Annotated in this window: 53 protein-coding genes and 5 tRNA genes (1 of these 58 running past the window's edge); 47 read left to right on the top strand and 11 right to left on the bottom strand. The window is 44.2% G+C overall.

The window, feature by feature from the left end; translation table 11 throughout:
- Positions 1–475 precede the first annotated feature (475 nt).
- Positions 476–1,528 (bottom strand): sensor histidine kinase, encoded by a 1,053-nt coding sequence (locus BI182_RS02250; protein WP_286805221.1) that lies wholly within the window; start codon positions 1,526–1,528, stop codon positions 476–478.
- Between the two features lie 137 nt (positions 1,529–1,665).
- Here BI182_RS02250 and BI182_RS02255 point away from each other — a divergent pair, with 137 nt between their 5' ends.
- Positions 1,666–1,992, top strand: coding sequence for a hypothetical protein (locus BI182_RS02255; protein ID WP_286805222.1), 327 nt, complete (start codon positions 1,666–1,668; stop codon positions 1,990–1,992).
- An 81-nt stretch (positions 1,993–2,073) separates the two neighbouring features.
- Complete coding sequence (locus BI182_RS02260) at positions 2,074–2,574, top strand: SEC-C metal-binding domain-containing protein (protein ID WP_286805224.1); 501 nt, start codon at positions 2,074–2,076, stop codon at positions 2,572–2,574.
- A gap of 188 nt (positions 2,575–2,762) precedes the next feature.
- Here the strand turns inward: BI182_RS02260 and BI182_RS02265 are convergent, their stop codons facing one another.
- The 5 genes from BI182_RS02265 to murC are packed head-to-tail and all read right to left on the bottom strand — an operon-like array spanning position 2,763 to position 7,650.
- Entirely contained in the window at positions 2,763–4,088 is a 1,326-nt protein-coding gene (locus BI182_RS02265) for a patatin-like phospholipase family protein (protein ID WP_286805226.1), read from the bottom strand.
- Between the two features lie 52 nt (positions 4,089–4,140).
- On the bottom strand, positions 4,141–4,998 hold the full coding sequence (locus tag BI182_RS02270; protein WP_286805228.1) for a DUF4190 domain-containing protein: 858 nt from the start codon (positions 4,996–4,998) through the stop codon (positions 4,141–4,143).
- A gap of 57 nt (positions 4,999–5,055) precedes the next feature.
- Complete coding sequence (locus BI182_RS02275) at positions 5,056–5,826, bottom strand: prolipoprotein diacylglyceryl transferase (RefSeq protein WP_286805229.1); 771 nt, start codon at positions 5,824–5,826, stop codon at positions 5,056–5,058.
- Between the two features lie 58 nt (positions 5,827–5,884).
- On the bottom strand, positions 5,885–6,172 hold the full coding sequence (locus BI182_RS02280) for a DUF4190 domain-containing protein (protein WP_070369526.1): 288 nt from the start codon (positions 6,170–6,172) through the stop codon (positions 5,885–5,887).
- Between the two features lie 59 nt (positions 6,173–6,231).
- Positions 6,232–7,650, bottom strand: a complete 1,419-nt coding sequence (gene murC, locus BI182_RS02285; protein WP_228879181.1) for a UDP-N-acetylmuramate--L-alanine ligase — start codon at positions 7,648–7,650, stop codon at positions 6,232–6,234.
- Positions 7,651–7,913: 263 nt separating this feature from the next.
- Here murC and purR point away from each other — a divergent pair, with 263 nt between their 5' ends.
- From purR to dusB, 24 genes are all read left to right on the top strand, one after another.
- Complete coding sequence (gene purR / locus BI182_RS02290; protein ID WP_070369524.1) at positions 7,914–8,717, top strand: pur operon repressor; 804 nt, start codon at positions 7,914–7,916, stop codon at positions 8,715–8,717.
- Positions 8,718–8,916: 199 nt separating this feature from the next.
- Positions 8,917–9,240: a septation regulator SpoVG gene (gene spoVG / locus BI182_RS02295; protein WP_026394661.1), complete on the top strand. Its 324-nt coding sequence runs from the start codon at positions 8,917–8,919 to the stop codon at positions 9,238–9,240.
- A gap of 80 nt (positions 9,241–9,320) precedes the next feature.
- On the top strand, positions 9,321–10,679 hold the full coding sequence (gene glmU, locus BI182_RS02300; protein WP_286805237.1) for a bifunctional UDP-N-acetylglucosamine diphosphorylase/glucosamine-1-phosphate N-acetyltransferase GlmU: 1,359 nt from the start codon (positions 9,321–9,323) through the stop codon (positions 10,677–10,679).
- A 57-nt stretch (positions 10,680–10,736) separates the two neighbouring features.
- The gene (locus BI182_RS02305; RefSeq protein WP_070369522.1) at positions 10,737–11,696 is read left to right on the top strand and encodes a ribose-phosphate diphosphokinase; all 960 of its coding nucleotides are present in this window, start codon (positions 10,737–10,739) and stop codon (positions 11,694–11,696) included.
- Positions 11,697–11,704: 8 nt separating this feature from the next.
- Positions 11,705–12,331, top strand: a complete 627-nt coding sequence (gene pth / locus BI182_RS02310) for an aminoacyl-tRNA hydrolase (RefSeq protein ID WP_070369521.1) — start codon at positions 11,705–11,707, stop codon at positions 12,329–12,331.
- Positions 12,332–12,434: 103 nt separating this feature from the next.
- A complete protein-coding gene (gene mfd, locus BI182_RS02315; RefSeq protein WP_286805241.1) occupies positions 12,435–15,866 on the top strand; it encodes a transcription-repair coupling factor in 3,432 nt (1,143 codons plus the stop codon).
- Between the two features lie 81 nt (positions 15,867–15,947).
- Positions 15,948–17,435 carry a peptidyl-prolyl cis-trans isomerase gene (locus BI182_RS02320; protein ID WP_148637904.1) on the top strand — a complete coding sequence of 496 codons (1,488 nt, stop codon included), beginning with the start codon at positions 15,948–15,950 and terminating at the stop codon, positions 17,433–17,435.
- Between the two features lie 140 nt (positions 17,436–17,575).
- Entirely contained in the window at positions 17,576–19,249 is a 1,674-nt protein-coding gene (locus BI182_RS02325) for a putative polysaccharide biosynthesis protein (protein WP_286805243.1), read from the top strand.
- Positions 19,236–20,708, top strand: a complete 1,473-nt coding sequence (yabN, locus tag BI182_RS02330; protein WP_286805245.1) for a bifunctional methyltransferase/pyrophosphohydrolase YabN — start codon at positions 19,236–19,238, stop codon at positions 20,706–20,708. The genes BI182_RS02325 and yabN overlap by 14 nt, the downstream gene beginning before the upstream one ends.
- A 90-nt stretch (positions 20,709–20,798) precedes the next feature.
- Positions 20,799–21,086: a non-specific DNA-binding protein Hbs gene (gene hbs / locus BI182_RS02335; protein WP_014357319.1), complete on the top strand. Its 288-nt coding sequence runs from the start codon at positions 20,799–20,801 to the stop codon at positions 21,084–21,086.
- A 92-nt stretch (positions 21,087–21,178) separates the two neighbouring features.
- On the top strand, positions 21,179–21,418 hold the full coding sequence (locus tag BI182_RS02340) for an RNA-binding S4 domain-containing protein (RefSeq protein ID WP_286805250.1): 240 nt from the start codon (positions 21,179–21,181) through the stop codon (positions 21,416–21,418).
- 30 nt (positions 21,419–21,448) lie between these two features.
- Positions 21,449–21,781, top strand: a complete 333-nt coding sequence (locus tag BI182_RS02345; RefSeq protein ID WP_070369515.1) for an FtsB family cell division protein — start codon at positions 21,449–21,451, stop codon at positions 21,779–21,781.
- The gene (locus BI182_RS02350) at positions 21,744–22,757 is read left to right on the top strand and encodes a Ppx/GppA phosphatase family protein (protein WP_250934542.1); all 1,014 of its coding nucleotides are present in this window, start codon (positions 21,744–21,746) and stop codon (positions 22,755–22,757) included. Before BI182_RS02345 ends, BI182_RS02350 begins: the two co-directional genes overlap by 38 nt.
- 88 nt (positions 22,758–22,845) lie before the next feature.
- A tRNA-Leu gene (locus BI182_RS02355) sits at positions 22,846–22,933 on the top strand.
- Positions 22,934–22,977: 44 nt separating this feature from the next.
- Positions 22,978–23,054, top strand: a tRNA-Met gene (locus tag BI182_RS02360).
- 23 nt (positions 23,055–23,077) lie between these two features.
- Positions 23,078–23,154 (top strand) — tRNA-Met (locus tag BI182_RS02365).
- Positions 23,155–23,172: 18 nt separating this feature from the next.
- A tRNA-Glu gene (locus BI182_RS02370) sits at positions 23,173–23,247 on the top strand.
- A gap of 45 nt (positions 23,248–23,292) precedes the next feature.
- A tRNA-Val gene (locus BI182_RS02375) sits at positions 23,293–23,368 on the top strand.
- 61 nt (positions 23,369–23,429) lie between these two features.
- Complete coding sequence (tilS, locus tag BI182_RS02380; protein ID WP_286805252.1) at positions 23,430–24,875, top strand: tRNA lysidine(34) synthetase TilS; 1,446 nt, start codon at positions 23,430–23,432, stop codon at positions 24,873–24,875.
- A complete protein-coding gene (gene hpt, locus BI182_RS02385) occupies positions 24,844–25,380 on the top strand; it encodes a hypoxanthine phosphoribosyltransferase (protein ID WP_148637901.1) in 537 nt (178 codons plus the stop codon). Before tilS ends, hpt begins: the two co-directional genes overlap by 32 nt.
- Positions 25,381–25,427: 47 nt before the next feature.
- On the top strand, positions 25,428–27,272 hold the full coding sequence (gene ftsH, locus BI182_RS02390; protein WP_476756514.1) for an ATP-dependent zinc metalloprotease FtsH: 1,845 nt from the start codon (positions 25,428–25,430) through the stop codon (positions 27,270–27,272).
- A gap of 104 nt (positions 27,273–27,376) precedes the next feature.
- Entirely contained in the window at positions 27,377–27,778 is a 402-nt protein-coding gene (locus BI182_RS02395) for a thioesterase family protein (protein WP_286805255.1), read from the top strand.
- Positions 27,779–27,786: 8 nt separating this feature from the next.
- Entirely contained in the window at positions 27,787–28,557 is a 771-nt protein-coding gene (locus BI182_RS02400) for a type III pantothenate kinase (protein WP_286805257.1), read from the top strand.
- A gap of 12 nt (positions 28,558–28,569) precedes the next feature.
- The gene (gene dusB, locus BI182_RS02405; protein WP_286805259.1) at positions 28,570–29,568 is read left to right on the top strand and encodes a tRNA dihydrouridine synthase DusB; all 999 of its coding nucleotides are present in this window, start codon (positions 28,570–28,572) and stop codon (positions 29,566–29,568) included.
- 141 nt (positions 29,569–29,709) lie between these two features.
- Here dusB and BI182_RS02410 read toward each other — a convergent pair whose 3' ends face one another.
- The gene (locus BI182_RS02410) at positions 29,710–31,008 is read right to left on the bottom strand and encodes a bifunctional folylpolyglutamate synthase/dihydrofolate synthase (protein ID WP_286805261.1); all 1,299 of its coding nucleotides are present in this window, start codon (positions 31,006–31,008) and stop codon (positions 29,710–29,712) included.
- Positions 31,009–31,014: 6 nt separating this feature from the next.
- Positions 31,015–31,590: a 5-formyltetrahydrofolate cyclo-ligase gene (locus BI182_RS02415; protein ID WP_070369510.1), complete on the bottom strand. Its 576-nt coding sequence runs from the start codon at positions 31,588–31,590 to the stop codon at positions 31,015–31,017.
- A 201-nt stretch (positions 31,591–31,791) separates the two neighbouring features.
- Here BI182_RS02415 and BI182_RS02420 point away from each other — a divergent pair, with 201 nt between their 5' ends.
- The 4 genes from BI182_RS02420 to BI182_RS02435 all read left to right on the top strand — a co-directional run bounded on the left by BI182_RS02420 (position 31,792) and on the right by BI182_RS02435 (position 37,346).
- A complete protein-coding gene (locus BI182_RS02420) occupies positions 31,792–32,463 on the top strand; it encodes a DUF1638 domain-containing protein (RefSeq protein ID WP_286805263.1) in 672 nt (223 codons plus the stop codon).
- A gap of 149 nt (positions 32,464–32,612) precedes the next feature.
- Positions 32,613–33,257 carry a PAQR family membrane homeostasis protein TrhA gene (gene trhA, locus BI182_RS02425; RefSeq protein WP_070369508.1) on the top strand — a complete coding sequence of 215 codons (645 nt, stop codon included), beginning with the start codon at positions 32,613–32,615 and terminating at the stop codon, positions 33,255–33,257.
- Positions 33,258–33,439: 182 nt separating this feature from the next.
- The gene (gene pyrG, locus BI182_RS02430; RefSeq protein WP_070369507.1) at positions 33,440–35,044 is read left to right on the top strand and encodes a CTP synthase; all 1,605 of its coding nucleotides are present in this window, start codon (positions 33,440–33,442) and stop codon (positions 35,042–35,044) included.
- A 355-nt stretch (positions 35,045–35,399) separates the two neighbouring features.
- Entirely contained in the window at positions 35,400–37,346 is a 1,947-nt protein-coding gene (locus BI182_RS02435; protein WP_286805266.1) for an NAD(+) synthase, read from the top strand.
- A gap of 40 nt (positions 37,347–37,386) precedes the next feature.
- Here the strand turns inward: BI182_RS02435 and BI182_RS02440 are convergent, their stop codons facing one another.
- Complete coding sequence (locus BI182_RS02440) at positions 37,387–37,794, bottom strand: helix-turn-helix domain-containing protein (RefSeq protein WP_084633417.1); 408 nt, start codon at positions 37,792–37,794, stop codon at positions 37,387–37,389.
- Positions 37,795–38,045: 251 nt separating this feature from the next.
- On the opposite strand from BI182_RS02440, the gene BI182_RS02445 reads away from it, so the two are divergent.
- Positions 38,046–39,716 (top strand): DEAD/DEAH box helicase, encoded by a 1,671-nt coding sequence (locus BI182_RS02445; protein ID WP_286805269.1) that lies wholly within the window; start codon positions 38,046–38,048, stop codon positions 39,714–39,716.
- Between the two features lie 95 nt (positions 39,717–39,811).
- Positions 39,812–41,203, top strand: coding sequence for an MATE family efflux transporter (locus BI182_RS02450; protein WP_286805271.1), 1,392 nt, complete (start codon positions 39,812–39,814; stop codon positions 41,201–41,203).
- 54 nt (positions 41,204–41,257) lie between these two features.
- Here the strand turns inward: BI182_RS02450 and BI182_RS02455 are convergent, their stop codons facing one another.
- The gene (locus BI182_RS02455) at positions 41,258–41,725 is read right to left on the bottom strand and encodes a Mini-ribonuclease 3 (protein ID WP_286805272.1); all 468 of its coding nucleotides are present in this window, start codon (positions 41,723–41,725) and stop codon (positions 41,258–41,260) included.
- The gene (cysS, locus tag BI182_RS02460) at positions 41,710–43,107 is read right to left on the bottom strand and encodes a cysteine--tRNA ligase (RefSeq protein ID WP_286805274.1); all 1,398 of its coding nucleotides are present in this window, start codon (positions 43,105–43,107) and stop codon (positions 41,710–41,712) included. The genes BI182_RS02455 and cysS overlap by 16 nt, the downstream gene beginning before the upstream one ends.
- Positions 43,108–43,262: 155 nt before the next feature.
- On the opposite strand from cysS, the gene BI182_RS02465 reads away from it, so the two are divergent.
- From BI182_RS02465 to BI182_RS02535, 15 genes are all read left to right on the top strand, one after another.
- Positions 43,263–43,553 (top strand): YerC/YecD family TrpR-related protein, encoded by a 291-nt coding sequence (locus BI182_RS02465; protein WP_228879140.1) that lies wholly within the window; start codon positions 43,263–43,265, stop codon positions 43,551–43,553.
- 40 nt (positions 43,554–43,593) lie between these two features.
- Positions 43,594–44,811 carry a pyridoxal phosphate-dependent aminotransferase gene (locus tag BI182_RS02470; protein ID WP_070369501.1) on the top strand — a complete coding sequence of 406 codons (1,218 nt, stop codon included), beginning with the start codon at positions 43,594–43,596 and terminating at the stop codon, positions 44,809–44,811.
- A gap of 20 nt (positions 44,812–44,831) precedes the next feature.
- Complete coding sequence (locus tag BI182_RS02475) at positions 44,832–45,143, top strand: PspC domain-containing protein (protein WP_070369500.1); 312 nt, start codon at positions 44,832–44,834, stop codon at positions 45,141–45,143.
- 1 nt (position 45,144) lies between these two features.
- Positions 45,145–45,606 (top strand): tRNA (adenosine(37)-N6)-threonylcarbamoyltransferase complex ATPase subunit type 1 TsaE, encoded by a 462-nt coding sequence (gene tsaE, locus BI182_RS02480; RefSeq protein ID WP_286805279.1) that lies wholly within the window; start codon positions 45,145–45,147, stop codon positions 45,604–45,606.
- 99 nt (positions 45,607–45,705) lie between these two features.
- Positions 45,706–46,410 (top strand): 2-C-methyl-D-erythritol 4-phosphate cytidylyltransferase, encoded by a 705-nt coding sequence (ispD, locus tag BI182_RS02485; RefSeq protein ID WP_286805281.1) that lies wholly within the window; start codon positions 45,706–45,708, stop codon positions 46,408–46,410.
- A gap of 188 nt (positions 46,411–46,598) precedes the next feature.
- Positions 46,599–47,561 (top strand): thiamine pyrophosphate-dependent dehydrogenase E1 component subunit alpha, encoded by a 963-nt coding sequence (locus BI182_RS02490; protein WP_286805284.1) that lies wholly within the window; start codon positions 46,599–46,601, stop codon positions 47,559–47,561.
- Between the two features lie 26 nt (positions 47,562–47,587).
- On the top strand, positions 47,588–48,574 hold the full coding sequence (locus tag BI182_RS02495) for an alpha-ketoacid dehydrogenase subunit beta (protein ID WP_338076085.1): 987 nt from the start codon (positions 47,588–47,590) through the stop codon (positions 48,572–48,574).
- Positions 48,575–48,586: 12 nt separating this feature from the next.
- Positions 48,587–50,479: a 2-oxo acid dehydrogenase subunit E2 gene (locus tag BI182_RS02500; protein WP_286805287.1), complete on the top strand. Its 1,893-nt coding sequence runs from the start codon at positions 48,587–48,589 to the stop codon at positions 50,477–50,479.
- Between the two features lie 193 nt (positions 50,480–50,672).
- Positions 50,673–52,130 (top strand): IMP dehydrogenase, encoded by a 1,458-nt coding sequence (guaB, locus tag BI182_RS02505; RefSeq protein WP_148637890.1) that lies wholly within the window; start codon positions 50,673–50,675, stop codon positions 52,128–52,130.
- Between the two features lie 8 nt (positions 52,131–52,138).
- Complete coding sequence (gene guaA, locus BI182_RS02510; RefSeq protein WP_286805291.1) at positions 52,139–53,686, top strand: glutamine-hydrolyzing GMP synthase; 1,548 nt, start codon at positions 52,139–52,141, stop codon at positions 53,684–53,686.
- 697 nt (positions 53,687–54,383) lie between these two features.
- The gene (locus tag BI182_RS02515; protein ID WP_286805292.1) at positions 54,384–54,518 is read left to right on the top strand and encodes a hypothetical protein; all 135 of its coding nucleotides are present in this window, start codon (positions 54,384–54,386) and stop codon (positions 54,516–54,518) included.
- 168 nt (positions 54,519–54,686) lie between these two features.
- A complete protein-coding gene (locus tag BI182_RS02520; protein ID WP_286805294.1) occupies positions 54,687–55,103 on the top strand; it encodes a hypothetical protein in 417 nt (138 codons plus the stop codon).
- A gap of 134 nt (positions 55,104–55,237) precedes the next feature.
- Complete coding sequence (locus BI182_RS02525; RefSeq protein ID WP_286805295.1) at positions 55,238–55,486, top strand: helix-turn-helix domain-containing protein; 249 nt, start codon at positions 55,238–55,240, stop codon at positions 55,484–55,486.
- Entirely contained in the window at positions 55,470–56,903 is a 1,434-nt protein-coding gene (locus BI182_RS02530; protein ID WP_286805298.1) for a hypothetical protein, read from the top strand. The genes BI182_RS02525 and BI182_RS02530 overlap by 17 nt, the downstream gene beginning before the upstream one ends.
- Positions 56,900–57,671, top strand: the 5' end (the start) of a protein-coding gene (locus BI182_RS02535; protein WP_286805300.1) for a coiled-coil domain-containing protein. 812 nt of this gene lie beyond the right edge of the window; the window shows 772 of its 1,584 coding nt (coding positions 1–772); it begins with the start codon at positions 56,900–56,902; its stop codon lies beyond the right edge, outside the window. Before BI182_RS02530 ends, BI182_RS02535 begins: the two co-directional genes overlap by 4 nt.

The following is a 57,671-nucleotide window of genomic DNA, read 5'->3' on the forward strand; positions in this document are numbered from 1 at the left end:
AAAATTCGGATGTTCTTCCAGTAAGCCGTGAAATCACGGTTGACCAGGCGATTGCCTTAGCAAAATCTCAAGGTTATCAGATCCTCTCCGACGCCTGATCTTTCCATCACTATACTTTTTTACACCATCTCTTGATGGTTTGTTTGCTATGCACTAAATCAGACTTACCTGATACTTAGGATGTTTCAGACTTTCTCCTTCTTTGTTTCTTGGTTTGGGATTTGGAAAACGAGTTCGTCGCTATCACGATTCGTATTATTGTATTAAGTAATTAATACAATAATACGAATCGTGATGATTGTCAAGCACTTTTTATAATTTTATTTAGTGTTTTTAACTACTTCGATAGCAAAAACACATGATCACTAATGGATTTAAGTATAATGGTTAATTATGAAGAGCGAGTTACCCAAATTCTTAAGAATTTTTGACAATAAAAAAAGACCCCGAATGAGAGTCTTGAATCGTTGAATGACTACTGGTGAATCGGCAGAATCAGTTCGACCTTAAATAGCTGGTTCAGTTGATAATAGTCGATCCGACCCTGATGGCGAGTAATGATTTTACGGCAGGAGTCGAGACTGGAACCGTCAGTATCAATGGTTTTTTTGCCGACAGCGTCAGGATTATTAATGGTTTTATTACGCAGAATCAGACAGAGTTCGTTTTTATTGAGGATCAATCCAAAATCAACGGGCTTATCGGGGTCAGCGTATTTAATAATATTAGAAGTCAGATAGTCAAAAATCCGTTGCAGCTGTTCCAGATCAACCCATAACGAAAAATCCTGTTCAATACAGTTTTCCTGGATCACTTCATAGCCCGCTTCTTCTAGAGCTTTGGTGGAAGCGCTCAGCAACTGATGAATCAGGGGTTTGCCATTATAGACTTTAAACTGATAGTAGCCCTTGCCATTGTCAGTAAAGGCGTGTTCAAAAAGATCGTCGATAAAATTGATGACCTGATAAGCTTTTTTCAGGGCAATCTTTAAGTATGCTTCCTTTTTGGAGACATCATGCTCATCAGGGTTCTGAATGCGTTCGAGATATCCGATGATACCAGACAAGGGAGCGTGGATTTTATTGGAAACAGAGGTGATGATATGATGATTTTCCATTTTAGCCAGGGATTCAGCTTTGGATTTAGCTTCATACAGATCTTGAATCAAGTTGACGTTATTGGCAATGTCAGTGAGTTCGTTATTTCCCTGAAGGGGGATATATGTTTCGAAGTTTGCTGAGGCAACGCGTTCAGATCCTTTTTGGAGTGTTTTAAGATAGCTTAATTTTTTGCGAATGATATGGGCCATGATAATAAAAGCCAATAAATTGGGTACAAATATAGACAGAATGCTGATCAGTGGGTTACCATTTAAAATAGGAAGGAGAATCAGATTTAATAACACACTGATGATCGCCGCACCGATTAAAGTCAGACACAGATAGCGTATCAAAACGGAAACCAATTCTTCATCGTGCTGAGGTTGGTTGTTTTTTACCTGGGCTTGGTCAGGGTTGTTCGTTTTCAATATATTATTCCTTTCTGCATGTATTGATCATATAATCATTGTAAACTGGAATGGGATTATAATCAATAACTGCTTTAATTTAATTACAGGTGTTGGCTGAATGCTGATGAACAAAGAAGGTTCAATAGGAGGATAAAATGAAAAAAAGAATTGGATTATTGATCATGGTTATCGTGGCGATGGGGTTATTGGTTGGCTGTAACAGCAGCTCCAAGGCAACAACCGATGAACTGGCAGATAGTATCAGCTTTACGGCTACCATTGACGAAGTAAGTGACACTGAACTGCTGGTCACGGTGTTGGATAATGAGAATTTTAATCAGGCCCGGGTTAATATGCAGGGGTTTGATAGCCTCGATTTTGTACCGGAGAAGGGTCAGACGATTAAACTGACTATCAAAAACCAGGTCGGTATGAGCGAGCCACCTTTTGTAAATCCCGTTACCATCGAACTGGTGAAGTAATTGCAGGGTTTAGCAGAAAATGGTTTATCTTCAGGTGTTTTTGGGATATAATATGCTTAGATTACTATGAGGAGAAATTGAATGAGTTTATATGAAGCGTGGAAGAGCTACATCGAAGAGAATTGCAATACTCAGGAAGAGCAAAATGCCTTTTGGGAAAAATACTGTGCTGAGGAAAAAGTCCTCTACCAGAAGATTCTAGGTGAAAAAATCACTGTCGTTGAAGGCCGATTTGAAGATCTGGCGAACGAGAGCAAGATGGTTCCACCCCAATACATGGGTTTTCTGGATGGAATCAGCGAAAGTCTGATAACCCCCATTGATCTGGAATCGATTGAGCTGGATTCGCAAATCAGACTGGAAATCGATTTTGCCAAACTTTATAAAAATATGCTGGCAGTGCCGGCGGAGTGGCTTTATACTTTGGAAGAATGGAACAATTTTTTTACCGAGGATGAACGCCTTGAGCTGGAAAAAGAATACAAGCGTTCAAAAACGGTGGTGAACGAAGTGAAGGTGGGCCGCAACGATCCCTGTCCATGTGGTTCCGGAAAAAAATATAAAAAGTGCTGCGGCCGTTAGTACATAAAAAAAGAGCGAAAGCTCTTTCAGACTGTCAAAAAGCTAACCCAGTACCGACAATTGTTAGATCATGTTGTACGCATCGGAGCGGACACGGCAGAGCCTGTCCGATTCCGCAGCGAACAACAGATTAACAATTGGTCGGTACGGTAGTTTATCGACAACCTCAAAGAGCGATAGCTCTTTTTTTAGTGGTTGATAATTTCATGGATGTAGAAAATAGTGATCATGGAGAGGGCAATATCCGGCGAAAATTTGCTCAAAAATGTCGACATCCGCTCGGGACTGAGATCACCCCGGATGCTTAAAAAGACGATATAAAAGGTGATGAAATTGTAGCGGAGATAAGTGCCGTTCGATGGCGTTAAAAAGGTTCCGATAATTTTGGGGTTATCCAATAGGGTGAGGTTTTCATCCAGAAGGCGATTCAATTCTTTGAGAATAGCCTGGATGAAAAAATCAATGGAATAATTTTCCAGACGGGGTACCCCCATACTTTTTGCGGTGATTTCCAGCATACCAAGGCCAAGCGGTTGATTTTTGAACGATGTTTTCTTTAACAAATTTTCAAGTGCGTCCAAAACATCACTTTGGCTGGCAGTGCCGGGTAAATTAAGTAAGGCCAGCATTTTTTGCAACTGTTTTTTATTTGAAAGGGGCTGTCCCAAAGTGTTGATAAATTTTTTGAAAAAGGTATTGCTTTTTTGTGTGTTCAGATAAAAGTGCTTGCCATCGAGTGCCCCAAACACTTTCATGGCATCCAGATAACCGAGTTGGATGTTCTGTTCAATCTGACGGGTATCAAAATTCAAGATCCCGCCAAGAAATTCGGAATTATTAACCGTAATGATTTCAGCATTATTATCCCGCACCCATTTGCGCATTCCGGGAGCCGGGAATTCCACTGAAATAATCTGAGAAAAATTCTGTTCCAGCATAAAATTAATTGGGACATTATCAAAGAATCCCCCATCGAGATAGGTTTTACCATCGATTTCCTGTTTCTGGAAAATCGGCAGGGCAGCACTGGCCAGCAGATAGTCAATCAGCTGGCCCTGGGGAATGTCTTCAATCATCAGTTGACGTGGTTTCAGACTGGTGATATCAACCGTGACCAGTCCAAAACGAATCGGTGAGTTTCGGATGGTATCTTCACAGATTAATCGGGTCAGATTGTCGCGCAATGGCGAAATATCCAAACCGTCTGAGAATAGCGCTGTTAAAAAACCATTGCGAAAAACATCAAAGCTCTCTTTTGACCACTGATCAACATAGGTATTGGTCATTATTTCATTTAAATCAAGAACCTGGTTAATGGTGAGATTGGACCAGAATTCCATGGCAATGTCATAATCATCCTGCGCAATCATGGCAGCATTCAGGGCTCCGACGGAGGTTCCGATGACTGCCCCCAGAGAATAATCACATTCTTTAAGGGCTTTCCAGACGCCCATTTCAAAGGCACCTTTGGCACCGCCACCACTGAGAACCAGACCATACTGTTGGTGTGACATTAAAAATTCACCTCGCTGTCATTATGAAATGAAAGTTAAAAAACGGTTTCGATTAATAATACATCCCGTTCATCAAACCACCCAGCATGCCCATGCCGCCGAGTCCCACACAGGCAATGCAGGCAAAGATCATCAGTACCGTAAAGGCCATACCAATGATGGAGCAAATCAAACCAGCCATCGCCATGCCGGTGGGTAGCCCCTGAAGTTTTCGTTCTTTCATGGCAATCATTCCAAAAATCAGGCCCACAGCACCGGTCAGCAAACCGCTGCCCATTAGGGTGATAAAGCTGACAATTGAGAAGATCCCCAGGGTCAGAGCCAGGATTGACTTGGAATCGTAAGTTTCAGCGATTGCGCCTTCGGGGTGACGTTCATCGTAGGCATCCCGATTGCGAATAACAAAAACAAAAATCGGTCCCAGGAAAGGGAAAATGATGCTAAGAACCAGATAAAGAACCCGATGATCTTTATCATAGATGCTGTAAAGCCAGAATTGAGCAGCATAATAGTAAAAGCTTAACGCCAGGGATAATAAAATCCCCATAAAGGCCCCCAAATAGGGAATAAATCCCAGAATGGTCATGACCACGGTTAGAGCCAACCCCATCAGCGGCAGAAAGAGCTTGGCATAGGGAATGTGCCAGGTACTGATGGAAACATCATCGTTGATCAATTCGCCCATCAGGTAGCTGCTGGCTAAGGGAATCCAGGCCAACCAGGGGTTATCAAGATTTCGGTTTTTGGCCATGGTATAAAGACCAAGGGAATTAAAAACATAGCAGATCAGGCCGATCACCAGACTAACAACTAAAATAATACCAAGAACGGACATAATAACTGGCATAATTGCCATAAAACTGTCGGGCTGGGAAGAAATATCTCCCAGATAATCGTCATACATATGCATAACAAAACCTCCTTAAAAATCTAATATCCTCATTATACCCTAAAGTCATTTAAATAACTATTGTTTGATCTGTTTTTCATAAAGTTGCTGGGGGATCTTCATTACAAATAAGAAGCCCAAACCAATAACGAGCAGGCTGATAAATTGAGAAGTTGAGAGAAATCCGATGGCCCCTCGGGGATCGGCCCGAAAAAATTCATTGATAAAACGAAACAGTCCTGAGGCGAGCAAGTAAACACCAGTGGTCAGACCAGAAACCTTGCTTTTCCACAGCACGGCGATCAGAACCAGCGTCAGAATAAATAGAAAGACTGATTCTGACAATTGGGCTGGGAACAGACCGATTCCCGATGGCGGATAAGCCCCCACTGGATAGTAAACGGCTCCGATCCCCTCGTAGGGAATCCCATAGCAGCAGCCATTGAAAAAACAGCCGATCCGGCCAAAGGCCTGGGCCAGCGCCAGGCAGGGAACGGCGATGTCGAAAAATTGAATGGTATGCAGATGATAAATACGGGTATAAAAATAGCCTCCCAGAATGCCGCCGATCAGTCCCCCATAAAACACCGCACCACCGGTAGCAAGGCGAATCAGGGCGGTTTCGGGGTTGGCGAGCAGGTTGGGTAAATCGACAATAATATAAAGTATTTTGGCCCCGGAGATGCCGCCGATGATCCCAAAGAGACCGAAAAACATCGCATCCATGGTGGTGATGCCATATTTTCGGGCGGTGTAGACGCCCAATAAAAACGCAGCGCCGGTTCCCAGCAAAAATAAAACGCCAAAGGTAGGGATGGCAACGTTAAAGAAATGAATAATTGGATGCATAATCGTCCCTCATGATATAAAAAAAGGACGAATGCTCGTCCTTTTAGAAAATTAATGCTCAGGAATAAAGACCCGCCGTACCGATGATGCCGACACAGGCCACACAGGCAATAAAGGCCAGTGCACACAAGCCCAGACCGATGATGTTGAGGACTAAACCGGCAGTGGCCATGCCATTTGGTTTAAAACCTTCCAGCTCTCCGGCTTTGCGAATTTGGATGGCAAAGATCAAACCGATAATGGCACAGACAATACCAATAATGGTAAAGTAGCCCAAAAAGATACAAACCAGGGATACGATTCCCAAAACCATGGATGCGATGGCCTTATTATTATACTGTTCCATATAAGCCTCCTAAAGTAAAAATAGTACTCTCTTTAGGATACTCCTATTAGGAAGAAATGTCAAGAATTATGAATCTCTTTTAACTTATCCACCAGATCAAAGGCGACGTGATTGATGGTTTGGGAACCGGCCACCAGCACCAGATCATTCGGGCAGAGGTGGTCAGTCAGGTGCTTGACGATATCCTCAAAAGCCGAAATGGTAACAGTCGGAATGCCATATTTTGCTTCAATGGCTTTTTGCAGATCTTCGGAATAGATGTTCCAGTCATTGCCTTCCCGGTCGGAATAAATATCGTTGAGAATGACATAGTCGGCTTTGGCAAAAGCATCGACAAACTCATCAAAGAAAAAGAAGGTTCGTGAATAGGTATGCGGTTGAAAAACAACCCACAGTTTGTTGTGCTGATAATTGAGACAGGCATCCACAACCACCTTTAGTTCAGTTGGGTGATGGGCGTAGTCTTCATAAACGTTGATGCCGTTGACTTCCCCCCGGAATTCGAAACGGCGCTTGGCACCGCTGAATTTTGCCATGGCAGCAACAGATGTTTCCAACGGAATGGTGAGGAAATCCCCGCAAATAATGGCAGAAAGGGCGTTAAGAACATTATGCTCACCGGGAATAATGAGTTGATAGTGACCATAATATTCACCCTTTTTATAGACATCGAAACTGGGCTTACCGACCTTATCATAAACAATATTGGCAGGGTACCAGTCGTTGGTTTTATTTAAACCGTAGGTAACCACCGGACAGGCTAAATCAGCCACCACGTCCAGCACATCCTGAGAATCGCCGTAGGCAATCATCAGACCATCAGCTGGCAGGATTTTACCGAATTTAGTAAAGGACTCCTTGATTTGTTTGATGCCGTCCTTAAAGTAATCCAGATGGTCTTCTTCAATATTAGTAATGATGCCAATGGAATGAGACGTTGTCAGGAAGCTGTCCACATATTCACAGGCCTCCACTACAAAAAAATCTTTGCCATCAATGACGGCATTGCCGCCGAATTCATCAAGTTTGCCGCCAATGCTCAGGCTGGGCCGCAGACCGGCGTGATGGAGTAGACAGGCAACCATTGAGGAAGTTGTTGTTTTGCCATGGGTTCCGGAAACCGCAATGGTTTTATCAAAGATATGGGAAAAGAGTCCCAGGAAACTTGAACGTTCAATTTTGGGAAGATTCAAATCGGTGGCTTTGACCATATCCGGGTTGTCATCATGGATGGCCGCAGAATAAACAACACAGTCGGTGTCAGCGGGGATATTATCATAACTGTGTCCGATATGGACCTTGATGCCCAGACCTTCTAGTTTTTCAGTATAGGAGGAAGCAATCATATCCGAACCCTCAATGGAAAAACCTTGGGACAAAGCCATCGTAGCCAGGCCACTCATGCTGCTCCCGCCAATTCCAATGAAGAATAATTTATTGATGGGTCGGTTGAATTTGTTTTCTAGTTGTGATTTCAAATAATCAGCTCCTTTATTTGGTGATAAAATCTTAAACATTTCTTAATGAATTAGTTGTAAGTGTTCGCTTGTTGGTTAAGGACGGGAACGAAATAATCGAAATATCATCCAAAATCAGGAAAAACACTTTAAATCGAATTATAACATAGGTGTTTCCGCTGAGTAAAGATTAAAAAAAACTTGCACTTTTGCGGAAATATGAATAATATTATAGATATTGAGAATAATGTTCGGATTTTAATCGAATCCTTCATAGGTGGAAAATGAAAAAAAATGAAAGAATCAGTGTTATCACAAAAATATTGTCAGACCATCCCAACGAGGTATTCAGCTATAATTATTTTACCGACTTGCTGGAGGCTGGTAAATCCAGTGTTTGCGAAGATGTGGCGATTGTCAAAAATGCCATAGAACTGACTGGTACCGGTTATGTCGAAACCTATTCCGGAGCATCTGGCGGGGTGGTTTATCATCCTCAGGTCACCAGAGAAGAGGAGGTCAGCATCCTCAAAGAAATAGCTGACCAGCTTCAGTCGCCAGCCCGAAAAATTCAGGGGGGGTTTGTTTATTACAGCGACATCCTCTCAAATCCCCGCTATTCTAAAAATATTGGCCGGATCATTGCCTCAAAATATGGTCAAATGGGGATTGAGTATGTTGTCACTACTGAAACTAAAGGTATTCCGGCAGCTATGGAAACGGCCCATTATCTCAATGTGCCGATGGGGCTGATCCGTCGTTCCAACCGGGTAACTGAAGGGGCAACCACCAGTGTCAATTATATTTCCGGCTCCTCCAATAAAATCAAAACCATGTATCTCAGCCGCCGGATTGATCTTAAGGATAAAAAAGTGCTGGTCATCGACGATTTTATGAAGGGCGGCGGAACCGCCAAGGGGATGACCAACCTGATGGAAGAGGTGGGTGCTGAAGTAATGGGAATCTGTGTTATTTTTGTGACCCGATCCCCGGCGGAAAAACTGGTTGAACAGTTCACGCCACTGATTTGGATGGATGATGAAAACCTGGAATCGGGATTGCGGGTTTCTCTGCATTTAGAAAGCTGAAAATTGAAATAAGATTGATGTCACATTTTATAATTCAATCGATTGGCAGTACCTGAAATTAAAGAAATTATTTGTTTTTTTACCCTTTTAGAAAATAAGTAAGAATGGAAAAATTTCAAGGTTTTTGTTTTAATATAGTTGAATTTGTGTTAGTATATACCTAGACATGTGACTTTATTTCAAAGGGGAGGCTTACGAGATGGAAATAACAGACGTAAGAGTACGGAAAACGTATCCAGAGGGTAAAATGAGAGCGATTGTCTCGGTTACTTTTGATGACCAATTTGTTGTTCATGATATTAAGGTAATTGAGGGTCAAAGCGGATTTTTTATTGCGATGCCCAGTCGAAAAACGCCGGACGGCGAATTCAAGGATATCGCACATCCCATTAACATGGGTACCCGTCGTGAAATGCAGGAAAGTGTCCTGCGCGCTTACGAAAAGGCCATAGAAGAGGATAATCAAGTAACCAATGAAGAAGAAGCAGCAGTTGAATTAGAAGTAGATTACGAAGAAGAATAAAAATTAAACAAAAAAAGTTAAAAAGGGGGAAGCGTTTCCCTTTTTTTGTTGTTAATTATTATAAATGTTTGGAGAATAATATGAACCATTCACGAGTTATTATCTTGGCAGCCGGAGAAGGATCCCGGATGCGCTCCCAGAAGCCCAAGGTACTTCATCAGGTTTGTGGGGAGAATATTCTGGATTATGTGATAGCGGTCAGCAAGGCTTCAGGAATTTCAGAAATTGGCGTAATTATTGGGTTTCAAGCCGAACAGGTTAAAGCAAGCCTGTCACCAGAGATTGCCACCTATTTCCAGCAGGAACAATTGGGTACGGGACATGCAGTTATTCAGGCGTTGCCTTTTTTTGAAGAACTGCAGGGAAATCTGATTGTGCTGGTCGGCGATGCGCCACTGATTCAAGCAGAAACCCTGACCGGTCTGATTGCTGCCCATGAAAACGGTGGCTATGCCGCCACGGTGTTGACGGCAGAATTTGCAGAGCCCAGCGGCTATGGCCGGATGATCAAAAACAGCGCCGGGGAGCTGCTAAAAATTGTTGAAGAAAAAGATGCGACTCCGGTTGAAAAACAGATTAAAGAAATTAATTCCGGGATGTATTGTTTTGATGCCCAGAGTTTGATTCTGGCGCTTAAAGAACTAAAAACCGACAATGCTCAGGATGAGTATTATCTCACCGATGTTATTGAAATCCTGCGGAGAATGGGAAAAACGACCGGCACCTATGTGACGCCGGATCCCGAAGACATCCAGGCCATTAATTCCCGGGTACAGCTGGCTGAAGCTGAAGCAGTGATGCGAAAACGGATCAATAATAAACTGATGGAGACGGGTGTGACCTTTATCGATCCGGCCACCACCTATGTTGGCGCTCGGGTTATTGTTGATCAGGACACGGTGCTCTATCCCGGGGTCATACTGGAAGGTCAGACGAAAATTGGAAAAGATTGTGTCATTGGTGCAAATAGTCGGTTAGTTGACGCAAAAATTGGGAATAATGTTACTATTCAGAATTCCACAATACTGGATAGTAGCGTTGACGAGTACACCAGCGTTGGACCATATGCATATATTCGGCCGGGAAGCCAGATTGGTAAGCATTGCAAGGTTGGTGATTTTGTGGAAGTTAAGAATTCCACCATGGCAGATGGCGCCAAAGCCTCTCACCTGACCTATATTGGGGACGGGGATGTTGGTGAGAATGTCAACCTCGGCTGCGGGACGGTGTTTGTCAATTATGATGGCAAGAAAAAATACCGAACCGTTGTCGAAAAAGATGCCTTTGTTGGCTGTAACACGAATCTGATTGCCCCGGTTACGGTAAAAGAGGGGGCCTATATCGCCGCCGGATCGACCATCACTGACGATGTTCCGGAAGATAGTCTGGCGATTGCCAGAGCCCGACAGGTCAACAAGGTAGGCTATTTAAAAAAATAGCCGTTCACATCATTTATAATAGAAAAATTGAGAAAATTAAGAAGAGGTAAGAAACGCATGGATGGAAAGTATAGTGGAATTAAGATTATTGCTGGGAACTCAAATATTGCTTTGGCACAGGAAATTGCCGAATATTTAGAAGTTCAGCTGTGTAACGCTGAGGTGGTTTCCTTTAGTGACGGGGAAATCGGCGTTAATGTCTTTGAATCGGTTCGGGGGGCCGATGTTTTTGTGATTCAGTCGACTGGAACCCCAGTAAATGAAAATCTGATGGAATTACTGATTCTCATTGATTCCATGAAACGTGCTTCGGCCGGACGAATTAATGCTGTAATTCCTTATTATGGTTATGCCCGACAGGATCGGAAGGCTAAATCCCGGGATCCCATCACAGCTAAACTGGTGGCAAACCTGTTAACCACCGCTGGAGCCGACCGGGTTATCACCATGGATCTTCACTCCAACCAGATTCAGGGTTTCTTTGATATTCCCCTGGATCACTTGTCCGGTAGCGCTTTGATTACAGAGTATTACCGTGAAAAGAAACTGGAAAACATGGTTGTGGTTTCCCCGGATGTGGGCAGCGTCAAGCGTTCCAGAAAGCTGGCCAGAAGTTTGAATTGCCCGTTTGCGATCATCGACAAGGAACGTCCCCGTCCCAATGAAACCGCAGTTATGAATGTTATTGGGGATGTTAAAGGGAAAAACTGTATCATGATTGATGATATGATTGATACAGCGGGAACGATCACCTCCGGTGCTAATGCGCTGATTGATTTGGGCGCCAGTTCGGTCTTTGCGGCCTGCAGCCATGGGGTGTTTTCCGGTCCGGCGATTCAGCGGATTCAGGATTCGGCTATTGAAGAACTGGTTACCCTCAATACCCTGATTATTCCCAAGGAAAAACAGATCGACAAGATAAAGATTTTATCCACTGGAACTCTTTTTGGTCGGGCGATTGACTATGTCCATTTTGGTCGATCACTGAGTAAGCTTTTTGTGGGAAGATACGTTTAGGGTTTGCAATGCATCTGATTGTTGGATTGGGAAACATTGGCAAAGAGTACGATGGAACCCGGCATAATATCGGCTTTGAAACCCTTGATTATCTCAGTGATAAAAAAGGGATTGCCATCACCAAGAAAGAACAGCATGGCTTAACCGGGGTCTATCGTGAAGCAGGGCATAAAATTATGCTGGCCAAGCCGACTACCTACATGAATAACAGTGGACTTTGCGTGGCTGGGCTGATGAATTTTTATCAGATTCCGCTGGAGAATCTGCTGGTGATCTATGATGATATCGACCTGGCGATTGGGGATGTACGGATTCGCCAGCGGGGCAGCGCCGGAACCCATAACGGGATGCGATCGATTATCCAGCATCTGGGCAATCCCGATTTTCCCCGCATCCGGATTGGCATCGGCCGCCCCCGACTGGGTTCGGAGTTGGTGCACTATGTGTTGGGACGTTTTCCTAAAAGCGAATTTCCAGCCATGGAAAACGCCGTGTTGGAAGCGGCCAAAGGGGTGGATATTTTTGTCAAGCAGGGTGTTGATCTGGCGATGAACCAGATCAATGTGCGAAAAAAGACTGAAAGATCTAAAGAAGATAAGACTAAAGAATCCAATGTACCGGAAATATCAGAGTAAAAGACGATAAAAGAGCAGGACTTAGACGTGCGAAAAAGAATACAAAACAGGGGCCCGGGTTTAAAACCCGGGCTATCCGTGTTTTAAAATGAAAGAAGAGAGTATGGAATTACTTTATCAAAACCTGTTAAAGGGTGAAACGATCCAAACCATTTTGAATAACCTGACCCCGGGAGAAATCATTAATCTTTCTAATGTTAACAACAGCTTTAAAGAAGTGCTGACCGGGCTGATTGTAAGCCAGCAGCCAAGGCGAGTTCTTTATGTTACGGCAACCGATTATCAGGCCCAGAAGACAGCTGAGAATCTGGAGAGACTACTCGGGGATCAGGCGCTTTATTTCCCGGCCGAGCCAATTCATGATTATTTTGCTGATGTCCACAGTCAGGAAATTAATCATCAGCGTTTGCGGGTATTCGAAAAGTTATTATCTGATGACCATTTTGTGGTGGTGATGGGCGCAGAAACACTGTTAAAAAAACAAATGCCCCGAGAGAGATTTAAAGAGCTGAGTTTTTCCCTGGCAGTGGAGGACAGCTGGGATCCGGTTGAATTGACGAAGCGCCTCTTTGAATTGGGGTATGAGCCAGTTTCCCAGGTCGAGGCCCGGGGCCAGTTTGCCCACCGGGGCGGGATCATTGATGTGTTTTCCACGACCGGCAAAGAAGCCTACCGGATCGACTTTTTTGGCGATACCATTGAATCACTTAGAACCTTTGACCCCCAAACCCAGTTATCAACCGACTCGCGTGATCAGGTAAAAATTTTTCCGGGGCGGGAAATTATTCTGGCGGATGATGAGCGCATAAAAGCCCAAAAGCAGATTAAAAAAAATTATGGTGATATTCCCGGTTATCAGACGCTGGTTGAACGGCTCAACGAAGATCCGGGAAGCCACGACGAAACGCTCTTTGCCTTTATCAAGTCTGAGGGAATGCTCACCGATTATCTGGGAGCTGCGCTGGTGATCTGGGATGAGCCGCCCCGCATTAAGGAAGCCCAGACCGTTTTTGTCAATAAGTTGCACAGTGATTTTCAGACCCTGATGGACGAACAGTTGATGTTTTCAGAAGAAAAAAACAAATTTAATTCTTTTTCAAAAATTGAGAAAGTGCTGGAGATCCAGGCGCAGTTAAAGCTCCATTTATTTACGTCCCGGGGCAAAAAAGGAATAAGCCTGGATTTAGCGGTCAAAGAAAACGATGCGTTTTTAGGTCAGATGCCGCTATTTATTGAATTTGTTCAAAAAAAGCTCAAACAGGATGCGATCATTCATTTACGGGCCCAGGATGAAGCGGGTATCGAAAAGCTAAAAAAAATATTGACGGATGCGGATATTCACCGCTTTACCAATCAGGCCCTGCCGGGAGTTCAGCTGGTCACTGGCGAAATCAGTGGCGGGTTTGAATTGACAAATGAAAAGCTGATTTGTATCAATCAAAGTGAAATCATCAAAGAATCGACCCAGCGGAAAAAGCGCCGCCGTCAAAAGGGGCGTAAGATCGATTCCTTTACCCAATTGAATCAAGGGGACTTTGTGGTTCATGATACCCACGGCATCGGGGTCTACCGGGGGATTGAACAATTAAAAATCGATGAGACGATTAAAGATTTATTGGTCATTGAATATGCCAATGAAGCCAAATTTTACTGTCCGGTGGATCAGCTCGATGCCATCCAGGTTTATGTGGGAACCGGCGAGAAAAAGCCGAAGATCAACCAGTTGGGGACGAATGACTGGAGCAAGTCTAAATCCCGGGTCAAAGCGGCTGTTGAAGAAATGGCCGATGAGCTGATTGCATTATATGCCAAACGCCAGAATTTAAAGGGCTATGCCTTTGGTCCGGATTCCAGCTGGCAGCAGGAGTTTGAAGATTCATTTCCCCATGAGGAAACCAACGACCAGCTTCAGGCGGTGGATGAAATCAAGGAAGATATGGAATCTCCCCGACCGATGGATCGGCTGCTCTGCGGGGATGTCGGTTATGGTAAAACCGAGGTCGCTTTGCGGGCGATCTTTAAGGCGGTGATGGAGGGCAAGCAGGTAGCTTTTCTGGTGCCCACCACTATTTTAGCGCAGCAGCATTACCAGACGGCGCTGGAGCGCTTTAATAAATATCCAGTCAGCATTGGCCTGCTCAGCCGCTTCCGGTCAAAATCTGATCAGGATAAAACCTTAAAACAACTGGCTGCCGGTCAGGTGGATCTGATCATCGGTACACACCGGCTTTTATCAAAAGATGTGATCTTTAAAGATCTGGGCTTACTGGTTGTTGATGAGGAACAACGCTTTGGGGTTGGTCATAAGGAGCGGATCAAGCAACTCAAAGAAAATGTCGACGTCCTTACCCTCAGTGCCACCCCGATTCCCAGGACCCTGCACATGTCAATGATCGGGGTTCGGGATATGAGCGTTATCGACGAGCCCCCGGCGGGCCGTCGACCAGTTCTGACCTACGTAATGGAATACAACGAAGCGATTATCAAAGATGCGATTGAACGGGAACTGGCCAGGCGGGGTCAGGTCTATTTTGTTCACAACCGGATTCATGATATCTTTGAAGTGTCCAGAAAAATTCAAAAACTGGTTCCGGAAGCCCGAATTGTCGTGGCCCATGGCCGGATGACTGGTCAGGAACTGGAAGACATTATGGTTGATTTCTTAGAACAGGAATTTGATGTCCTGGTGACCACCACCATTATTGAATCGGGACTGGATATTAAAAATGCCAATACCCTGATTATCGACAATGGTGATTATATGGGGCTGTCCCAATTATATCAGCTCCGGGGCCGGGTGGGACGGTCGGATGTTCAGGGTTATACTTATGTAACCCATCGGCCCAAGGTGCTCTCAGAAATTTCCCAGAAACGCTTAAAAGCCATCAAAGACTTTACCGCTTTTGGTTCGGGCTTTAAAATTGCCCTTCGGGATCTGGAAATCAGAGGCGCCGGCAATATTCTGGGAGCAGCCCAGTCCGGTAATCTGGCCACCATCGGTTATGAACTCTATTGTCGGATTTTGGATCAGGCCATCCACGAACGTTTGGGAAAAGAAATGGATTTCTCAGCCAGCGAGCTATTAATCAACCTCAATGTCAGCAGCTATATTCCTGAAAAATATATTGCGGATGAGGAATTAAAATATGATATCTACAAGAAGCTGTCATATGTCAAATCCCAGGCAGATTATGACGAACTGGAAGATGAACTGTTGGATCGCTTTGGGGAAATTCCGGATGGGGTTTATAACTTGATGTCACTGGCAATGATTAAACACCTGGGCCGAATGCTGGGAATGACTGAAATCCGGGAGCGCGGCAATTCAGTGCTATTCACCTTTGACAGTGCCAGAGAAATACCCATTCCTGATCCGGAACTGATGAAGGAACTGTTTAATCGCTATAATATTAAGTTTAATGCCGGTAAAGGCGATCAGATCCGTTGGCGGATCGTATTAAAACATGAGCGGGACCAGACCTATCTCAAAGCCCTGGGTGAATTTCTGGGCCAACTGGTTCCGGCGAAGAATTAAGGTAAAGTCCAGTTGTCGTGTGTTAAACTGGGCAAGGTCTTAATTATATGATATTAATAAAAGAAGAGGAGAACAACAAAAATGAAGAAATCTCGTATTCTGGCTTTGTTGCTGACTGGTGTTATCAGTGTCAGTCTTTTTGCCGGAGGTTGCAGTTTGGTTAAGGTAAATCCTGAACAGGATAAGAAGGTGGAGATCGCCGTTATTGATGGTACCCCCTTGTTAAAAGAGAATTTTAACAACTACATGGCATATTACCAGATGTATTTTGATGCCAGTGGTATGACATTCCCCACCGATAAAGAGCTGACCCAGTTGAAAAAAGATATCCTGGACGATTTGGTACGGGTTGAAACCCTCACCGCCAAAGCCAAAAAAGATGGGGTGACCGTCGATGAAACCGGGATCGCGGCCAATGCAACCAGTATGCTGGAATCACTAAAAACAACCCTGGGCGAAGAAAAATATGCCGCTGTTTTAGAAACGTATAACACGGATGCCGCTTCTTTCGAGGCATTTTTAAATAAATTCCTGTTGGATTACAGCTATGCCAACACCATGGAAACCAATTATAACAACACCTTAAAGGCGGACCCCAGTAAAGAGCTAAATACAGTTGTTGGAACCGTTGGTAAGGATGAAGTAAAAAAAGATGTTTATAACTATCGGTTGGCCAACGAGGAATTACTGACCTATTATCAGACGCAACAGGCCCTTAAAACTGATGATGAAACCATGAAAACAACCAATGAAACCATCTTTAACACCATTGCCGAACAAAAAGCGCTGGCTCAGTATGCCGAAGAAAAGAAACTTACAACGGATCAGACAAATATTGATAGCTATGTGACTACCCAGGAAGCGTTTATCAATTATCTGTTGCCAGGGGACGAAGCACTGCAACAGTTTCTTGATACAAAATTCTTGACCATTGCTCAATTTAAAGAATTTATGAAACAGGATGCCACGGCATCAGCCGTTTCTAAAGCAGTACAGGCAGATCTGGAAAGTACTGTAAAAGTGACGGATGGCGAAATCAAAAAATACTACGATGAAAACAAAGCTTCCTACGATACCAGCACCGTTTCCGCCAAACATATTTTAGCCAGCGAGCAAGCCTTGGCGGATCAGGTTTACGCTGAAGCCAAAAATGCTAAAACGGTCGAAGAATTTGATGCGATTATGGCTAAATACCAGACCACCGAGGGAATTCAGGAAGCTGCCGATCTGGGGGCGTTTACCAAGTCAACCATGGTATCGGAGTTCTCAGATGCCGCCTTTGGTATGGATGTAAATACCGTCAGCGAGCCAGTTAAAACCGACTATGGTTACCATGTCATTTATGTCTATGATAAAAAAGATGGAGAAACTCCGAGTCTGGAAGATAAAAAAGAAGAAATAACCGAAACATTAAAAAGCGAAAAAGTTACGGAAGAATTTGATAAGCTTAAAACCAAGTTGATGAACAAATTCAAAGTAAAAATTAACGACATTGTTACTCCGGCTGACGCTTATCTAGAAGAGTTAAAAACGGAATTAAATGTCAAAGTATATGAAAATAAAATCTAGTATCATCTAAGCATAACCCACAAAAAGCACTGAGTTTCAGTGCTTTTTGGTTGTGTATGAATAGTTGATAAGATATAATAAAAAACAATCTGCAAAACGCCATTGGGTGTTTGCAACACTGTAAAAAAAGAGGTTTATCTATGTCTGAGCGAACATCAAATTACTTAAAGGGTGCCAGTATCCTGGTTGCGGCAGGGATCTTATCGCGGCTGCTGGGCCTCTTTTTTAAGATTCCCCTGTACCAGATGGTAGGTAGCTATGGAAATGGGATTTACGGAAATGTCACCAGTATTTATAACCTGCTGTTGATGGTTTCGACGGTGGGCTTTCCGGTGGCCATCTCTAAAATGGTGTCTGAGAGCATTGCTCAAAATGAATATGCCACCGCCCATCGGGTATTTAAGCTGTCGATCCTGATTCTGACAGTTTTGGGGACGTTATCGAGTTTATTTTTATTTTTTGGAGCGGAATGGATTATCGAAACGGCAAACTGGACGGCAGAAAGCTATCCGGCTTTAGTGGCCATTGCTCTGGCGCCTTTGTTTATCGCTTTTGTATCGGCCTTTCGAGGCTTTTTTCAGGGATTCCAGATCATGACTCCGACCGCTGTTTCCCAGATTCTTGAGCAGATTGTCCGGGTTTTTCTGGGTGTTTTGCTATGTTGGGTTTTTGTGGGTCAATTTGGCATTGGCCTTGGCGTCGGTGGAGCGGTTTTTGGGGCGACTGCCGGTGGTCTGGTGGCGGCTATTTTTTTAGCGTATCTGTACTACAATTTTGCAACAAAAAATAAACGGCTGCTTAAAACAAGAACCAAAAAACGGCAGCGTTCCAACCGGGCCCTGCTGAAACGGCTGGTGATCATCTCGATTCCGGTGACCTTGACATCGGCCCTGGTAGCGATGTTTTCGACGGTTGATTCGTTTATCTACGTATCCCGCTTGGCGGTTGCTGGTATTGATGAGGTTACCGCCACAATGATGTTTGGTGATTTTACCAATGCTGAAATATTGATTACCATTCCGCTGATTATTAGCGGTAATCTGGCAGTAGCAATGATCCCGGCGATTTCGGAATCCTTTGCGATGCGGGACCGCAAAGCCATGAATCAAAAAATTGTGTTGGCGATCCGGGTCATTCTGTTGGTCGCTTTTCCCTCCTGTATTGGTTTGTCGGTGCTATCCTACGGCATTTTTGATCTGCTTTTTCCGGGATCACCTTATGGGGGCTTTATTTTATGCACCTTTTCCTATGCAACGATTTTTATGATGCTTTCCAATACCTTTCAGAGCATCCTTCAATCCATCGACCGGTTTCGCATTCCGCTGATCAATCTGGGGGTGGCCATTATTATCCGCTTTATCACCGGCTGGATATTTTTGTCGATTCCCTTTTTCAATATTCAGGGGATTGTCATCAGCAGCATGATTACCTTTATTTATCTGACAGCGGCCAACTACGCTTCGGTTAAGCGTTACACCCATATCAAGGTGGATTTTATCCACACTGCCTTAAAACCATTGGTTGCTGCCATCGTGATGGGAATTGCCGTGTTTTTTGTCTACAAGGGAATTGCAGCCCTGCTGGGTGGATTTATGGGGATTATCATTTCGGTATCCATTGGTGTCTTTATTTACTCCTTTGTGCTGGTTTTAATCAAAGGTATAACGGCAGACGAAATCAGTGTATTGCCGGGAAGTCGCACCCTGCTTCGCTTTTTTCATTGGCTCGAGCGATTGGTGCCCGGTCGTAAAAAAAAGGCGGATCAGACATCAATAACCGATCAAGAAAGGAAACAAACACATGCATCATATTGATATTGTTGGATTAGGCCCGGGTAGTCCCGGCCAGATCACCCTGGAAACATTAACGTTATTAAAAGACGCAAGTCCTAATTTTTTTAGAACAACGATCCATCCGGTGATGGATTTTATTCGGCAGGAAGCCATCACTTACCAAAGTTTTGACTGTTATTATGAGCAGGAAAACTCGTTTGAAGCGGTTTATGATCAAATCGTTGCGACTCTGATTGAGACTGCCAAGACAAATGAAAAATTGGTTTATGCAGTTCCCGGAAACCCGCTGTTTGGTGAAAAAACCGTTGAGAAATTGATCGTTGCAGCCAAAGCTGCTGGCATTAGTTATCGGATTTATCCCGGGGTGAGTTTTGTCGACGTGACGCTCAACAGTCTGGAAGCGGATCCGATCAATGGGCTAAAAATCATTGATGCCTTTGATTTATTCAAAAATCCTCCGGATCCTCGAATTGGCACCTTAGTGACCCAGGTGTACGATCGACATATGGCTTCAGAGTTGAAACTCCAATTAATGGAAATCTATGACCCGGAAAAAAGGGTAGTTTTGTTGATTAACTCCGGGATTCCCGGGGCTGAAAAATCAATGGAAGTTTACCTTTATGAACTTGATCGCATCGATGACATCAATCATTTGACCAGCCTGTTCATTCCTGCCGAAATTGATGTCTATCAGGGATTTCAGGGCACCGTCGAGCTGATGAAAGCACTGCGGGCAAAGGAAGGCTGTTCATGGGATCGCAGCCAGACGCATGAAAGCTTGAGAAGCTATCTGCTGGAAGAGAGTTATGAGGTACTGGAAGCCATCGATAATCAGGACTGGGATAATCTGGCTGAAGAGTTGGGCGATGTTTTGTTTCAGATTGTCTTCCATGCTGAAATTGCCAGTGAGGCCGGTCGTTTTAACATCAACCAGGTGATTTCTGGAATCAATGAAAAAATGATCCGGCGCCATCCCCATGTTTTTATCGACAAGGCCAGCTTTAATCCGGATCAGGTCGAAACCAACTGGGATGCCATTAAACGTCTGGAAAAGGGCGAGTCGATAGCTGCGCAGGAAAATCCCGGACTGGCATCCGAAATGAAAAAAATTCCCAAAGCTCTGCCGGCTTTAATGGAGGCCTATAAGGTTCAGAAGAAGGCGGCTAAAGTCGGCTTCGATTGGCCGGAGCCAACGGCTGCCCTGGAAAAAATCGATGAGGAAACCCATGAACTGAGAGCAGCAATGGCGGAAAATGATCCCCAAAAGGTTGCTGAAGAACTGGGAGATCTGCTTTTTTCAGTGGTTAATGTATCCCGATTACTCAAATTACAGCCCGAACTGGTATTAAGAAAGGCGACAGAAAAATTCATTGCGCGCTTTGGAAAAATGGAAGAAGTTGCCAGTCAAGAGAATAAATCACTAAATGACTATACTTTTGAGGAATTAGATGAGGCCTGGAATCGGTCAAAAGGGCTTTAATAGTGGAAAAAGCCGAAAAAAGCAAAAAAAACTTGTAATTTGCTGGTGAACACGCTTATAATATTACAATAGAATACTGGAAACTATCAGATGGAGGAAAAAATGAACAAATCAGAATTAATTGCCCAAATGGCAGAAAAGTCGGGTTTATCAAAAAAAGATTCAGAAAAAGCATTAGGTGCTTTTTTGGACACAGTGGTAGATACCTTGAAAAATGGAGACAAGGTGTCATTAGTAGGTTTTGGAACCTTTGAGGTTAGAGAACGTGCAGCACGTACAGGTCTTAACCCACGAACAAAAGAGCCCATCGAAATAGCAGCCTCTAAAGCCCCTGGCTTTAAAGCGGGTAAAGGCTTTAAGGATGAAGTAAATAAGTAAGCAAAGTTACAGAAGCCGGGGCGACGCTCTGGCTTTTTGTTTTATCAGTGGTTTTAGTTTTAAGCTTTTTGATTTAGAATAATGAGGACTACATGAGAATTGATAAATATTTAAAAAACGCCAGAATTATTAAACGTCGAACCGTGGGAAAAGACGCCTGTGACGGCGGGCGGATATCCATTAACGACAAGGTGGCTAAACCGGGTGACCAGGTGAAACCCGGAGATATTATTACCATCCGTTATGGTGACGGAGAACAAAAGGTGGAGGTTCTTTTATGCCTGGAACATGCTCCTAAAGATAAAGCAGGAGATATGTATCGGGAATTGTAGGGCAGGCCTGCCGGAAATGAAGAAGCGAAGATGAATGAAAAAACGAGAAACCTGATCAGACGTCGAATCATCATTGCCCTGGCAATTATCGGGACAATTTTGTTTACCGTCTACATCTATCTGGCCAATGCCATAAAAATCTATGAGTTGGATCAGCAAAAGATCCAAATTAGCCAAGAAATCGAAAATGAAAAAATAAGAAGTAATCAATTAGATGAACAGGTTAAACAGATGGGCAGCAAGAATTATGTGGAGAATTTTGCACGGCGATATCTAGGTTTATATTATCCGGATGAAACCATCGTCATTGTGGAAACCCAGAAAGATGCTGCAGAAAGCGATGGGCAAACAGTTGAACAATAAATGCAACAGTAATTTAGATGGTAGTGAACTTGATTTGATTGAACGAAAAGAAAAAAAACGCCATCTGGCGGTGATTGATATAGGAACTAATTCCACCCGAATGCTGATTTTTCGAAATGACCAGGGAAAACTGGTGCGGGTCAACAAATCGGTTCGTTATACCCGGATGGGCCAGGGAGTCAATCAAACCGGACGGCTTCATCCCGATGCCGAAAAAAGAAATATGGAAGCCCTGGAAGAGTACAAAAATATCGCCGCCGATTATGGGGTGGAAGCGTTTTATTTGTTTGGTACCAGTGCCATGCGGGACGCCGATAATACAGCGGCCTATCTTGAGGCAGTTAAAGAAAAACTGGGATTCGAAATTGAGGTGATTTCTGGTGAAGCTGAAGCAGAGCTTGGTTTTGTTGGGGTGTCTCAGTGCTTTGAAGAAAAAATTCTGATTTTTGACATTGGTGGCGGTAGTACCGAATTTATTTATGGCGAAGATAATGAAATAAAAAGAATGATGAGTATTAATCTGGGCTGTGTTCGCTGTACCGAAGAATTTATTTTTTCTGATCCACCAACCTTTCAGGAATTGGAGCGGATGAATGAGAAAATTTATGCCGAGTTTGAAAAAAAGACACATGGATTTTTGCCGACCAAACCCTACAAACTCATTGGTATTGGTGGAACGGCCACCAGTTTATCAACGATCAAACAGGAACTGAAGACCTATTGCAGTGAAATGGTTCATCAGAGTACCATTACTAAAGATGAGCTGGAACGTATGATTGATAGTTTAGCCAGTAAAACCATCAAGGAGCGACAAAATATGGTGGGGCTGGAAGCCAAACGGGCTGATATTATTTTAGCCGGGGCTTTTTTACTTTTGAATATTTTTAAAATCACTGGGGAAACTGTTTTTACCGTCTGTGATTATGATAACCTCGAAGGCGCAGCATACCGCCATTTTGTCATGGAAAATAAATAGAAATATTTTTTTCAAAAAAGCTTGACATTATCTATGGATGGGCGTATAATAACACTTGTCCCTTGAGCAAGGGGACGGACGAAAAAGTGCCGGGGTGGCGGAACTGGCAGACGCACAGGACTTAAAATCCTGCGGTCCTTTCGACCGTACCGGTTCGATTCCGGTCCTCGGCACCACTTTTTAAAATGGTCACTTGATAAACTTGCTCAATTACTCACATCGCGGGATGGAGCAGCTTGGTAGCTCGTCGGGCTCATAACCCGGAGGTCGTAGGTTCAAATCCTGCTCCCGCAACCAAATATACAAATCCTTTTTTTCATGGCGGCGTAGCTCAGTTGGCTAGAGCATACGGTTCATACCCGTAGTGTCAGCGGTTCGACTCCGTTCGCCGCTACCATAAAAAAAATAAATCAGTGGCCCCTTGGTCAAGCGGTTAAGACACCGCCCTTTCACGGCGGTAACAGGGGTTCGAGTCCCCTAGGGGTCACCAATTAATTTGTATCATCACAACCGAATAGTTTCCAGATTATTTCGTGGTCGCATAGCTCAGCTGGGAGAGCACCTGCCTTACAAGCAGGGGGTCACAGGTTCGAGCCCTGTTGCGACCACCATTTTTTTTATCTATTTTTGTTAAAAAATTAGAATCGAGAATTTTATTGAAGTGGTGAAACCATGGAGAAAAAAGTAATTCAATACATTGAAGAACAGGGAATTTTAGAGGCTGGCGATCATGTTCTCATCGGCGTATCCGGTGGAGCAGATTCGCTGGCTTTATTGTATTTTTTGGACAAATATGCCAACCAATTTGAAATAACCCTCGGTGTGGCTCATCTTCACCATGGTCTTCGGGGAGTTGCCGCTGATGCCGACGAGGAGTTTGTAAAAGAATTTTGTCGGGAACGAAAGATCCCCTTCTTTTCACGACAACGAAATATCCGGCAAATATCACGAATCGAGAAAATATCAGTAGAAGAAGCGGGACGGAAAGAACGTTACGACTTTTTTAGTGTCATCGCAGAAGCCCATGGTTATAATCGGATCGCGATGGGCCATCATATCAATGATCAGGCGGAAACGATGCTGATGCGACTGATTCGGGGTACCGGGGTCAAGGGGGTATCCGGGATTAAATCCAGTCGCGACAATTTATATATCCGGCCTTTTTTATGTCTTGAGAAAAAAGAAATTCTGGCGTATTGCAAACTCAATGAGCTGGCTTTTCGAACCGATGCCACCAATTTTCAGCGAGACTATACCCGCAATAAAATCCGGTTGGATATTATGCCGATGGTTTTAGAAATCAATCCCCGGGCGGAAGTCCATTTTAATGAATTTACAAAAATTGCCTATGAATATGAAGCGTTTTTTGAGAAATATGTGGATCTGATTGAAGATCGGATTCTGGCTTCTGAAATAAACCAGGTAGTTATTGATCGTGACGTGTGGTTGGGCGAGGAACCGGTGGTTCAGAAAGAAATTTTACGGCGGGCCATTTTTAAATTTAAGGGTAGTTTAAAGGAAATTGAGTACAATCATATCACTGCATTTTATAGTTTACTAAAGAGCGACAAAACAATCTGGGAAATCCACCTCCCGCATGACATTCAAATTAGCCGCCGTTATGAACGGGTTATGGTATCTGAAAAAGAAACGCAGGCTGAGGTTATTTTAACACCCAAACGGATTCTGGAAAACAAAACCTACCTCTTTGCTAAAGAGCATCTGATCGTCGAGACGAAACGGGTTACTCCGGCTGAATTTAAGGATAAAAGGTGTTTTTTTTCGAAAGAAGTGGAAAATCATTGTGAAAAATATTTTGATTATGATAAAATAAAAGGCATATTGGTTTTGCGTAGTCGTCAATCAGGAGACTATTTTTATCCTCCCGGTCTACTGGGAAAAAAATCCATAAAAAAATATTTTATTGACAAGAAAATCGATCGCAATCGCAGAAATGAAATTCCGCTACTGGTGGTGGACAACGAGGTCTTATGGATTTTGGGCTATGCCATCAATCAACGATTTTTGGCCAATGATGATACAAAAAAAATAATTAGGGTAACATACCTTATGTTAGGAGAAAAATGTGATAGCCGATATTCAGGAAATTTTGGTTGATGAAAAGGCATTGGAAAAGCGTGTCGCAGAACTTGGAGAAAAGATTACCGCAGATTACCGGGGAAAGTATCCCATCTTGATTGGCATTTTGAAAGGATCATCGGTTTTTATGGCCGATTTGATTAGAAAAATTCCGATTCCATTGGAGATTGATTTCTTAAAAGCCTCCAGCTATGGCGCCGAAGCCCGGAGCTCTGGAATTGTTCAACTGGAAGCGGATCTATCGATGGATGTCAAAGGCCGGAGTATTTTGCTGATTGAAGATATCGTTGATACTGGCAATACCCTGAAATATTTATTAAATCGCTTTGAAAGTCTGGGGGCAGCGGATGTGAAGGTCTGTTCGCTACTGGATAAGCCGGAGCGTCGGGAACAGCGGGTTATTGCTGATTATATCGGCTTTGAAATACCCAACGAATTTGTAGTTGGATACGGATTGGATTATGCTCAAAAATACCGGAATCTTCCCTTTATCGGGATTTTAAAACGAGAAGTATATGAATAAGCATAGCGGAAAAAAGAAGAATTTGAACATGAGAGGAGTGATGTTTTTTGAATAAATACCTTAAGATGATTGGGTTTTATTTAGTAATTCTATTGATCATTATTGTCGCGGTAACCTTTTTAAACCCCATGAAAGAAGAGGTTAAAACGATTGTTTATAGTGAGCTGCTGACCCAATTGGAGAATAATCAGGTAGCAGAACTGGAAATAAACAACTCAAATGTCACCGGCGTTCTACGAAGTGGCGAAGAATTTGAGGCAGTGGTACCGCAATATGTAATAGATGAACAGGTAACACCGTATATTTTAGAAAACGATGTGAAAGTAACCATTACCAAGCAGCAGGATTCCTGGTGGATTTCCTTAATTCCATCAGTGGTGTTGATTGTTTTAATGGTGGTGTTTTTTCTTGTCTTTAGCCAACAGGCTGGCGGTGGCGGCGGGAAGGTAATGTCCTTTGGAAAAAGTCGGGCAAAACTTCACGTTGAAGGGGAAACCAAGGTGACCTTTAAAAACGTTGCTGGTGCCGACGAGGAAAAAGAAGAGTTGGAAGAAGTTGTTGATTTCTTGAAAGCTCCGGATCGCTACCGGAAATTGGGCGCCCGGATTCCCAAAGGGATTTTATTAGTTGGACCTCCGGGTACTGGGAAAACCCTTCTGGCCAGAGCGGTGGCCGGTGAAGCGGCAGTGCCGTTTTTCACCATCAGTGGTTCGGATTTTGTCGAGATGTTTGTTGGGGTCGGAGCGTCCCGAGTTCGGGATCTTTTTGAAAATGCCAAGAAAAACGCCCCCTGTATCATTTTTATTGATGAAATTGATGCGGTTGGTCGACATCGTGGCGCTGGTCTGGGTGGCGGACATGACGAACGGGAGCAAACCCTGAATCAGTTACTGGTTGAAATGGATGGTTTTGGTATCAACGAAGGCATTATCATTATTGCCGCTACAAACCGTCCGGATATTCTTGACCCAGCCTTACTGAGACCAGGGCGTTTTGACCGCCAGGTAACGGTTGGTGTACCGGATGTAAAAGGTCGGGAAGAAATTCTCAATGTCCATAAAAAAGATAAACCCCTGGCACCTGAGGTCGATCTGGCTACCATTGCCAAAGGGACACCGGGCTTCACCGGGGCAGATCTGGAAAACCTGATGAATGAAGCTGCCCTTCTGACGGCCAGACATAGTGGTAAATTGATTACTATGGTCGAGTTGGAAGAAGCCATCAAACGGGTGATTGCCGGTCCTGAAAAGAAAAGCAAAGTGATCAACGAGGATGATTTACATATCACGGCTTATCATGAAGCCGGACATGCGATTGTCATGCATCTTTTACCCAATTGTGACTCGGTTCATGAGATTTCGATTATTCCCCGGGGTATGGCAGCTGGTTACACGTTGTCACTGCCGGATGATGATCGACAGCATATGAGTAAAAGTAAGTTGCTGGAAAATATCTGCGGTCTGCTGGGTGGACGGGCGGCTGAAAAAATCGCTCTGGATGATATTTGTACTGGTGCCAGCAATGATATTGAACGAGCGACCAAGATTGCCAGAAGCATGGTAACAGAATGGGGAATGAGTGAGCATCTGGGGCCAATGACTTTTGGACATTCTGACAGCGGTGAAGTCTTTCTGGGTCGGGATCTGGGACGTTCCCGCAATTACAGCGAGGAAGTTGCGGCGGTCATTGATAAGGAAATCCGTACGATTGTGGAAAACGCTTTTGAACGGGCCTGCTCGATTCTGGAAACACATCAGGAAAAGCTCGAAGAGATTGCCACTCGCCTGCTGAGAGATAAAACCGTCACTGGTGAAGAATTCAAAGCGCTGTTTGAAGAACAGCCGGAATCAGAAAAAATGGTAGAAGTTGAGATAGAAGCTGAAATTGAATAATTAACACGTAAAAAAGCCGTTAATATAACGGCTTTTTTTAAGATAAGATGTTAAAATACAACTATGTAATCAGTTGAATTTGACAAAAAGACATGGAGGATGAAATGGAAGAACTGAAAGTTGGAACCAGTTTTGAAAAGAAATTTTTTGTAAATAAAGAAGATACGGCCTTGGCCTTAGGCAGCGGCGGCGAAGCGGTGCTGGCCACGCCCCGACTTGTGGCCTGGATGGAGAATACGGCCTTTGAAGGGGTGGAAACGACTCAACCCGATAACAGTACCACCGTGGGTACCTTGATCGAATTAAAACATCTGTCAGCCTCGCCGGTGGGAATGGAAATTCGAATTAAGGCGACGCTGGTATCGATCGAAAAACGGGCCTTGAATTTTGATATCGATGCATGGGATAACGTCGAAAAAATTGGCGAAGCGATTCATCAGCGTTTTATTGTCGATAAAGCTCGCTTCAACGAGAAGGTTGCAAAAAAACTGGAAACCAATCTTTAGGAGGAAACATGATTTTAGGTATTGATGTCGGAAATACAAATACGGAACTGGCAGTTCTGATCGGCGATGAAATCCCCTATTCCTGGCGCTTTGTCACCAAAACACCGCGAACCTCGGATGAGTACGGAGTGCTGATCAAATCCTTCTTCAGAAATTCAGAAATATCGGTGGACAAAATCAGCAGTGTCATTATTGCGTCAGTAGTGCCAAACATTATGTACTCACTGACCAATGGCATAAAAAAATATATCGGCGTCGAACCGATGGTGGTGGGGCCGGGTATCAAAACCGGAATGCCCATTAATACCTCGGATCCATCCGAAGTTGGTGCTGACCGGATTGTCGATGCGGTAGCTGCCTACAGCATTTATGGCGGACCATTAATCGTCACCGACTTTGGAACGGCCACTACCTTTGATTATGTCACCAGGGAAGGGGCTTTTGCAGCAGCAGTAACCACCCCGGGGATTCAGATTTCCATTGATGCCTTGTGGAAAAATGCCGCCAAGTTACCCAATATCGAAATTAAAAAACCTTCATCAATATTGGCCCGTGATACGGTAACCAGTATGCAGGCGGGTTTGGTTTATGGTTATATTGGTCAGGTGGAGTATATCATTGAACAGATTAAAAAAGAGACTGGCGTTAAGGATATGAAGGTGGTGGCAACCGGCGGGTATGGCCGTCTGTTTTACCAGGAAACAAAATCCATCAATGTTTATGATCCGCAATTGTCCCTTAAAGGGCTAAAGATTATCCATGATAAGAATTTCCGGTAAACAGGATTAACGATGAAAACAAAATCTGCATGTGAACAAAAAAATAGCGTTCTGAAAATTGGGGATGTTTCAATTGAAACCCCTCTTTTTTTGGGGCCAATGGCTGGCTACACCAACCTGCCGTTTCGGCTGATGGCCAAAGAGTTTGGGGCTGGAGTGGTATTTTCAGAAATGATCAGCGGCAAGGGTCTATACTATAAGGATCACAAGACGGCTGATTTAATGCTGACCTGTGAGCAGGAAGCACCGGCGGGAATCCAACTGTTTGGCTCCGATCCGGATATTCTGGCACAGGTCGTCAGGGATTATATTAATGCCACCGATTATGCCTTTTTGGATTTTAACGCCGGTTGCCCGGCCCCCAAGATTACCAAAAATGGCGAAGGCTCAGCCCTGTTAAAAACACCGGAGTTGTTTTTTGCGGTAGTTAGTGCATTGGCAGAGGCCTCCCAGAAGCCGCTGATTGTCAAAACCCGTATTGGCTGGGATGATCAGAGCATCAATATCCGGGCAATCGCCGAGGGGGTGGAAGCTGCTGGGGCGGCGGCCCTAACGATCCATGGCCGCACCCGGGAAGCCTATTACTCCGGTTTGGCCAATTGGGAGATTATTGCTGAGGTCAAAAAAAATGCCGGGATTCCGATCATCTTAAACGGCGATATCAACAGTGGTGAAGCGGCCCAAAAGGCCATTGAATTAACCGGGGTCGATGGGCTGATGGTTGGTCGGGCAGCCATTGGTAACCCCTTTGTTTTTCGGGAAATTAAGCATTATTTAGATACCGGCGAAGTGCTCGCCAAACCGACGCCTGAAGAACGGGTCCAGGTCGCCATTAAACACATTGATTTGTTGGGGCTGCTAAAAAACGAGGAGGCTGGACTCCGGGAAATGCGTAAACATCTGGCGGCCTATACCAAAGGTCTTCCCCATGCCACGGTGATTCGCAATGAGCTCTTTCATGCTCCCGATAAAGCAGCGGTGATTCGATTGCTAACTTGCGCACTGAAATAATAAAATAAGAGTGACCGTATAAAAAAATTGTAGGGGCGATCCGTGATCGCCAGTTACGTATGGCATAACCACCCACGTTTACTGGCGATCTCGGATCGCCCCTACTTTTTAATTAATGGTGTGAAAATTTTAAGCTTAGTTTTACAGTAAATTTTTCCGGATCAGGGTGCGGGCTTCACCAATCATATAAAGGGAACCCACAAATACATTGACTTCGTTTGTTCGGGTCAGGTTAATGCTGTTAACGGCGTCATCCATATTGTCGTAGAAATCGACGCTTTTGCCATAGCTAGTGCTGATTAATGCGGCCATTTTATCGGCTGGCATGGCCCGGTCACTGTTGGGCGTCAGGGTGTGAATGGTGCTGGCGATGGGCACCAGATAAGATAAGGATTCTTCGATGTCCTTATCTTCCAGCATTCCGAAAAACAGGTTGATTGTGCGGTTGGGAAAATATTGCTTCATATTATTAACAAAAGCCTGGATCCCATTGCTGTTGTGGGCGCCATCGATGAGGATCACCGGATTTTCCCGAAAGATTTCAAAACGCCCCGGAAAAACAACATTAGCCAGCGCTTTTTTAATCTGCCCGGAGGTGATTGAATAGCCTTTGCGAATCAGCAGGGCAATGACTTCCAGCGCGGTCAGGCAGTTCAGGGATTGATGATCACCCAGCAGTTTTAAGGAAAAGCCATCCAGATAGAGGTGATCGCCCCGATATTTCAGGGTCTGATCGTGGGTGGTATGGCTTAGAATTGAAATATCATCGGGGTTAACCAAAACCGTATTGGCATTTTTGGACTCCGCAAAGTCAAGAATGACTTTTAAGGCTTCGGGATCCTGAGGATAGACAACGACATCAGAGCCTTCTTTGATAATGGCGGCTTTTTCATAGGCAATTTCAGCCAGGGTGTTTCCCAGGTAGTCGGTGTGATCATTGCTGATCCCCATGATCACTACCGCCAATGGATCTTTGATGATGTTGGTGGCATCAAGCCTTCCGCCCATTCCAACTTCAAGCACAACAAAGTCCACCTGTTTTTCATAAAAGTATTGAAGACCAACGGCGGTCACCATTTCAAATTCGGTCGGGTGGGGTTCGCCTTGCTCCAGTAGCACTTCGATCCGTTCCTTGACAAAGGTAGTGGCGGCGACCAGACTGTCATCATCAATCGGTTCATTGTTTAACTGGATCCGTTCATTAAAGGCTTCCAGAAAGGGAGAGGTAAACAGACCGGTGTTGTATCCGGCGGTTTTTAAGACGGTGGCGATCATGGTGGAAGTGGATCCTTTGCCGTTGGTACCGGCAATGTGAATAAATTTAAGCTTATCCTGGGGGTTGTCCATGGCATTCAGTAGGAGTCTCATGCTGTCCAGCCCTAACCGGGTGCCAAACTTATGGGTTGCTTCAATGTAGCTGATGGCTTCGGTAACATTCATGTTAAATTAGGCCTCCTGAATTGGACAACAATTGACACATTTTTCGGTAACCATGAATTGGACGCTTTTATCATGCTCTTCCATGGGGATTTTGTCAAAAATAAAGTCTTCACGAATCAGTGCAACGGTGATACAATCGTCACTGACAGTTTCCAGAAAACGGTCATAATAGCCGCCGCCAAAGCCCATCCGGTGGCCGGAGGGTGAGAAGGCACAGCCGGGAACCATCACCAGATCGATTTTTTTAGGATCGACAATTCGCATACATTCGGCACGAACTTCGAGGATTCCATAGTGGCCCTCTTCCAGATCTTCGGGAAAATTAATCAACTCTGACAGGGTAACGGTATGATCTTCGATGTTACAGATGGGAACCACGATGTGTTTACCATCGGCCAGGGCTTTTTTGATAAAATCATGGGTATAGATTTCAGTGCCAAAGCTGACATAGGCCATAATCCAGTCGGCGTTTTTATAAAGATCACTATCCAGGAATTGTTCGATAATTTTTGCATCGGTATCGGCACAATAAATTTCTTTACGGCGTGCCAGAACTTCTTTTCGGAACATACTTTTATCCATTTTCTTCTCCTAATATTAAGATTAATTGACGATGATATTATAACATAAAGTCGGTTGCCGACAAAAAATTATCGAGGGGAAATTTTATCTGTATTTTTTCTTGAAAAACAGGGATTCTTGGTTATACTGGAAATAGTGCAGAAAAATAGTCCATAAATAATACGCTTGAAAGCGTAAACAGAAAAAAGGTGTAAAAAATAAATGAAGCGATTATTAATTGCCTGCGAAACCATCAAGGATGAGGTTGAACTGGCATTGAAAAAAAACAGTGTAGAATTGGATACCGTCTGGATGTCCAATCTGCTCCATGACTCTCCGGAACGATTGAAAAACGCCCTTCAGGAAGAAATAGACAAAGCTGAAGAGGAATATGATCAACTCTTGTTTGCCTATGGCAATTGCGGCAACGGATTGTTGGGGTTAAAAAGTAACACGGCCACTTTGATTATTCCCCGTTATGGGGATTGCATTGATATCCTGCTTTCAGAAAAAGAAGAGCTGGAGCGGATTCGAACATCGACCTACTTTCTGACTGAGGGCTGGTTGCGGGGGGAAAAGTCTCTTGATAAAGAATTTGCGCATAACCGGGAAAAGTACGGCGAAAGTCGGGCTAGGAAAGTCATGGATATTATGTTTCGGAACTATAAAAACCTGATGTTGATTGATACTGGCGCCTACTCAGTCGATAATTCGCTGCCCCGGGTGAATGATATTGGGGAACTCATCGGACTGGAAGTGGTGGTCGATCAGGGGAGCATTTCACCGCTTGAAAAATTGGTAACCGGCCAGTGGCAGGAGGGTTTTTGTATTATTCCACCTGGTCAAATGACCACCCACGATGACTTTGATGAGGTAACAGTTCGAAATAGGTAGGATAATAGTATTTTGGTTGGATAAACACCTGTTTTGATCTTTGCATGATTGAAATAGGTGTTTTTGTGATGTGAGACCTGATTTCACAAAATTTTAAAAGTATGGTATAGTGATAAAAGCAAATGATTGAGTAACAGAAAGGACAAAATATGAATCAGTTTAGAGAACCGATGAATGCATTAACCCATTTAATTGGTGCAATATTATCCATCTTTGGCATTATTGCGATGTTGATTTTAATTGTTGCAAAGGATAATCTGACCCCATTGACACTCATTTCGGTACTGGCTTTTGGAGTGGGACTGATCTGCCTATATGGCACCAGCTTTAGATACCATGCATCATATGGCAGTAAGGAAGAAATTCTGCATCTGAAAAAACTGGATCATGCCATGATCTTTATTCTGATTGCGGGAACCTATACCCCATTTTGTCTGCTTTGCTTAACGGGAACCATGCGGGTAGCGATGATGGTGGCAATCTGGGGGGTGGCTCTAGTCGGGATTATTCTTAAAGTGGCCTGGATCAATATGCCCCGGTGGCTGGGCACCGGTCTCTATATTTTTCTGGGGTGGTTTGCGCTATTTGTGTTAGGGCCGCTGTATCAGGCTTTGCCTCGGCCGGGTTTTGTGCTGCTGGTTGGCGGTGGGGTCATGTATACCATCGGCGGGGTGATTTACGCCGTCAAAAAGCCAAACTTCGGCAAAAACTTCGGCTTTCACGAATTATTTCACATTTTTGTAATATTGGGTTCGCTGTGCCATTTTATTTGTGTTTTTTTCTTTATTCTTTAAGAAAAAAATGGTATCATAAAAAAGTTGATAGTTAAAACAAAATTATTATTGTATTTTATAAAAAAACTGTTAAACTAGTAGTATTGTTAATTGCATCACTGCAAAAAAAAAACTCATTTTTTGCAGTGATTTTTTTGTTGAAATAATACGAAAATGTAAAAGAAAAAGGAGTCGGTAAATTAATGCAAACAAAGTATATTTTTGTCACTGGTGGTGTAGTATCTTCTTTAGGAAAGGGCATTACGAGTGCTTCATTGGGACGGCTGCTTAAGTCCAGAGGGCTTAAAGTGTCGATTCAGAAATTTGATCCTTATTTAAATTTTGATCCTGGAACGATGAGTCCTTATCAGCATGGGGAAGTTTTTGTGACTGATGATGGCGCCGAAACCGATTTGGATCTGGGTCACTACGAGCGATTCACCGACGAAAACCTGTCCAAGTACAGCAATGTCACCACCGGAAAAGTATATTGGAATGTTATCTCAAAAGAACGTCGCGGCGATTACCTGGGCGGAACGGTTCAGGTTATTCCTCACATTACCGATGAAATAAAAGATGGTATCCTGCGGGTCACGGAGTATAGTCATCCCGATGTCGTCATCACTGAAATCGGCGGCACCGTGGGGGATATTGAAAGCCTGCCTTATCTGGAAGCGATCAGACAATTCAAGGGCGATCTGGGGGCTGAAAATGTTTTGTACATCCATGTAACCCTGCTGCCTTTTTTGGGAAAAGCTGGTGAACTGAAAACAAAACCGACCCAGCATTCGGTAAAAGAACTCCGAAGTATCGGGATTCAGCCGGATATTATTGTGCTCCGTTCTGAAAAAGAGGTCGAAGAAGGCCTTAAGGGGAAAATTTCACTGTTCTGTAATGTCGATAAAAAAGCGGTGGTAGTTAATATGGATGCCGCTGAACTTTATGAAGTGCCCTTAATGCTTGAAAAAGAAGGCCTGGCCGAATTGGTTTGTGAAAAACTCCATATCGAGTGTAAAGAACCGGATTTGACCGAATGGAAAGATCTGGTAAAAAAGGCTAAAAGTCTGGAAAACAAGGTAACCATCGGCTTAGTCGGAAAATATGTGGAACTTCACGATGCCTATCTATCGGTGGCTGAGGCCCTGCGTCATGGTGGGATCGGTAATAATTCTGAAGTTGTCATCAAGTGGATTCACTCCGAAGACATCAATGAAGAGAATGTTGACCGGGTACTCAAAGATCTGGACGGCATCATTGTTCCGGGCGGCTTTGGTCACCGCGGGGTGGAAGGCAAGATCCACGCCATTCAATATGCTCGAGAAAACAAGGTACCTTTTTTAGGACTATGTTTGGGTCTGCAGTTAGCTGTCATTGAGTTTGCCCGTAATGTAGCCGGACTTACCGGAGCTCACAGCATTGAACTGGATCCGGAAACGCCTTATCCGGTGATTAACCTGATGGAAGAGCAGAAAAAAATTATTGATATGGGCGGCACCATGCGGTTGGGATTATACCCCTGCGAATTGTTGGAAGGCTCCAAAGCCATGGAAGCTTATGGCGAGAAAAATATCAGCGAACGACATCGTCATCGCTACGAAGTGAATGATGATTTCATTCCCCAATTAGAAGAAAAAGGGCTGGTTTTCTCAGGGATGTCACCTGACCGGGTGCTTGTTGAGATGATTGAAATCAAGGATCATCCCTGGTTTGTGGCCACTCAGGCGCATCCGGAGTTTAAATCCCGACCAAACAAACCGCATCCCCTGTTTCAGAGTTTCGTCAAAGCTGCTTTAGCCACAAAAAAATAGTGGATAAAAAAATCAAGATCCCAGATCTTGATTTTTTTTATGGGTGAAGACACAAGATATATTAACAGAAAAACTGTGGATAACTTACAAAATGTGGATAGGATTCGGATAAAGCTGTGGAGAACATTGGTTTTACCTGTGGACAATGTGGATAACCTTGTTGACTATTGGGAGAACCCCCCAATAGCGCCAATGTAATGGGAAAACAATGAACAGGTCAATTGTTAATAAAAAATAGTTGATTAGACACAGGCTGTGGAAAATAAAATATGATTGTTTTGGAGCTGAAATGGGGATATAATGAAGGTCATTCAAACAGTTACGTTGAAAATTAAAAAGATACAAGGTGAATTAAATGCATAAATATGGTTTTTTTAGAACAGCCTGCGCTGTTCCCAAACTTAAATTGGCAGACTGCCAATATAACCTCAGGCAAATGATTAGTCTGGCAGAAAAGGCCTGGGATCAGGGCGTGGAAGTGCTGTTGTTTCCGGAGTTAGGGATTACCGGCTATACCTGCGGTGATCTGTTTTTTCAGCGGGAGCTACAGAAAAACGCCGTCAAGGCTCTGGACAGCCTGTGCCAATGGTCAGACGGAAAAAAAATGCTGCTGGTGGTGGGTCTGCCCCTGGCCATTAATGGCAGTTTGTACAATTGTTCAGCGCTGCTAAACGATGGTAAAATTCTGGGGATTGTGCCCAAAACCTATATTCCCAATCATCAGGAGTTTTATGAAAAACGTTGGTTTGCTTCGGCAAAATCATTGAATCAGACAGAAATTCCAATCGGTTCCCAAGCGGTTCCGATTGGGACGGATTTGCTGTTTAAGCATGTTCATCGGGAAGAATTTGTGGTGGCCGTCGAAATTTGTGAAGACCTATGGGTGCCGATCTCACCGGGCAGCTTTCACGCTCTGGCTGGTGCCACGGTGATTCTTAATCCCTCTGCCAGCAATGAGGTGGTGGGCAAAAGTGATTATCGCAGGGAACTGATCCGCTCCCAATCCGGACGCTGCAATGCAGCTTATCTCTATGCCTCAGCAGGGTTTGGGGAATCCACCAGTGATCTGGTTTTCGGTGGTAATGCGATGATCTGTGAACGGGGGATACTACTTAAAGAACTGCCCAAATTTAACCTGGGTAATGAATTGCTGATTTGCGATATTGATGTGGAATCACTCAATCATGACCGCCAAATGCAGCATGGCTTTGGCGATTCGGTGGATCTGCTTAATAACCGTTTTTACCGAACCATTACCTTTGAAACTTCGGGCACCAATGATTTTGATCGGGAGGTCAACCCGCAGCCCTTTGTTCCGGCAGATCCCAACCGTCGCAGTGAACGCTGTGAAGAAATCTTTAATATTCAAACCATTGGTTTGGCGACCCGCCTGGCTCATATCGGTAACGCCCCGATGGTGGTGGGGATCTCCGGGGGCCTGGACTCCACCATGGCGCTGCTGGTCTGTGTCTCTGTTTGTGACCGCTTTGGTATTCCCCGGGAAAAAATTCATGCCGTCACCATGCCGGGCTTTGGCACCACTGACCGCACCTACGACAATGCCGTAGCCCTGATTAAGGGTCTCGGTGCCAGCTTCCATGAGATTTCGATTGTGGCGGCCTGTACCGCTCACTTTAAGGATATCGGCCACCCCATTGATCTTCACAATATCACCTACGAAAATTCCCAGGCCCGGGAACGCACCCAGATTCTGATGGATCTTTCCAATAAACTGGGGGGAATTGTTATTGGTACCGGGGATCTTTCGGAACTGGCACTGGGCTGGGCCACCTATAATGGCGACCATATGTCGATGTACAGTGTCAATGCCAGTGTGCCAAAAACCCTGATCCGCTACCTGGTGGAGTGGGTGGCCGACCATTCGCCGGAAGCAGACATTCGCAAAATTCTTTATGATGTTCTGGCGACCCCGGTTTCTCCGGAACTGCTGCCGCCGGATGCCGATGGAAAAATTGCCCAGAAAACGGAAGAAACCGTGGGACCATACGAACTTCACGATTTCTTCATGTATCAAATGGTTCGTCATGGTTTTTCACCGGAAAAAGTTTATTTTCTGGCCTGCAAGGCCTTTGACGGCGTCTATCAAAAGGCAGTCATTTTTAAATGGCTGAAAAACTTTTATCACCGTTTCTTTGGCCAGCAGTTTAAACGCAACTGTCTCCCCGATGGGCCCAAGGTCGGTTCGGTCTCCTTTTCGCCCCGGGGTGACTGGCGGATGCCCTCGGATGCTCATGCCACCCAATGGCTTAAGAGCCTGGAAAAAATGGAACCAATCGGTTAAGTTGATAAAAAAAGAAGCTGTCCGAAAACAGCTTCTTTTTTTAGGATTCTTTTTTGGCGTAATGTTGGAGCAAAACTTCGTGTTTGAAGTTAATAAAATCGAGAATTTCCCGCTTGCCCTCTTCGCTGGTCATGGCGTATCCGAACAGCCCCAGCAGGTCTTTCATATCCAATGGTTTAACTAATTGTTCAGCTGAGTTTAATGAACCCTCAGATTTGAGTTTAGCATCATTGAGAGATGTGGCATTGTCAGTCCGACAAAGCAGATAATCAACCGATACATCAAAATAATCGGCAATTTCAACCAGCAACTGGTTTTCAGGAAGGTTTTTATCCTTCTCATACTTGGAAATTGAGCTCTTGTTTAAATCAAAATGCTCAGCAAAATCTTGCTGGGTCATGTCCTTATTAATGCGTAGTCGTTTTAATCGGGTACCAAAAGTAGACATCGTGTTTCCTCCAAAAAATATTCATAAACTCAGTATGAACGAATAAGATAAACACATGATATGTGTATAACCATATTATACACTATTCGTATACTTGATGGCCAGAAATTTTATACAAAGGTGCAAAACCGGAAATAATTCAAATACCACATGAAACAGAAGCACTATTTCTTAATGAATCTAAAACAAACTTGCTTTATTCTTTAGTTTGGTTTAAAATAAGATGTTATATATTCGAGAAAGGATACTAAATGAAATTTACAGAATTAGAAATTAATGAACAACTACTGCAAGGCATCGAAGAAATGGGCTTTGTAGAAATGACCGAAATCCAGGAGCGAGCGATACCACAATTGATGATGGGAGGAGACCTCATTGGAAAATCGCAAACCGGAACAGGAAAAACTGTTGCCTTTGCCATTCCAGCCATTACAAAGCTTGACCCTTCCATAAAGAAAGTACAAGTTTTAGTTCTATGCCCAACCCGTGAGTTGGCAGTACAGGTCTCAGACGAGTTTAGAAAAGTAATAAAATACCAGAAAGGCGTAAAAGTTCTGCCGATTTTCGGTGGGGCGTCCATTGAAGGTCAAATCAGAGACCTTAAATCCGGGGTTCAGATCGTTGTTGGCACCCCCGGCCGGGTAATGGATCATATGCGTCGAAAAACACTGAAACTGAGTGATGTTTCGATGGTAGTGCTGGACGAAGCAGATGAAATGTTAAACATGGGATTCCGGGAAGATATCGAATTGATTCTCGATGAAATTGACCATGATATTCAGACGGTGTTATTCTCAGCGACGATGCCAAAACCGATTTTAAAAATTGCTGAAACCTACCAGAAAGATCCGGTAATGATCGAAATTTCGCCGAAAACCATGGTCGCAACCAGTATTGAGCAGAAATACTTCAATATCAGCGATCACCATAAGTTTGAAGCGTTAACCCGTTTGCTGGATGTGTACAAACCTCAGCGTTCACTTATTTTTTGTAACACTAAAAAATATGTCGATGAAATCACGGATGATCTGAAAAAATTGGGTTATTCGGTCGACAAGATTCATGGCGACATGCGCCAGATGTCCCGAATGGCGGTATTAAAAGATTTCAGTCGCGGTAAACTAAATATTCTGGTGGCAACCGATGTGGCGGCCCGGGGTATTGATGTGGATGACGTGGATATCGTCTTTAATTACGATGTACCGGATAATGAAGAATACTATGTGCATCGAATTGGGCGAACCGGCCGGGCTGGAAAAAGCGGGATTTCCCTGACCCTGGCACGATCAAGAGATCAGTTTCGACTCAAGAAGATTACCGATTACACTAAAAAAAGTATCGAACGGGATTTAATTCCTACCAGTGAAGTCATCAATGACATCAAGATTGCCCATTTCCACGAACGCTTTAAGATTCGTGCCGAAAAGGGCACTGAAAAAGGCAGTCTGGACACCTACTTAAAAATTATTGACGAACTGGTCGAAAAAGGCTATACAGCCGAGACCATTGCCGCTGTTTTATTGCAGGCCCAATTACCGTTGTCAGAAGCTGAAGACCTTAACACCGTTGAACGACGTCCCCGACGGAATGATGGTGGTCCTCGCCGAGACGGTCGGGATGGACGCAGCCGTCGTGATGGCGGATCCAGAGATGGTGGTTCTCGTCGGGCTGGCCCGGAAAAAACCAAACGGTTGTTTATCAGTGTCGGTGAAAAGGATCATGCCCAGAAACGGGATATTCTGGGAGCGATCTGCGGTGAATGCGGAATTCCATCGTCAGCAGTGGGTAACATTGACATGTATGACAAGTTTACCTTTGTCGATGTGGATGAAGAGCAAGCTAAAAAAGTCGAAAAGAAACTAAACGGCAAAATAATCAAAGAACGTAAAGTAAAAGTAGAAATTTCAAAAAAGAAGAAGTAATTAGATCTTAAATGGAACCTGGGTGTGAGGCTGACATTGTCCTTGGATCCGGGTTTTTTGATACAATAGTTAGAAAAAATCAGAGGAGGTGCCCTATGAAAGACACAAAAACAGAAAAAAGGAACAAATTGGGGGTCGTTCCCATTCCCAAGCTGCTTTTTTCAATGTCCATACCAGCAATTATTTCAATGATGATTCAGGCTTTATATAATATTGTCGACAGTATCTTTGTGGCGCAAATCGGGGAAGAAGCGCTAACGGCGGTTTCTCTGGCGTTTCCGATTCAGATGATTATTATCTCCTGCTTTGTGGGTCTGGGAGTTGGGATTAATTCAGCCATATCCAGGCGGCTGGGTCAGAATAAAAACAGCGAGGCAGCCAACGTGGCTGAGCATGGTTTCCTATTGGCGGTTTTAATCGCCGCCGTGTTGGGAATCCTGGGATTCTTTACGGCCGAAGCGTTTATCAGTCTGTTCACCGATAACGCCAACATCATTGCTCAGGGTCGCGCCTATTTGATGATTGTTACGGTGTTTTGTTTTGGTAGTTTTATTACCCAGGCAGCTTTTTCAACCTTACAGGGAACCGGTGAAATGATCCAACCGATGGTGGGCCAGATTATTGGTGCGGTGACCAATATTATTCTGGATCCGATTATGATTTTCGGGTGGTTTGGTTTCCCTGCCCTGGGGGTAGCCGGTGCGGCCATTGCCACGGTCATCGGTCAGCTTTTTGCGATGGTTTATATGCTGTTGATTGTCTTTAAAAGCGGAAAGTCATATCTCAAACTGGACTATCAGGTGTTTCACTATGAAACAAAAATCGTCAAGGACATCTTTAAAGTCGGTTTGCCAGCAGCGATTATGCAGGGATTGGCCTCGTTGATGATTACCGGATACAATCTGATCCTGGCCGGATTTGGGATGTCAGCGGTGGCAGTTTTCGGCGTTTACTTTAAAATTCAATCGATCATCTTTATGCCCATCTTTGGATTGGGACAGGGGGCCATGCCCATCTTCGGCTTTAATTTTGGGGCCAGAAACCGGGAACGGTTCAATGAAACCCTAAAGGTCGCAATTACTGCTGCCCTCTCGATTATGATCATCGGCACAGTACTGTTCTGGATTTTCCCGGCTCAGATTATGATGGCTTTTAATCCGTCATCCGAAATGATGGAAATCGGGGTAAACTGTCTGCGCAGCATCAGTCTGGCTTTTCCGTTGGCGGGAATTTCGATTATGCTCAGTGTCAGTTTTCAGGCCATCGGGAAAGCTTATGTCAGCATGATTGCTTCCTTTATACGCCAGATGGTGGTGCTCTTGCCGGTTACTTACCTGCTGGCTCAGGCTGGCGGTCTGGACTGGGTCTGGTATGGATTCTTCATCTCGGAAATCGTTTGTCTGGCTTACGAACTGTTTATGTTCCGGTGGTATCAGAGAACCATCTTTGATACCTGGGAGGCGGCTCCGGTCATCGTACAAAACTAATGCAATAAAAATGAAAAGCTCTGCTTCAGGTATTTGTCTGAAGCAGAGCTTTTGTTAGTTGAGGCTTTGGTTGATGATCGCAATGCCCTGAACAATCAGGGCATTCATCCGCTCCGTCTCACCGCAAAGAAAAAGGTAGCCAATCAGGGTTTCAAACCCGGTGGCATAGCGGTAGTCAGACGGGTTGGCATTCCTGGGAACCTGAGAGGCGGTATTACGGCCCCGTTTAAAGATCCGCTGCTCGGCTTCGGTAAGCTCAGGCAGCAGTTCCCGGATGATTTGGGCCTGGGCACTGGCCCGGACATAGTGGATGGCGGTTTTGGTCATGAAGTTGACGTTCTGGTGACCACAGCCAAGCAGATATTTTCGAATCATATCGGAATAAATTCCATCGCCGAGATAGGCCAAAGCCAGGGGATTCATGGCAGCGGCCTGTTCCCGGGTGTAGTGCCTGTCGATGGTGGCCTTTATAGTTTTGAGATTTTCGGTGGGTTCGGGGGTAAGGGTCAGGCTTTTTTCCATTTAACACCTTCCCGGGTATCCTCCAATACAATGCCTTTAGCCAGCAGTTCATCGCGGATTTCGTCAGCCCGCTTAAAATCCTTGGCTTTACGGGCGGCCTGGCGCTGGGCGATCAGATCTTCTACCGCCTCATCCAGATTGGTTTCTTTTTCTTTTACCGCCAGCCCTAAAACACCGGTGAGTTCGGCAAAAGTATTCTGGCCAGCCATGATTGCCGGTTGGGAAGAAGTGGCATCAAGGTTGGAATTTAAATCCCGAACCAGCTCAAAAATTACGGCAATGGCATCGGCGGTGTTGATATCGTCGTCCATGGCAGCAATAAAATCGTTTTTGTATTTGGCAAGGGAATCAATCCAAACCTGCTCGGCTTCGGTGGCTGCCTTAGCAGTGGCATTTTCAAGCAGGAAGTCCATCTGGAATTTGGCGGTATATAAACGCTCCAGGGCACTGGCGGCCTGTTTTAGCAGCGGTTCGCTGAAGTTGACCGGGCTGCGGTAATGGGCCATCAGTAAAAACATCCGAACCGCTTCCAGATCGAAGGTTTTGGCAATATCCCGGACGGTGAAGAAGTTGCCCTTGGACTTGGACATTTTCTCGTTGTCGATATTAATGTAGCCATTGTGGACCCAATAGTTGGCAAAGGGTTTGCCGCAGCAGCCTTCCGATTGGGCAATTTCATTTTCGTGGTGGGGGAAGATCAGATCCTGGCCGCCGCCGTGAATATCAATGGTTTCACCGAGATGTTTTTTGGACATCGCCGAACATTCAATGTGCCAGCCTGGTCGTCCCTGACCCCAGGGACTTTCCCAATAGGGTTCGCCGTCTTTTTTCTTTTTCCAGAGGGCAAAATCAAGAGGACTTTCTTTTTCGTCATTGACGTCAATTCGGGCACCGGATTTTAAATCATCAATGGATTGTTTGGACAATTTACCATAATCGTTAAAGGCATCGACACGGTAGTAGACATTGCCATCGACGTTATAGGCCAGTCCCTTTTCTTCTAGGGTTTTGATCATGTCAATGATTTCCGGCATGTGCTCGCTAACCTTGGGATGGACCGAGGCCCGTTTGATGCCCAGGGCATCGGCATCGGTGAAGTATTCCTGGATGTATTTTTCAGAAACATCGCCCGGCGAAATCCCTTCTTCGTGGCTGCGATTGATGATTTTGTCATCGACGTCGGTAAAATTCTGGATAAAGGTGACCTCATAGCCGGTATATTCCAAAAATCGGCGGAGCACGTCAAAAACAATGAAGGGACGGGCGTTGCCGATATGAAAATAGTTGTAAACAGTCGGGCCGCAGGAATACATACGCACCTTGCCCGCTTCAATCGGGACAAAGGTTTCTTTCTGCTGGGTCAAGGTATTATATAATTTCATAAAGTTCAACCTTTCAATTTATTTATTTACAGCAATGTGTTATGATAACATATTATACACTAAAGATAAGATTAAGTGTCAATGGATAAAATTTTTTAGGAAGAAAATTTCTTTATCATCCCAGATGAATAACAAGAAATGAAAGAGGAATCTCCATGGAAGCAAATGCAAAAAGAAAAGTCCTGGCCCAGGCGATTTTAGCCCTTGAAACCGAAGAGGATTGTAATCTGTTACTGGAAGACCTGTGTACCATCAAAGAAATCGAAGACATGGCTCACCGCTTTGAAATTGCCTACTTGCTGTCCCAGGGAAAAACCTTTATTGATGTCGAAAAACTGACCGGAGCCAGTTCGGCCACCATCAGCCGGGTCAATCGCTGCCTCAAACACGGCAAAGGCTACCGCAACATCATCGAAAAAATGAAAAAGGACCATACATTGGAGTAGTCTTATCTAAAATTTAATATTAAAGGAGTTGAGTGTAGTGATGAAAGCTGTGAAAAAGTCGAAGAAGTTGGACAACGTTTGTTATGATATTAGAGGACCGGTGGTCGAAGAGGCGGATCGCATGGAGCGGGACGGCATTGACATTATTATGCTCAATACGGGCAATACAGCCCCCTTTAATTTAAATGCCCCGGATGAAATTATTCAGGATATTAAATATAACATGAAAACCGCTGAAGGATACTGTAATTCCCAGGGCATTTTTTCGGCCCGAAAGGCCGTGGTTCAGCATTATCAGACCAAGGGACTGATGGATCTGAAGGTCGATGATGTTTTTCTGGGTAATGGGGTCAGCGAACTGATTCTTTTTTGTATGCAGGCGCTCTTGGACAACGGGGACGAAATTCTGGTGCCAGCACCGGATTACCCGCTGTGGTCGGCTGCCGTCAACCTGTCGGGTGGCAATGCGGTCTATTATACTTGTGATGAAGAAGACGACTGGAATCCCAATCTTTCGGATATTGCCAGTAAGATTACCCCCAATACCAAGGGGATTGTCGTCATCAACCCCAATAACCCCACTGGCGCCCTTTATCCCCGGGAGATTTTAGAGGGAATCGTTGATCTGGCGGTGGAAAATGATCTGATTATCTTTGCCGATGAAATTTATGACCGGATTCTCTATGATGATAATGTTCATATCCCGATGTCAACGCTCACCGAAGATGTATTGGTGGTGACCTTAAACGGCTTGTCCAAATCCCATCGGATTCCTGGCTATCGGGTCGGTTGGATGATTTTAACCGGCAATAAGGAGGGGGCAAAGGACTATATCGAAGGCATCAAGATGCTTTCCAATATGCGAATGTGCTCCAATGTTCCGGGACAGCATGCGATCCAGACCTCACTCGGTGGCTATCAGAGCATGAATGACCTGCTCAAGCCCGGCGGACGGCTCTATGAACAGCGGGAGATTGTCTGTAAGCGGATCAATGCGATTCCGGGCTTGTCCTGTGTCAAACCCAAGGCCGGATTTTATGTCTTTCCTAAAATTGATACCGAAATGTTTAATATCACCAGTGATGTCCAGTTTGCCCTGGATTTTCTAAAAGAAGAACATGTCCTGATGGTTCAGGGTACCGGTTTTAACTGGCCTCACCCAGATCATTTCAGAATCGTCTTTTTACCACACCCTGAAGATCTGATTGAAACCATGGATCGGTTGGAACGGTTTATGGCAACCTACCGTCAAGAGTAACGTTTAAGAATGGAATAATAATGAAAAAACAATTAGTGAAAAGTAAAAAAAGGGCCATTCTGGCCGGTGTCTGTGCTGGTCTTGGCGAATACTGCAACATTTCACCATGGGTCTTCAGAGGGCTTTTCCTGTTGCCCTTTGTGCTCCGATTCGTGCCGGGAATCCTCAGCATCATTGTCTATATTCTCCTGGCAGTGGTTCTCCCCGGGAATAAGCGGATTGAGAATCAGGATGTCGTTGAAGTGGATTATGAAATTATTGATGACAACAGCGACGAAGAGATCATTGATTTTAGCAACGAAAAGACGGGATCCGAAGAAAAGGTTGATTAAGATGTTGGAGAAACGAATTATTTCAAAATCAAGTCAGGATACGTATGATTTTGCTAAACAGTTGGGGGAAGCGATACGCTTCCCCCTGATTATTTTTTTACAGGGTGGAATGGGCGCTGGAAAAACCCTGTTTTCAAAAGGTTTTGTAGCGGGTATGGGTCTTTTGGATGAGGTGACCAGTCCCACCTATACCATTGTCAATGAATACGGCAACCCGCCCCGGGTTTTTCATTTTGATTTGTACCGGCTTCAGGATCCCGACGAGCTTTATGAGATGGGCTTTGATGACTATCTCAGTCAGGGGTGTACGCTGTTGCTGGAGTGGCCGGATCTGGTCTTGGACGAAGCGTTTGAACCCAGGTTGGAAATCAGCCTGGAATCAAGGCTGGAGACCCCTGAGCAACGGGAAATAATTTTGAGAACCGATAATCAGAAAGTGGCGCAGATATTAAATGCACTGTAGAAAAATTGCAAAGCATCAGTCGGCAAAAACGCAGGCATAACCGGGAGGTTGTCAGTGACTAAACGTGTTAAGTGAATAATGAATGATAAGGTGGCAAATATGGAAAACGTGTTAACCAGTGTGATCATCCCTGCTGCTGGATTGGGTCGGCGGATGAAGGCATCTGTCAGCAAACAGTATCTGCAGTTAAACGGAAAACCGGTTTTAGCCCATACCCTGGATGTTTTTGAAAAATGTTCGCTGATCGACGAAATTGTGCTGGTCATCAATCCCGAAGAACAGCAGCTGTGTCAGGATCAGGTCATCGGGGTTTATTCCTATAGCAAGATCAAATTAGTGGCTGGCGGCGACACCCGGCAGGAGTCGGTTTATGCCGGACTAAAGGCGGTGAATCCCCAGACCCGGATTGTTCTGATCCACGATGGCGCCAGGCCACTGATCAGAGAGTCGGTCATTTGCAAGAGCATTGAAGAAACCATAAAGCATCGAGCGACGGTGGTGGGGGTGCCAGCCAAAAACACCATCAAGGTGATAAGTGACGATGGCTTTGTCGAAGCGACCCCGGATCGAAATTATCTGGTGGAAATCCAAACGCCCCAAACCTTTGATTACGATCTGATCAAAGAGGCCCATCAAAAAGCGCTTGAATCGGGCGTATCCGGGACAGATGATGCCTTTCTGGTGGAATGGCTGAAGGTTCCGGTTAAAATCGTGGTTGGTGACTATACCAATATCAAAATCACCACCCCGGAGGATTTAACCATCGCTGAATCGATCATTAAACGAATGGCCGAAAACCAATGATCAGGCAAAAAAATTAAAAGTTTATTAATAGAAATAAAGAATGAGGTGAAAAATGCTGTTATTTTATGCAGTTTTTCGCTTCATTCTTTATTTATTGGGGAATAAAAGATATAATGGAAAAGTATGAAACAAAATGCTAAGGGTTATTCACCTTTTTAAAAATAAATAGTGAAAATGTGGAGGAAACCATGATTGAATTATCAGAAGAACTTCTATTAAGAATGTATTATAAAATGAATCAGGCCCGATTTTTTGAAGAAAAGCTGGGGGAACTGGAGGAAAAAGGTCAGGTTCATGGTACGGTTCATCTGGCTATGGGTCAGGAAGCTGCTGGGGTGATGGCCTGTCTGGCGTTGGAAGAAGGCGATCTGGTGTCATTAAGTCATCGGGGTCATGCCCAGGCGATTGGCTTTGGCCTGGATGTCAATCTGATGATGGCAGAATGTCTGGGGAAAGAAACCGGCTATTGCAAGGGCAAAGGCGGTTCAATGCACATCGCTGATGTCGAAAATGGCAATCTGGGGGCCAATGGTGTGGTTGGTGGCGGTTTTGGCCTGTCCTGTGGGGCGGCACTGACGCAGAAATACCAGAAGACTGGGAAGGTTGTATTGTGCTTTGCCGGGGACGGTGCCACCGATACGGGCAGTTTTCATGAATCCCTGAATCTGGCCTCGATCTGGAAGCTGCCGGTGGTTTTTTTCATCGAGAATAATCAATACGGGATGTCAAATCCGGTTGAAAACCACATGAATGTTGAGAATATTTCTGACCGCAGTGAAGCCTATAACATTCCGGGTCTCACCATTGACGGTAACGATTTTCTCGATGTTTATAATACCGTTACGAAAGCGTTGCGCTATGCCAGAGCCGGGAAGGGGCCGGTGCTGATTGAAGCTAAAACCTATCGCTTCAGTGGCCATTCCAAAAGTGATAAACAGCTTTATCGGGAAGAACAGGAAGTAAAGGAATGGCGAAAAAAAGATCCGCTGTTGAAGATGAAAGAGTACCTCCGGGAAAATCGGATCTTTACTGAAAAGCAGATTCAAAAAATGGAAAATGAAGCCATTATTTCCATTGAACAGGCGGTGGAATTTGCTAAAAAAAGTCCATCACCGCAGCTTGATACAATTTTAGCAGATGTATATGCGTGAGAGGTTGAAGAATGAAAACAAATGATATGACAAAAATGACCTACCGCGATGCCATCCGTCTGGGGATAACCGAAGAAATGCGTTTGGATCGGGATGTCATTTTTTTAGGTGAAGATATTGGTGTTTATGGTGGCGCCTTTGGAGTCTCGAAAGGTTTATTGGAAGAGTTTGGTGAAGAGCGAATTCTGGATACCCCGATTTCTGAAGGGGCGATTGTCGGAACCGCCGTGGGGGCGGCAACCACCGGCTTGCGCCCGGTTTGCGAGATTATGTTTATGGACTTTATCACCCTGGGTTTGGATGCTCTGGTGAATCAGGGCGCTAAAATGCGCTACATGTTTGGCGGCCAGTCCCAGGTGCCGATGGTATTGCGATTGCCAGCCGGTTCCGGCGCTGGTGGTGCGGCTCAGCACAGTCAGAGCCTGGAAGCCTGGTTATGCCATGTACCGGGACTGAAGGTGGTGACCCCATCAACCCCGGCTCAGGCCAAAGGGCTGATCAAAGCGGCCATCCGGGATAACAATCCGGTCTGTTTTATTGAACATAAGATGCTCTACGATTCGGTGGGTCTGGTTCCCCTTGACGAGGAGTATACCCTGGAAATCGGAAAAACCATCGTTGAACGGCCCGGGAAAGATGTCACCATCGTCGCCTATGGAACCACTCTGGCCAAAGCCATTGAAGCCGCTGATTTTTTAGAAGAGGAAGGAATTCGGGTGGAGATTCTCAATCCCCTGACCTTATATCCCATGGATATGAAACCGATCATCGAATCGGTTATTAAAACCGGTTGTCTGATTGTGGCCCATGAGGCCGCTAAAACCGGTGGGGTCGGTGGCGAAATTGTCGCGCGAGTCGTTGAGAGTGAAGCCTTCGACTATCTCACAGCGCCGATTGTCCGTCTGGGTGGCCTGGATGTTCCGATTCCCTTTAATCAGGAATTAGAGTCAGCTGCGGTGCCCCAGCGCAATGATTTCGTTCATAGCGTCTATCGTCTTCTGAATCGGGAATAGGGAGCGGACTCAATGATGGAAAATGAAATAATCTTACCGAAAGAGACGTTGGATATGACAATAGAAAACTCGACAAATGCCGAAACGATTAAAGAAGCGACCCTGGAACATGATCAAAAAAGTAAAAAAGCGTTGTCAGAAGTAAATACTGATAACGAAGAAACCGGCCAAACAGACGTAGTGGCAGGTAAAAAAATGGTAGATCAAGAGGCAGAGCGTTGTGACGATAGTCAACAGGAAGAAAATCTGGAAGAAAAACTAACTGCCGCCATTGAAGAACTGGAACGAAATCTGGAAGAAACCATTAAAGAAGGGATAAAGCAGCAACCAACTGTAGCCATTCAAGGCATCATCAATGATGAAATGATTGAAGATCCGCAGGAAGTAATGACGGAATCTGATCCCCGGATGGGAAAGGTCAGGGCGACCCCAGCGGCCAGACGGATTGCCCGGGAATTTAAGGTGGACATTGAAAAGGCCACTGGAACCGGACCAAACGGTCGAGTTGAAGTTGATGATGTGAAAAAACTGGTGGTTATTCAACCGGGAACCTTTGACTACAAGTCAAAAGAACCGGTGGTGATCGGTACCAGTCTGGATAAAATAGCCGGAAATCCCAAAAATCTGTTTACAACACCCGGAAAGCTGGAAGAAATCCCGGTCAAGAAAACCAAATCCCGAAAAAAACTGAGCGAGATGAATCAGAAAGTTGAAAGGGTACCGAATCCGGAGCTGGACTTTGTTCCCTTTGTGGATGCCAATGATACAGGTCTGGAAGAAAAAGATACGGATGTGGTCACAAAAATTTCAGAACTGGATTTTGTCCCTTTTGTTGATCTTAAGGCAGAACCGCTCCGGGAAGAAATCATTGTCAAGCCTACGCCAATGCACCTTCTTCGTGAAAATGAGCAGGAAGCGCTGGGTAAAAAAAATAAAAAACCCCGGGGGTTATCAAGAAAAAAACAGGAACCGGAGAAAAAGACTGAGATTAAGTCCGAAAAAGTCGCGCTTCCAATTGCTTCGGAAACAGCAGACCCAGAGATTAGAATGGATAAATCGATAGCCGTTGACACGCAAAATCCGGGATCAGAATCGGCGGTTGTTGCAACGGAACAAAGCATTGCAAGCAACGAAGTGCTTCAAGCACCAGCAGAGCAAGTTAGTGAAGTAGCAAAAGAACTGCCTGGGGAAGCGGAAGAGCTTGTCAGTAATGAAGTCAGTCGGGCAAAGAATAATCGGATTCGATCCAGGATCGTCAGAAAATATCGGGTTAAATGCGAGGAAGAAACAGCGGTCATCAGTTTAACGACAGAAATTGATATGACTGAAATCAAGGATCTCCGCAAGAAGATTACCAAAAAAATTGAGGAGCAGGCTAAATACCGCTGTACCTATACCGATTTTCTGCTGTTGGCAACATCCCGGGCATTGGTAAAACATCCGCTTCTTAACGCCCGGCGGGAAGACGCAATCGTTGTGCCCCAGGATTATGTAAATATGGGTTTGACAGTGGAATCCGAAGAGGGTTTGATTGTTCCGGTGATCAAAGACACGCAGACGATGAGCTTTGTGGAAATCGTCAAAAGCCGGGGTGACCTCTTAAAGGCGGTGAAAAACAAACATCTGCCACCGGATCAGTTAGCGGGCAGCACCTTTACGATCTCTAATCTGGGGATGTATGGGATCCGGGAATTTACTGCCATCATCAACCCGACGAACAGTGCCATTCTCAGTGTTGGCGAAGTGGTTCAACGAATCCGGATTTTCCAGGGTGAACCAGTTGTTCGTTCAGTGATGAAAATCAGTCTGAATCTGGATCAACGGGTGGCCAATGGGGTCGACGGCGCAAAATTCCTCCAGGCGATTAAGGCTGATATGGAGAATCCCTCACTATTATTGTTTTAGTCTTAAAAATTGTCAGAATCAAGAAAAGATAACGTTACCAAAAAAATAATCATTGTCACATTTAAGCAAATTGTGTTAGACTAAACAGCATAATATAAGATTACAGAACATACATGAAGCAGATGAAAAGCAATGGCCAATTGTCTGCTTTTTTTGTATCTAAGCGAGTGTTAAATTTGAAAGGAGTACAAGGTTGGAGAAGATTTTAAAGGAAGGCATTACCTTTGACGATGTATTGTTAATCCCAGGGAAGTCCGAAGTGTTGCCAGGAGACGTTAACACCGGCACCCGTCTGACAAAGAAAATTGCTCTGAATATTCCCATTATGAGCGCCGGCATGGATACCGTCACTGAAGGACGATTGGCCATTGCCATGGCCAGAGAAGGTGGTATCGGGATTATTCATAAGAACATGACGATTGAAGAACAGGCTTTTGAAATTGATAAGGTAAAGCGTTCAGAAAACGGGGTTATCGTTGATCCGTTTTTCCTGTCACCGGAACATAATATTGGCGATGCGCTGGAACTGATGTCCCGTTACCGTATTTCTGGTGTTCCGATTACCATCGAAGGAAAATTAGTGGGAATCATCACCAACCGTGACCTGCGTTTTGAAAGTGACCCGAAAAAGAAAATCAAAGACGCCATGACAAAAAATAACTTGGTGACAGCGGAAGAGGGCACCACTCTGGAAAAAGCTGAAGCCATTTTGAAACAATACAAAATCGAAAAGCTTCCGATTGTGGATTCCGAAAATAATCTTAAGGGTTTGATCACCATTAAAGATATTGAAAAAAGCATTAAATACCCGAATGCCGCCAAAGACTATCGAGGACGACTGATTGTTGGTGGTGCCGTTGGCATTAGCAGCAACACCTTTGAACGGGTCGATGCTCTGGTAGCCGCTCAGGCTGATGTCATCGTCGTGGATACCGCCCATGGTCACTCCATTGGGGTGGTCAAAACCGTTAAAGCGATCAAAGAAAAATATCCCGATGTACAGCTGATCGTCGGAAACATTGCGACTGGCGCTGCTGCAAAAGATTTAATCGAGGCTGGCGTGGATGCGCTTAAGGTCGGGATTGGCCCCGGCTCCATTTGTACTACCCGGGTTGTTGCCGGGATTGGGGTTCCGCAAATCACGGCCATCCTGGACGTGGTTGAAGTCGCCAAAGAATATGATATTCCGGTAATTGCCGATGGTGGGATCAAGTATTCCGGTGATGTCGTAAAAGCCATTGGTGCTGGCGCTGATGTGGTCATGATTGGTAGTCTCTTTGCCGGTACCGACGAAAGTCCAGGCGAAACCATCATTTATCAGGGCCGAAGCTTTAAAACCTACCGTGGCATGGGCTCTTTAGGGGCAATGAAAGATGGCAGCTCGGACCGTTACTTCCAGGAAGGCCAGAAAAAACTGGTGCCGGAAGGGGTTGAAGGTAAGGTTCCCTACAAAGGACCGCTGGCCGATACCGTTTATCAATTAGTTGGTGGCCTTCGTTCCGGGATGGGCTATTGTGGTACCCCGACCATCAAGGATCTACGAGAAAAATCGCAGTTTATGAAAATAACCAGTGCCGGTCTGATTGAAAGTCACCCGCACGACATTTCCATCACCAAAGAATCGCCCAACTACAATAGCGCTCAATTTTAGGAGAATTTATGATTAAAAAGCATTATCAAGATGAGATCATTCTCATTGTGGATTTCGGAGCACAATACAATCAGCTCATCGCCCGACGGGTTCGTGAAGCTAAAGTGTATTCAGAAGTTGTTCCTTATGACATCACCCCCGATGAGATTCGCAAGAAAAATCCCAAAGGGATTATCTTTACTGGCGGTCCTTCCAGTGTTCATGAAGCAGGAGCTCCCCAATGTGATCCGGAAATTTATAACATGGGGATTCCCATTTTAGGGATCTGCTACGGTGCTCAGCTGATGGCGGAGCAGTTAAAAGGGGTTACCGACTCAGCCGATATTCGGGAGTACGGTAAAAAGGCCTTGAATTTTTCACAAGACTCGGTGCTGTTTAAAAATATTCCGGATGGATCAACCTGCTGGATGAGTCATACCAACTATATCCAGACCATTCCGGAAGGATTCTGTATCACTGCCACCACCGACTCGTGTCCGACCGGGGCCATGGAATGTCACGAACGCAAGCTCTATGCGGTTCAATTCCATCCTGAGGTGGAACACACCCAATACGGCAAAGAAGTTTTAAATAACTTTATCTATGATGTCTGTGGCTGCGAAGGGTTATGGACCATGCATAATTTTGCCCAGGAACAGATTGAAGCCATCAAAGAACAAGTCGGTGACCGGCGAGTGCTGTGTGCCCTTAGCGGCGGCGTTGATTCGTCAGTGGCAGCGACCCTGGTTCACCAGGCCATTGGTGACAAGCTGACCTGTATTTTTGTTGATCATGGCCTGCTTCGAAAAGATGAAGGCGATCAGGTTGAAGCAATCTTTAAAAACCGCTTTCACATGAACTTTATCCGGGTGAACTGTGAAGATCGTTTCCTTGGTAAATTAGCGGGTGTCAGTGATCCGGAACAAAAGCGAAAAATCATCGGGACGGAGTTTATCCGGGTCTTTGAGGAAGAATCCGGGAAACTGAACGACATCGACTTCCTGCTTCAAGGAACCATTTATCCGGATGTCATTGAAAGCGGCACCAAAAACGCAGCGGTCATCAAAAGTCATCACAACGTTGGTGGATTGCCGGATGATGTCAATTTTGAACTGATTGAACCACTTAGAAACCTGTTTAAAGACGAGGTTCGAGCCGTCGGTGAAGAAATTGGACTGGATCACGATCTGGTCTGGCGGCAACCTTTCCCGGGGCCAGGTCTGGCCATTCGGGTGATGGGCGAGGTCACCAAAGAAAAACTGGATATCTTAAAAGAAGCCGATTTTGTCTTTAGAGATGAGATTGCCAAAGCCGGTCTGGATGAAGAAATCTGGCAATATTTTGCCGTACTGCCGGGAAACCGCAGTGTTGGTGTTATGGGTGATGAACGAACCTATGACTATACCATTGGCCTGCGAGCCGTTACCTCGGTTGACGGAATGACTTCGGATTGGGCCCGCATCCCGTATGATGTGCTGGAAAGCATCTCTACCCGAATTGTTAATGAGGTGAAACATGTCAGCCGGATTGTCTATGACATTACCAGCAAGCCCCCTTCAACGATTGAGTGGGAGTAATAAACATGTGTTAAAAGGCAAAATGATTTATCCTGTTTCGGGCAAAATCGTTTAGCTTTACCAACAAAATAAAGTAAAATAAATGACCTTGAAATGAGTCGTCTAAACTTCTCATTCCGGGGTCATTTTTATTCCTCTAATGTGGCTCGAAGCCTGGTAATTACGACAATTTTACTGTTAAGGACGGAAATATTTTATATTAATAATACGCTATTATTGTTTCTAAAGTAATTCTGCAACAGGATAAAGCACTTTGCCCTTTTGAGGATAAATGTGTTTGCCCTGTGACACAGGGATAAGTACAGTTAATTAGGTTAAATCACATAATATAGCGGTTTATAAGTAATAGGAACGCTACTATCTTAATATGGATAACACCAAGTAGGTGGTTATGATGTACTGCATGGAATTAATGCAATCATAGCCACTTATTTTTTTATTATTATTTAAGAGAAGGAGCAAGAAAAATGAACTGTCAGAAGCGATTGTAAATTTTAGTTGATCAAATGGATTTAATGAGGGAGTTATAGGTTGAAAAACCAGATTATAAGGATATTGCAATAGTTCAAATGAATGGGATGATATCCTATTCTCGTGCAAATTGGTGATATCGATTATAATTATGCGGTTAAAACTAAAAATGGAGTTCGTGAATATTTTAGTCAGCCAGCAGGTCATAGAAGACAGGTAAAGAGCAATGAATAAAGAGTGGAAAATGACTGGCAAAAAGCGGATCGGACAGAACTTAGCTAATGGTTTAACATGCAAAGAGCTATTGGTAATCTATGAAAAAGAATGCAAGCGAAAAGGCGTGTCAGAAATAACGTTTTAGGGCTATGATTGTGCCGGAAAATATTATATGGACTTAGCAGGTGAAAATACTACTTTAGTTGAAATTGACAAATATTGCCTTCAAGTATTATTTATCTAATTTATATCATTGAGATAGGTGTTGTCTTCTGATACAATAAATCAAAAGATTGAGTGGAGAATAAAAATAATGTGCAAAGAATATGATCAGGCTCGGGATATAATTAAAAAAACAAAAATCGATTTAGTGAAGCTTTTATCTGGAATTAAAAATATAGAAACTTTTGAAGAAAGAGAAACTTTGAAAATATATGAGAATTTAATTGAGACTATTGACGAATCTGAGGGTTATTTAGATTATCTAAAAAATCCAACAAAAGAAGGTGTGCTTGAAAATAATCCTAAAACAGGAATGTACTATATATGTTTTGATGACGGTACAAGCGGAGCTGATTTAGAGTGTGGGAATGTGTTAGAATTGTGTGATTCTTTAGGTGGATGGCACGTAAGTGGAATTGAAAAAAATATTGATGGAAGATATTACTTTAATTATGGGGATTGGTCACCGTTACTTGATAGAGGATTTAGAGCAAGAAAAAGAATTTAATAAAAAATATTATAAAATACTTCATCAATACATCATTTAACACCCGAAAAAAGTCTTTGATAGTTAATATTAATGGAGGGAAGGCATATGGGTGTTAACTATAAACGGCTTGGAAACTGCTGATTGATAAAGATATGAAAAAACGTGACCTAAAAGAGGCTGCTAATCTGAGACCAGCCCTGATGACCAGTCTAAATCAGCATAAAAGTGTTACAGTGAACACACTCTCACGCATTTGCAGTGTCTTAGACTGCCGAATTGAAGATATCATGGAGTTCATGCCTGATGAGACGGAAAAAGAAGCTGATCCAGAAAGGCAAAGGAAACTAAATAAAAACGTCATTTGTGGAAAGGAGCGTTGTGGAAATGAGGAAAGCCTATGATACTTTTCTCCAATCAGAAGTATCTGCTGACCTTGCTGCCAAAAGCGGCGGTCTTGAGCGGTATCGCTATGAATGTGCACATTGTGGCGAAGAAGTGCGTCTTGCTGCCGTCAGTAGCACCAGTATGGTTGCGCACTTCCGACATCTCAGTGGAAATAATGATGTCGATTGTGAAAAATATCTTGGTCAACATGGATCAATCAACATAGATGCCCACTCTCGGAAAAGCAGAAATGAACGAGCGGAGTTTTATTTTGACAGTGGCTCTAAGATGTTTTATTTAGGTTTATGCTTTAGCAAGAATGAGATTGATACCTACGAGGAGGAATTGGCTCGGTTTGAACTCCGGACAACTGCACAGGGTCAGCCTTTTTCCTCGTTGCGGATAAACAATATTAACTTCCTGCCGGATATACCGAGGATGATCCCGATCGATCAGTTCTCTTATAGCTATCATTTATCTAACACGCTTAATAATGTAAATCGTAGATATGATTTTTTCAAGAAGGACGGTTTAGCAACGTTTTTCAAGATACATGGCAACGACGATTACTACAGAGCGAGGCTGATTCGCAGCACACTTCTGTACACTGATGTGCCTTATTTTGTTACTATCGAAGGTCAGTATTCATTTCCAGAGTCCAGTTGCTTCTTAAGCGACGTTGAGATTTCTGATACATATCGCTTTGAAACTATGGGCAGAAGGTTTTTGGGGCAAGTTCTAACCATTAAGAATAAAACATCAGATGTCGAGGCGTTATTTGCGACATGGGGATATCAAGTAGAGGCATCCGAAACACTTACTCTGTTGTGGCCACCAGCAACACAGATTAATGAGGCTTCAGTAGTTTATTCGGAAAATGCGTTTTTGTTTTCAAGTTTCAGTTTAGAGGCACATGGGAATATCAATGTCCATTCGTTGGATATTCAAGTGCTGGGCAGTGGTGTTTCAAAGATTTCCGTTCACTCAAGGGTGAAAGTGTTACGCAAGAACGCGGAGATTATAATTGATAGAGATACAGCATGTCCTGCTGTCTTTGATCCTCTGTCACTTACAGAATATCATGCCCGCGTATATACTGTGTCGGATGATAACACCTGTTTTTTCTTTAATCGTTCAGGTGCTATGCTGATTGGCAAAGGACAATCGGTTTTGCTTACTCTGGGTAGCTTCGTTAAACGCTACGCCTCAGGTTATTTGGATGGGGTTATCTACCCCGCACAACAAAAGGGGCTATCTGGCGAACTGCTCCTTAATGATCTGCTAGCGCATTATAAGCGAACAGAGAGCTTTTCTCTTGATTCTTTCGCCGCACTTGACCTTAGCAATACGGCCTCTCGGTATATAGAGGAGTGTATCGAAACTGGAGTTATAAACTCGGCAGCAAAGCTGTTTATTGAGGAGGGGCGCATATGAATTACCTTTCTTTGATGACTGCTGATGAAATACAATATGTTTGTACTGTAATCCCTCATAAACGTGTAAGCGATTATTTTCGAAACAATCCCAAAGAGTTCGCAAAAATCTGTCCGGGGTTCCGTCCAACTGCGATATCCCGGCTTAATGTTAGCGATCTACTATACCGAAACCGCAATAATGGTTTCGTATCGTCATTTATTGAGAAGACCATTAACATTTGGCTTTCTCAGATTCAGGAATGCATAGATGAATGCCAAAAAGATGGCAGCAGAAAAGATGTCGCCTACATAGAAACACTGGCACAAAGCTTTTTTGTTGATAATATTGCTCTATATTTTAAACTCAGAGAAGAGGAGCATTCCGAAACCTACATCTCCTTGCTATCTTCGGCTGCAACGGTAGCAAAGAAAACCTTAGAAGAGCGAGAAAATCTGAAAGTGGATGTAGAATCAAAAACAGCCGAAATTGAGCGTTTGCAGATTGAGCTCACATCAGTGACAAATGCCTTAAATAGCTCCAAGCTGAAGCAACACGAATATACTAATGAGATTAAGTCCCTAAAGCAAAAAATTAGTAATGTTAATGAGCTGAACGATATTCTTAAAAACAAAGAAGAAGCCATTGCGACTCTTGAGGCCGAAATTGTCCAACTAAAGAAATCCGTAAAAGACCTTAAAACTGATCTTAAAGCGACTCGAAGTGGACAGCAGCTTGAAGCACAAATTAGGGAGGAAGCCGAAAAAAAGCAAACTGAAAAGATTCAAA

This window comes from Acetobacterium sp. MES1 (assembly GCF_002237635.1).
Lineage (GTDB): Bacteria > Bacillota > Clostridia > Eubacteriales > Eubacteriaceae > Acetobacterium > Acetobacterium wieringae.

What these genes read in the sequence shown, in the direction of transcription:
- BI182_RS02255 (WP_286805222.1), top strand. Translation starts at nt 1,666, where the DNA reads ATGAAAAAAAGAATTGGATTATTGATCATGGTTATCGTGGCGATGGGG.
- BI182_RS02260 (WP_286805224.1), top strand. Translation starts at nt 2,074, where the DNA reads ATGAGTTTATATGAAGCGTGGAAGAGCTACATCGAAGAGAATTGCAAT.
- BI182_RS02265 (WP_286805226.1), bottom strand. Translation starts at nt 4,088, where the DNA reads ATGTCACACCAACAGTATGGTCTGGTTCTCAGTGGTGGCGGTGCCAAA.
- BI182_RS02270 (WP_286805228.1), bottom strand. Translation starts at nt 4,998, where the DNA reads ATGCATATGTATGACGATTATCTGGGAGATATTTCTTCCCAGCCCGAC.
- BI182_RS02275 (WP_286805229.1), bottom strand. Translation starts at nt 5,826, where the DNA reads ATGCATCCAATTATTCATTTCTTTAACGTTGCCATCCCTACCTTTGGC.
- BI182_RS02280 (WP_070369526.1), bottom strand. Translation starts at nt 6,172, where the DNA reads ATGGAACAGTATAATAATAAGGCCATCGCATCCATGGTTTTGGGAATC.
- purR (WP_070369524.1), top strand. Translation starts at nt 7,914, where the DNA reads ATGAAAAAAAATGAAAGAATCAGTGTTATCACAAAAATATTGTCAGAC.
- spoVG (WP_026394661.1), top strand. Translation starts at nt 8,917, where the DNA reads ATGGAAATAACAGACGTAAGAGTACGGAAAACGTATCCAGAGGGTAAA.
- glmU (WP_286805237.1), top strand. Translation starts at nt 9,321, where the DNA reads ATGAACCATTCACGAGTTATTATCTTGGCAGCCGGAGAAGGATCCCGG.
- BI182_RS02305 (WP_070369522.1), top strand. Translation starts at nt 10,737, where the DNA reads ATGGATGGAAAGTATAGTGGAATTAAGATTATTGCTGGGAACTCAAAT.
- pth (WP_070369521.1), top strand. Translation starts at nt 11,705, where the DNA reads ATGCATCTGATTGTTGGATTGGGAAACATTGGCAAAGAGTACGATGGA.
- mfd (WP_286805241.1), top strand. Translation starts at nt 12,435, where the DNA reads ATGGAATTACTTTATCAAAACCTGTTAAAGGGTGAAACGATCCAAACC.
- BI182_RS02320 (WP_148637904.1), top strand. Translation starts at nt 15,948, where the DNA reads ATGAAGAAATCTCGTATTCTGGCTTTGTTGCTGACTGGTGTTATCAGT.
- BI182_RS02325 (WP_286805243.1), top strand. Translation starts at nt 17,576, where the DNA reads ATGTCTGAGCGAACATCAAATTACTTAAAGGGTGCCAGTATCCTGGTT.
- yabN (WP_286805245.1), top strand. Translation starts at nt 19,236, where the DNA reads ATGCATCATATTGATATTGTTGGATTAGGCCCGGGTAGTCCCGGCCAG.
- hbs (WP_014357319.1), top strand. Translation starts at nt 20,799, where the DNA reads ATGGAGGAAAAAATGAACAAATCAGAATTAATTGCCCAAATGGCAGAA.
- BI182_RS02340 (WP_286805250.1), top strand. Translation starts at nt 21,179, where the DNA reads ATGAGAATTGATAAATATTTAAAAAACGCCAGAATTATTAAACGTCGA.
- BI182_RS02345 (WP_070369515.1), top strand. Translation starts at nt 21,449, where the DNA reads ATGAATGAAAAAACGAGAAACCTGATCAGACGTCGAATCATCATTGCC.
- BI182_RS02350 (WP_250934542.1), top strand. Translation starts at nt 21,744, where the DNA reads ATGCTGCAGAAAGCGATGGGCAAACAGTTGAACAATAAATGCAACAGT.
- tilS (WP_286805252.1), top strand. Translation starts at nt 23,430, where the DNA reads ATGGAGAAAAAAGTAATTCAATACATTGAAGAACAGGGAATTTTAGAG.
- BI182_RS02395 (WP_286805255.1), top strand. Translation starts at nt 27,377, where the DNA reads ATGGAAGAACTGAAAGTTGGAACCAGTTTTGAAAAGAAATTTTTTGTA.
- BI182_RS02400 (WP_286805257.1), top strand. Translation starts at nt 27,787, where the DNA reads ATGATTTTAGGTATTGATGTCGGAAATACAAATACGGAACTGGCAGTT.
- dusB (WP_286805259.1), top strand. Translation starts at nt 28,570, where the DNA reads ATGAAAACAAAATCTGCATGTGAACAAAAAAATAGCGTTCTGAAAATT.
- BI182_RS02410 (WP_286805261.1), bottom strand. Translation starts at nt 31,008, where the DNA reads ATGAATGTTACCGAAGCCATCAGCTACATTGAAGCAACCCATAAGTTT.
- BI182_RS02415 (WP_070369510.1), bottom strand. Translation starts at nt 31,590, where the DNA reads ATGGATAAAAGTATGTTCCGAAAAGAAGTTCTGGCACGCCGTAAAGAA.
- BI182_RS02420 (WP_286805263.1), top strand. Translation starts at nt 31,792, where the DNA reads ATGAAGCGATTATTAATTGCCTGCGAAACCATCAAGGATGAGGTTGAA.
- trhA (WP_070369508.1), top strand. Translation starts at nt 32,613, where the DNA reads ATGAATCAGTTTAGAGAACCGATGAATGCATTAACCCATTTAATTGGT.
- pyrG (WP_070369507.1), top strand. Translation starts at nt 33,440, where the DNA reads ATGCAAACAAAGTATATTTTTGTCACTGGTGGTGTAGTATCTTCTTTA.
- BI182_RS02435 (WP_286805266.1), top strand. Translation starts at nt 35,400, where the DNA reads ATGCATAAATATGGTTTTTTTAGAACAGCCTGCGCTGTTCCCAAACTT.
- BI182_RS02440 (WP_084633417.1), bottom strand. Translation starts at nt 37,794, where the DNA reads ATGTCTACTTTTGGTACCCGATTAAAACGACTACGCATTAATAAGGAC.
- BI182_RS02445 (WP_286805269.1), top strand. Translation starts at nt 38,046, where the DNA reads ATGAAATTTACAGAATTAGAAATTAATGAACAACTACTGCAAGGCATC.
- BI182_RS02450 (WP_286805271.1), top strand. Translation starts at nt 39,812, where the DNA reads ATGAAAGACACAAAAACAGAAAAAAGGAACAAATTGGGGGTCGTTCCC.
- BI182_RS02455 (WP_286805272.1), bottom strand. Translation starts at nt 41,725, where the DNA reads ATGGAAAAAAGCCTGACCCTTACCCCCGAACCCACCGAAAATCTCAAA.
- cysS (WP_286805274.1), bottom strand. Translation starts at nt 43,107, where the DNA reads ATGAAATTATATAATACCTTGACCCAGCAGAAAGAAACCTTTGTCCCG.
- BI182_RS02465 (WP_228879140.1), top strand. Translation starts at nt 43,263, where the DNA reads ATGGAAGCAAATGCAAAAAGAAAAGTCCTGGCCCAGGCGATTTTAGCC.
- BI182_RS02470 (WP_070369501.1), top strand. Translation starts at nt 43,594, where the DNA reads ATGAAAGCTGTGAAAAAGTCGAAGAAGTTGGACAACGTTTGTTATGAT.
- BI182_RS02475 (WP_070369500.1), top strand. Translation starts at nt 44,832, where the DNA reads ATGAAAAAACAATTAGTGAAAAGTAAAAAAAGGGCCATTCTGGCCGGT.
- tsaE (WP_286805279.1), top strand. Translation starts at nt 45,145, where the DNA reads ATGTTGGAGAAACGAATTATTTCAAAATCAAGTCAGGATACGTATGAT.
- ispD (WP_286805281.1), top strand. Translation starts at nt 45,706, where the DNA reads ATGGAAAACGTGTTAACCAGTGTGATCATCCCTGCTGCTGGATTGGGT.
- BI182_RS02490 (WP_286805284.1), top strand. Translation starts at nt 46,599, where the DNA reads ATGATTGAATTATCAGAAGAACTTCTATTAAGAATGTATTATAAAATG.
- BI182_RS02495 (WP_338076085.1), top strand. Translation starts at nt 47,588, where the DNA reads ATGACAAAAATGACCTACCGCGATGCCATCCGTCTGGGGATAACCGAA.
- BI182_RS02500 (WP_286805287.1), top strand. Translation starts at nt 48,587, where the DNA reads ATGATGGAAAATGAAATAATCTTACCGAAAGAGACGTTGGATATGACA.
- guaA (WP_286805291.1), top strand. Translation starts at nt 52,139, where the DNA reads ATGATTAAAAAGCATTATCAAGATGAGATCATTCTCATTGTGGATTTC.
- BI182_RS02515 (WP_286805292.1), top strand. Translation starts at nt 54,384, where the DNA reads ATGAATAAAGAGTGGAAAATGACTGGCAAAAAGCGGATCGGACAGAAC.
- BI182_RS02520 (WP_286805294.1), top strand. Translation starts at nt 54,687, where the DNA reads ATGTGCAAAGAATATGATCAGGCTCGGGATATAATTAAAAAAACAAAA.
- BI182_RS02525 (WP_286805295.1), top strand. Translation starts at nt 55,238, where the DNA reads ATGAAAAAACGTGACCTAAAAGAGGCTGCTAATCTGAGACCAGCCCTG.
- BI182_RS02530 (WP_286805298.1), top strand. Translation starts at nt 55,470, where the DNA reads ATGAGGAAAGCCTATGATACTTTTCTCCAATCAGAAGTATCTGCTGAC.